We start from the raw sequence: 57671 nt of genomic DNA on the forward strand, positions 1-57671 counted from the left end.
GGTTATTCAAGATACAAGGTTATACTACCCGAAAGAGGATAATTAGTATGACTACCAAACGCCAAAAATACACCCGAGAATTCAAGTTAGAAGCCATTAGCTTAGTCGTTGAGCACAAACGCAAAGTTGCTGAGGTTGCCCAGTCGCTAGGCATTGGTACTTCCACCTTAGACAACTGGGTACGCAAGTATAAAAAAGAGAAACAAGGTATTGCCCCAACCGAAGGCCTAGCACTAACCGATGATCAGCATCGCATTCAAGAGCTTGAGAGAGAAGTCAGACAGCTTAAGATGGAGAAAGACATATTAAAAAAGGCTTCCGCTCTGCTGGCATCGGACAGCCTGAACGTCTATCGCTAATTAAGACACTAGCAGAGCAAGACAGACAACTGAGCACACGCAAGCTATGTGACTTATTTGGTGTAGTCAGAAGCAGTTACTACTATAGTCAAGTCTAAATAAAAACAATACAGGACAATAAATTCATTTGATTCAACGCTATTTTTCTTGCTTGCTGTAACTGCGTCTCCAGAGGCTGCGAAAAATAACGTTGAATCTTATTGTATCGATTTTATAGTAATCTAACTATATGGTATACGATCTAAGCCTATAGATATAAACTCGTTAAGTTAAAAGCCTTAATACGCCAGATATTCAATGATTCTAAGCAGTCGGCTGGCGCTCGCACTGTGGTTGCCATTTTAGCCAATAAGCACGAAATAACGCTGACGCGTTATTTAGCGTCTAAGTTTATGAAAGGCATGGGACTAATTAGCTGTCAGCTCAAGACGCATAAATACAAGCAAGCTGATCAAGAACACAAAACCCATGACAATATCTTAGATCGCAACTTTAGCCCAGAAGCGCCTAATCAAGTCTGGACAGGTGATGTAACCTATGTCCGTATCAAAGGCGGTTGGTGTTACTTGGCTGTCGTTCTAGACCTGTTTGCACGGCGCGTGGTGGGCTTTAGTGTCTCAGACTCTCCCAATAGCACTTTGATCGCCAAAGCGCTACAGATGGCGTATCAGACGAGACTCAAGCCTAATGGAGTGCTGTTTCACTCTGATCAAGGCACGCATTACACCAGCAAGCAGTTCGCTGAGTCAGTCGCAAGTTGTCATGCATGGTTCAAAGTATGAGCCGAAAAGGCAATTGCTGGGACAATGCCCCCACTGAACGCTTCTTTAGAAGCTTCAAGACGGAGTGGATGCTAAAGGGCGGCTACGAAGATATTGCTGAAGCATCAAGTGCTATCACTGACTATATTTGGGGCTATTATCAAGCTGTGAGACCGCACAGCTTCAACAACTCGCTAACACCATTAGAGACAGAGAGACGCTACTTTAATCAAAACCTCTTATCAGGTGTCTAAAATTAGTTGACCACTACAGTCTATATCCAAGAAATAGGTTTAGAACGGCTTAAAAATATAATTCCCTAGTATCGACTATATTTATAAACATTTTTTATCCCCTCGTTTTGTGTACTTGTAGGTATACTTTGCGAGCGTCATTCGAGGTTTTCAATGGTTAAACAACATCGACAAGCACTGGTGGTTGAAGGCGGCGGCATGCGTGGCGCATTTAGCAGTGGTGTCTTAGACGCCTTTTTACAACAACAATTCAATCCTTTTGATCTGTGTGTGGGCGTCTCTTCAGGTTCAACTAACGTTGCTAATTATTTGGCCGCACAACAAGGCCGCACCCTACATATTTACTTGGATCATTCCCTTCGATCTGAATTTATTCATTATGGCCGTTTCCTTAGAGGCGGTGACTTACTGGATCTAAAGTGGATGTGGGATATGGTGGAGCAAGAATATCCACTGGATCAGGCACAGTTATTTGCCAATCATGCTGAGTTTTACATGGTGTTAACACATGCTATTTCAGGAGAGGCAACCTACATTAAAGCGGCTAAAGACAATATTTTGGATGGATTAAGGGCATCAAGCTCTATCCCAGTGCTGACCCGCCAAGCGGTCGAGATATTTGGTGAGCCTTATTTTGATGGTGGTGTGGCAGATGCTTTGCCCGTACAGTGGGCGGCTGGGCAAGAGAGTATTGATAAGCTCATGGTCATACGTACTCGCCCGCAAAACTATGCGAAAGCAAGCAGTAAAGGCGATCAGCTGTTGGCTAAATATTATACTAAGCAACGACATGGTTTTGCCCAAAGCTTGTTGACGCGAACCCAACGCTATAACGACTCGGTACAATTTTTACAGACGCCATCATCACAGAAAATTTTAGAGATTTGTCCACCCGACTTAAAAAACATGGCGAGTCGATTGTCCAAAAATAAAGCCAAAATCCGTTATAGCTATGATGTGGGACTGGAAATTGGACACAAGGCGATTGAGGATTGGCATCAGCTTTAACCTTTTTAAGTAAAGGAGAGGCATCAAAAAAAACACAGGGTTCGAATATAAGAAATTGGCTTAGATAATCTTAGATAACCTTTGAATCACAAAGGTTAGTAACTAAGCTAAAATAAGATAAGTAATGATATAATGACCCGATAACTGATACTCTATGAAAGGTTTATACGATGGCTCGTACCGCTAGCGCATTGCACATTTTAGTCAAACAAAAAGAGTTGGCAGAAGATATTATGGCCAAGCTCAAAAAAGGCGCAGCATTTGATGTGCTGGCCAAACGACACTCAACCTGTCCATCAGGTAAAAAAGGCGGTCATTTAGGTGAGTTCGAAAAAGGTCAAATGGTAGGACCTTTTGATAAAATCTGCTTCAACGGTGAGCTTTTTACCCCTCATTTGGTAAAAACCAAATTTGGCTGGCATGTGGTCAAAGTGCTTTACAGAACGTAAGCGTTAAACTGTAAAACGCAAGTCGCCGCTTTAATTGCAAGGCGACTGAACCATTCAATTTAGGCTTTTTTCTTAGCAAAAAAACTTTTTACCAGGTAAAACGGTGCTTTATGTATAACAATTCCTCGACTCGTCTCAATAAATACATCAGCGAAAGTGGGATTTGTTCCAGACGCGATGCTGACCGCTTTGTTGAACAAGGTAATGTATACATTAATGGCAAGCGTGCATCCGTGGGTGATCAAGTGGCTGCTGGAGACGTAGTAAAAGTCAACGGACAGCTGATTGAGCCACGCGAGCCTGATGATTTTATTTTTATTGCCTTAAATAAGCCAGTCGGTATTGTCAGCACCACGGAAAGCTCTGAGAAAAACAACATTGTCGATTTTGTGAGACATTCGGTACGTATTTTCCCAATTGGGCGTTTGGACAAAGACTCTCAAGGATTGATTTTTTTGACCAATAATGGCGATCTGGTCAATAAAGTATTGCGTGCTGGCAATAACCACGAAAAAGAGTATCTCGTGACGGTAAATAAGCCGATCACGGATAGCTTTATTGAGGGTATGGCGAGTGGCGTGCCAATGCTGGGCAAGATGACAAAAAAATGTCCCGTTACTAAGATAGCACCCAACGTCTTTAACATCACACTCATTCAAGGTTTGAACCGTCAAATCCGCCGTATGTGTGAGCATTTTGGCTATGAGGTCGTCAAGCTTGAGCGTACGCGGATTATGAATGTAAGCCTTAAGGGGCTTCCTGTCGGCGACTGGCGAGACCTGACACCAACAGAGCTATCGACCCTGCTAAAGGCAGTAGAAAAATCCTCGTCGCAAGACAATCATTCGGGCAAAAAATCGCGCCATGCACCACGAAAAAAACCGCGTACTGATGCTCACTCAAAGTCAAAACCCTCTGCAAAATCAGCGGGTGCTGCAAAGGGGCGCAATAAGTACGCTAAAGATGATGCCAGAAAACCAGCAGGTTCTAAAGGTAGAGATGGGCGTCCTGCCAGTCGTGGCAAAAACGCTGCAGGCAATGATAAACCTGCTACAAACGGCAGACGTCCCTCAAAAGGTCGAGGGTCTAAGCGATAATAATTGTCTAATTTCATCACATCGCTGTCATAGTGATCAAAACGATGAAGATACGACACTTTAAAAGAATTAGGGCGATATCCGTTGATAGATATCGCTCTTTTTTGCTTTGTTCAATCCAGGTTATGTGCACAAATCTATATACTACTGACCATCGTATCAGGTGATAAAATCGCTGCAAGTTCCTCATCACTGAGCAGCTTTTCTTGTTTGACTAGCTCCGCCACGCCTGACCCACTCAGCAACGCATTTCCTGCAATACGACTGGCATTTTCATAACCGATATGTGGTACCAGTGCTGTCACGATACCGATACTGTTTTCGACATGCTGCGCACAGCGAGCTTTATTGGCGGTTATGCCTTGAATACAGCGCTCATCGAGCATACGAATCGACTTCTCTAACAGGCGCGCATTGTTTAGTAGGTTATAAACAATCAGCGGCTCCATTGCATTGAGCTGCAGTTGCCCTGCTTCTGCTGCCATAGTAATCGTCATATCCGTCCCCATTACCTGAAACGCAGCTTGGGTCATGGCCTCAGGAATCACAGGGTTGACTTTACCCGGCATAATAGACGAGCCAGGTTGCATCGCTGGCAAATTAATCTCGCCCAAGCCCGTACGCGGTCCACTCGACAGCAGACGTAAATCGTTGCTTAATTTAGACAGTTTAATAGCTAGGCGTTTGAGCGCACTCGAAAACGTAATAAACGCGCCCATATCGGCACTAGCGGCGATCAAATCTTCAGAGAGCGTCACTGGCAGACCACTGATCGTCGCAAGCTCACTAATCGCTAAGCGGGCATAACCTTTGGGCGCATTGATGCCCGTACCAATCGCCGTACCGCCCAAGTTCAACTCACATAACTGTAAACAAGCATCTTCGATTCGCGCCGTCTCACTGCCTAGATCACTGGCGAAAGCGTTAAACTCTTGCCCCAACGTCATCGGTACTGCGTCTTGCAATTGAGTACGACCCATTTTTAGAATGCCGCTAAATTCTTTGCCTTTGATAGCTAAGCTATTTTGTAGCTTGATAATGGCCTCTTGCAGTGGTTTTGCCGCAAATACCATCGCTAAACGCGCCGCACTAGGATAGACGTCATTGGTCGACTGAGAACGATTGACGTCATTGTTGGGATGGAGATGACTATACTGACCATACTCAAACCCCATTTTTTTTAGTCCAATATTGGCAATCACTTCATTGGCATTCATGTTGGTTGATGTGCCCGCCCCGCCTTGGATGAGATCAACAATAAACTGCTCATGATGCTCGCCTTGTATCAGATCGGTACACGCGTCAGTAATGGCGCTGAGCTTCTCTTCACTGAGTAGACCGTGTTGATAATTGGCTTTTGCAGCAGCCGCTTTCACCATTGCCAGTGCTTTGATCAAATCAGGAAAATGGCTGATTGACACGCCGGTAATGTCAAAATTTTGCGCGGCGCGTTGGGTTTGGATTCCGTATAGGGCGGTTGTAGGAACGGCTTGCTCACCGAGTAAGTCTTTTTCAATACGAGTATGGGCTTTATTATCGGTCAGGTTATCTGTATTTTTCATATTTTTATAACTTCTTAGACATAAGAGAGATTTAAGAAGTAGGCCGACAAAAATGACTCTGTTGAGTGTTTTGTCTTGACGCTACTCAATATGAGCGCCATCGTAACCGAGAATTTAGCCCAAGAAAAACGCAAATATTTCGCTCTCAGCCCCAAAAATTTTGCTGCTTAATAAAAAATATGACAGATTAGGTTGTTCTATGAAAAAGAATGAGCGCTTTTAAGTTAGGTTTTTGGAAAATATTTATGTGATAGGAAGGATTTTATGGGAAATTTTTTATAAGAAAGCTTATTGATTGAAAAAATAGATTGATTGCTAATTATAAGCGGTACAAGCAAACACTTAGCCTCAGTGAGAAAAGCTAGGGTTGATAAGACTCTTGACTCACTTACAGTCCCAACACCTGCTTTAGAGCGTTGATTTGTGGCTGTTGACGATCGCTATAACGATATGCCAATACAACCTCGCGCACCAAACTATTATCTCCTAAATAATGAATTTGTACGGGCGGCGTACTTCTAATCCATAGCCCAGCATACGGAATCAACGCCACGCCTAAACCCGACTCCACCATCCGAACGATAGCATCCAGATCATTAATCTCCATGATCGTATTTACCTTGATGTCCTGTTGTTTAAAGAACTTGTTTATCTTTGCACCCGCTGAAGACTGTAAGGTGTAATGAATAAAAGGATGCTGCTCGAGCGTTTGTCTGAGGCTATGAAAGGGCCATTTTTTAGGGCTAATGAGCACGTAGGGTTCGGTCATAATGGACTGCGTCACAATATCTTTTGGCAAGGCAAATGCTGGCTGTATGGTAATAGCCGCATCTATCTCCCCAACTTCTAGTTTCTCAAACAACTCTACGGCACGCCCGGGGACAATTTCTGTCTGCATTAAGGGGGCAAGTAACGTAATCGCCTTTAGTGCCTCTGGCAAGATACCCACTTGCACGGAGTTGATCGAGCCAATCCTAAGCTGCCCGTAATAGCTGGCAATATCGGTATCTGAGGACAACTGCATCGTGGAATAAAGCGCCAAAATCTCTTTGGCGATCGGTAATACGCGCGTGCCTTGCGGATTGAGCGTAATGGCACGAGCAGAGCGGGTAAATAAAGATAACCCTAGATTGTCTTCCAAGGTTTTTATTTGGGCGCTGACCGCAGACTGGGTCAAGTTGATGTGCCGAGCAGCGGCAGCAAAACTGTCTAGCTCGCAAACGGCGACGAAGGTTTTAAGCTCTCTTATCATTGATATCACCACACTTATAAGTTATGCCTGACATTTGAATACGGTCTAATTTATCTCAAAGTGGCTAGTATCTCTTCATTAAAAATGGACCATTACACCAGTACCGTGACTCTCAAGGTCTACTAGTTGACCTTTGTTTACCCCTCTGTTATATTTTAAGACGATACATAATGTATCATTTTATTTGATTTAAATAAGCCGTTATCTCTACGTGATTGCCCTATCACTACATTTTTCTCATCACTTTTTTTCATCGTTGGATTGGTGATATTGAGTTCATGCTAAGAATAGCTATTATGAACAACCGTCTATCAGATTTTCGTGGAGCAGGAGTTACCATTCAAAAACCACTATGAAAAGCATGGACTGTTAAGGGCCTAATTCTATCACCCAAATAAAAATTACAAAAATAGCCCATCGTTTTCATTGATGGGTCAATACCTTTTTATAAGAAGAATAATGAGCCGCAACCATTATATTTCAACGCACTAGAAAATTACTGGTTGTTATAGTGATGTAATAATAGAAGGTCTAGGATGGTTAGCAGATGTCATTGCTAAAAAATTCGATTATAGTAGATATTCCTTATAATAACTGCTACTTACAGTAGCTACTAATAGCATTCATCCAAATAGACTGAGGGATTAAATCATGAAAACATTAGGATTATGTATTGCCGCAGGACTGGGCTTAAGCGCTTGTGCGAGCGGTGGAACGATGGGTAACACCAACCCAAACAACATAGTGACCGAGTACCCTGTTGAGACCGCCATGCTCAACATTTATACCAAACAACGTAGTGAAAATTTGGTTGCCACTATCGGCAATCAAACGGCCTCAGCAGATATTCAAGTCACGCCTAAAGGAAACATGGTTTTCAATAATAAAAAGGTACAAGGTACTGAGATCAACACGATCAATAAAGTGAACAATCAAATCACTAACCAGTCAGTCGCTATCAATTACTTCACCTTGAACCCTTTGGTATTTCACGGTTTTACAGACAGCACAGGCAAATATTCGGTCTCAAACCAAACAACCACTATCCCAAAAATGGCGACGGTGGGCGACTCAAACAAATTGATTACTGAAAATGTCTATAGCGATAGCAGCATGCGCAAAAAAATAGGAACCTATAACCAAAACTGGTCCCTGACGCGAGACAGCAATCAGACCGCATGGTTCTGTATCGAAACCTCAGACAACATGCTTGCTGGTGGCACCTCTGAAGGCAGCTCAAAAGAATGCTACAAAATCAATGCCAAAGGCGACATACTTGCGAGCAAAGTCACTATCGCACCGCCAGCTAGTAATGGCGGACAGACGATTACGTTTAATAGCAAGTAAGCAGTTCTATGTATCAACCATTTCTTTAATTGGTCGTTCATAGAGTCAGGTGATAAAAAGTATGAAAAAAGGAGCCAAATCATCGGCTCCTTTTTTATAGCTTATTGAGCATAACTTAACCACTGCCCTCGCTAATGGTGAAATGGCCAATGGTTAAATAATATTGACCTCATAACTAAATTTTTCTGCCAATCCATAAGATTCTCTATATTCGATAGGGTCCCCTTCTAGGTTTTTAGCAACGCGGCATACTTTCACTAAGTTTTCTTGCTTGGTATTGTCCAGATAAGGGTCTACATGATTGGAGATAAAAAACAGCATTTCTACGGCAGATGAGACAAACTGACCGCACTTTTTGTAATAAAAAGGATAAAGAAGATTCTCAAAATCTTCAGGCTCAAGACCAACAAAGTCTTCGTAACGGCTTTTGGGTAACCAAATTCTTTCACTCAAAATCACTCTGTCTTCGACAATGCGCACACGTTCTATATAAATCAAACTTTCTTTTTCGTGAATGTTTAATTCTTTATTGATTGCCTCAACAGGCTCTATCAACATGACCTTTTTGATCACGCCAGTCGGTATGACATAAGAAGCATCTTTATCGCGGTATTTGAAAAACCTTAATAACGAGCCCTCAAAGTTGGGCCTTTTTAAAAAAGTACCACGACCTTGCTGCTTTATCAAAACGCCGTCATCCACCAGTTTTTCGACCGCTTTGCGAACGGTGCCCACCGATACTTGGTACTTGTCTGCAAACTCCTGTTCTGTCGGTAAGGGGGTTTTTTCATCCCACTTATTTTCTGTCAGTAACGTTTGAATATGCCACCGCACTTGCTCATACCGTGGCATGTTAAATTTTTTAAAATTATCCATAATTTTTTTCACCACAATAGGAAGATTTTATTAATACGCCCAATCTTTCTAAGCCCAATCATGTTCATAAGAAATAAAATATCTCTGACACTCTATCTTAAGCCCTTACCAAACTCTATACACATCATTTCGATATTAAAGTCTATCTAGATTTTTTGGTCAATCTCACCTAATTAACGGCTCCTTTTTTGCTATTATTCTATTGAGTTATATACACTTAAAAAGCTGATAAGATTTGCTGGCTTAGAAAGTTGTTTGTCAACATTATCACAATGCTCTTTAATCTAAAACATATATATGTATGTAGATATTTAGATGTCATACAGTCAAGACCGAGGAGCGAATATGACCCTATATCTTATAGCGGCCATAGTAATTTCTATTGTGTTGGGTTACACCACTAAAATCAATATCGGCTTGTTTGCGATCGTGTTCGCGTATCTGATTGGCTGTTTTGGTATGAAGCTAAGCGCTTACGAGGTTATTAAATTGTGGCCTCTAAAGATTTTCTTTGTGATTTTTGCTGTGACGCTCTTCTATAACTTCTCTTTAGCCAATGGCGCTTTAGAAAAACTGTGTGAACATTTGATATACAAGTGTCGACATTTTCCAGCGTTTTTGCCATTGGCGATTTTTTTTGCTGCCACTACAGTAGCAGCGTTAGGGGCTGGCTATTACACGGTTCTTGCCACGATGGCACCGATGATTTTATTGTTATCTAAAAGAACCAACTTAAATATCATCATTGCAACGTTATCCGTGAATTACGGGGCGCTGGCAGGTGCCAATTTTATCACTTCACAGAGCGGTGTGATTTTCAGAGAGCTTATGAGCGGTGCTGGTGTGGCCAATGACAATACCTTTACATATGGCTTAGGCATATTTGCCGCGACCTTTTTGATGCCGATTGTTTTATTAGGAAGCTATAGCTTTATTAATGCCAAGACCAGCAAGATCGCCATCCAAACCGTTGTTCCAGCGCCTTTTGACACCAAACAAAAGAAATCCATCATGCTGATTTTTATGATGATGACGATTGTATTGGTTGTGCCCATCTCAAACCTACTCATACCGAACGTAGACGCCATTGAGTTTTTGAACGCTCGGATTGATATTGGTTTTATTGCCATTTTCTTCGCTTTGATGAGCTTATTTTTGAAGCTGGGTGATGAAAAAACCGTGATTGCGTTGATACCATGGAATACGCTTATTATGATTTGCGGCGTAGGTATGTTGATTAGCCTCGGTGTGGAAGTGGGCGTTATTTATGAGCTAACAGAGTGGCTCAGTACCAACGTTCCTATTTGGATGATACCATTTTTGGTGTTTATTATTAGTGCAATTATGTCGATATTTGCCAGTACGCTTGGCGTCGTTGCACCGACTCTATTTCCGATGGTCCCTGCGTTGGCAGTGGCTTCTGGTTTGAGTCCTTTTTTCTTGTTTATCTGTATCGTGATCGGCGCTCAGAGCTCGTCCATCTCTCCCTTCTCTTCAGGAGGTAGCCTGATACTGGGTGCCGCTCAAGTGCATATCGACAAAAATAAGCTATTGCATACGCTACTGTTTAAAGCAGTACCTCTAGATATCGTCGTTGGCTTGATCGCCATTTTGCTTATTCAGATGATATTTTGAGCACAATAAAAAAACATATGTAATGTAAATAATGATACTTTGTTCAGTTTTATACTTATAAGACAATCTTTACAAGCCGTATTGATAGACAAAATATATCGCACCTATTGGCAGTGGCCGTCGACATTTTTGCCTATCAACCAACTGAGCAAACACTGATTCCGCCTCCCTACTGCCTGTCTCATAATAAGAAATTGCCCTCAGATAAAAGCATCCCCTGTTTCGTTTTAAGAGCGACTTCTTGTTTCATAGCGGTTGCTATTAATCACTCTCACCATGCGTTATTCATAAGCATTTGTTTTTACTGTCATTATAAAACCTTATTTTAGATTAGGGCTGGTCCTGTATTTATCTAATACCGACATAGCAAGCTTGGGTTCTTACAAAGTCCATCCCGCTACTGATTTCAAAAAATTCATACATACATACATATGTTTCTTGTTATTTCTAAATTATTCTGTTACTTTTGCAAAGTGAACAAAAAGACTACTGTTGTAAAGGTTGGTAACATTATTGGTCTGCTTCCAACTTTTTGTATAGTTACCCTATCCTTTCAATCAAAATTTTATTGATTTTTACTGAAAAAATACACACAAGGAGTGTCGTGTGAAAAAACTATCCTATCTAGCGCTTGGTCTATCTGTACTTACCTTGACAGCTTGTAACAATGCTAACGAAACTGCGAGCGCAGGTGCAGATGAGTTTGCAGGTCCTTCACGTCCAGAATGTATTGCTCCAGCAAAACCAGGTGGCGGCTTTGATTTGACCTGTAAGCTTGCTCAGTCAGGCCTAAGAGACACGGGGATATTGACAGACCCAATGCGCGTCACTTATATGCCAGGCGGCGTAGGTGCTGTTGCATATAACAAAATTGTCGCCAATGACCGTGCTAACGAAGACGCTATTATCGCGTTCTCAACGGGATCGATCCTGAACTTATCACAAGGTAAATTTGGTAAATTCACCGAAAAAGACGTGAAATGGCTCGCCGCCGTTGGTACCGATTATGGTGCCATTGCGGTTAATGCAGATTCACCAATCAAGGATCTAGCAGGGTTGGTCGCTGAACTTAAATCAAATCCAAAAGCAATCAGTTTTGCTGCCGGTGGTAGTGTTGGCGGTCAGGACTGGATGCAAACGGCTATTTTGGCCAAAGCCGTTGGCGTCAGCCCTAGCGACATGACTTATGTTGCGATGGAAGGCGGCGGTGAGGCCATTACAGCAGTAATGGGCAACCATGTCACTGTTGTGAGTGCTGGTATTGCTGAGATTATGCCACAAGCTACTGCTGGCAAACTACGTGTATTGGCCGTATTTGCCGATGAAAGACTGGGCGGCTCTATGGCTGATATCCCTACTGCAGTAGAGCAAGGCTATGATGTGACTTGGCCTGTCGTTCGTGGTTACTACATGGGTCCAGACGTTAGCCCTGCCGCTTATGACTGGTGGAAAGCAAGCTTTGATAAGATGCTTGCTGATCCAAAATTTGCAGAATTGCGTGAACAGCAAGAGCTACTACCTTTCTCTATGACTGGCGAAGAGCTTGAGCAGTATGTCTATAAGCGTACTGGAGAGTTACGTGAGTTGTCTTCTGAGTACGGTCTTACGGGTGCTACCGCTAAATAGTCTCATCCAGACCATATCCCCTTAATGATTGAATACTAAAACTTCATGGTATTTATCGAAGGTTGACAGATGAGACATCTATCAACCTTTTTATTTTAGAATTCAAGGAGTACTTCTATGACAATGGAACGTGCGTTCTCTGGATTGATGGCACTGTTTAGCTTATTTTTGGTCTACTTAGCTATTGGTTACGTCGCTCCCATTGCCTATGATCCTATCGGTCCTCGGCCCTATCCTATTTTAATTTTTTCATTGATGGCGTTTTTGACCTTGGTGATCGCCTTTCGTCCACCGCGATTCACCAAACCTATTAATTTAGGGTATAACAAGATCGTTATTAGAAACCTTGTTTTATGTGTCAGCGCATTATTGATTTATAGTTTGATTTTTGAGCCCCTAGGTTTTGTTGTTGCAACCACCCTGATGTGTTTTGCGGTTGGTCTACTGTTTGCCGGCAATCCTGTTAAAAGCCTTATCTTTTCAGTTGTGATCAGTATCGCCCTGTATGTCCTATTTGACATGGCTTTGGACGTCATTCTGCCACTTGGAATATTATCAGGAATAATGGGATAGCTATTATGGAAACTTTTGATTTTTTAATGCACGGTTTCGGCGTAGCAATGTTGCCCAAAAACTTACTGATTGCACTCATCGGTGCTTTTATTGGTACGATTGTGGGTATGTTGCCAGGCCTTGGCCCAATTAACGGTGTGGCAATTCTACTACCATTTGCTTTTGCCCTTGGTCTGCCACCAGAAAGTGCGCTTATCCTTTTAGCAGCTGTATACTTGGGTTGTGAATATGGCGGACGTATTTCTGCCATTCTACTAAACGTCCCAGGATCTGCCGCGGCGGTGATGACCTCCTTGGATGGTAATCCGCTTGCGACACAAGGCAAAGCTGGCATCGCCTTATCCATCTCTGCGGTCGCCTCGTTTATTGGCTCGACGATTGCGACCATCGGCGTGGTGCTATTTGCACCTCTACTGGCTAAATGGGCGGTGTCTTTTGGCCCTGCTGAATACTTCGTATTGATGGTATTCGCGATTTGCTGCTTGAGTGGTTTGGTCGGTGATCAACCGATTAAGACCGCAGTATCAGCCTTAATTGGCTTGGGTCTAGCAACTGTCGGCGTCGATGCAGTGACGGGTATTTATCGCTATACTTTTGATTCCGTCAATCTATCTGATGGTATCCAATTCACAACGATCGTTATTGGTTTCTTTAGTGTCAGTGAAATCTTGATTTTGCTCGAAAGAACCAGTACGGGTGGTAAAATAATCGCGCAAGGTAAGCGTAGCTTATTCAACCTAAAAGAGTTTCTCTTCACCATCGGTGCTATGTTGCGTAGTGGTGCAATGGGGTTCTTCGTTGGTATCCTACCGGGTGCAGGTGCGACGATTGCCAGTGCAATGACCTATGCCAGTGAACGTAAAATTGCTGGTGATGATGGTAAATTTGGTGAAGGTGACCTTCGTGGCCTAGCATCACCAGAAGCGGCTAATAACGCATCAGCGTGTGGTTCATTTGTACCAATGTTGACCCTAGGTGTCCCTGGTTCTGGTACGACAGCGGTTATGATGGGCGCGTTGACGTTGTACAATATCACGCCAGGTCCACAGCTATTTACTGAGCAGCCAGATATCGTTTGGGGTCTTATTGCCTCATTGTTCATCTGTAACGTTATCTTGCTTGTCATGAACATCCCGTTGGTTGGTTTCTTCTCTAAACTATTGAATGTACCAAACTATATCTTGATCCCATCAATCGCTGCTATCAGTTTCGTTGGTGTCTACTCTATCAACAGTACAACGTTTGATATGGTATTCATGGTAGGACTTGGTATCTTTGGTTATTTCTTACGTAAACTGCACTTCCCTCTATCAGCCCTTATCCTAGGTTATGTACTAGGTGAGCTTATGGAGTCTAACCTACGTCGTGCGCTCTCTATCTCTCAAGGTGAGATGTCTATCCTGTGGAGCAGCCCAATCACCGTATCATTATGGGGTCTGGTCGTGGTCATGATCTTTATGCCAATCATTCGTAAAACGTATCGTAAACGCTTTAAGAAGACTGCTGCATAAGTTTTTGTCAGTTCGTCTCTAAATGTCTCTCCGGCGGTGGTTATACTCAGGTATGGCCACCGTTTTTTTTAGAGATACTTTTACCCTACTTTCAATAGTTATTAGGGACAAGCCTTTAACACCCCTCACTTTTTTGTCAGCTGTCCAACATCAGCAAAACATCACTACTTGATGTCACTCATGAAATAGGATTTTATAGTGCCCCTTGTTTTAGATTTGTTGCAAACCATTCCAACGTGGCACTTAGTAGGACTATTCAGTGCTGGTATGATCGCTTTTATTATCTCTACGATATCTGGTGGTGGCGGTGCGATGCTGCTGATACCAGTCACTTCTTCGATGATAGGGACTGCGGTTGCGCCGCCTGTGATTAACGTGGCTACCTTTATGAGTAATGCCTCTCGGCTCTATTTATTTTGGCATGATATTGACTGGTCATTGACCAAATACTATGTGCCAAGCGCTATCGTAGGAGCGTGGTTGGCGGCATTGGTCTTTAGTCGTTTGGATGCAGGCTGGATTCAGTTATTGGTAGGTGCATTTTTAGTCTCTACTATTTTCCAATACAAGTTCGGTAAAGTAAGTAAAACGTTTGACATGCCAAAAGTAGGTTTTGTACCTGTGGGCTTTTTCATTGCCTTTATGAGCACGTTGGTGGGTGGCCTAGGTCCCATTCTTAACCCTTTTTATATGAACGCAGGTCTAGAAAAAGAGAATCTTATTGCGACCAAAACGGCGAATTCTTTTTTTGTCGGTATTATACAAGTCGTCAGCTACGCCTTTTTTGGCATACTCACAGTCAAGATCTGTGTGTATGGTCTGGTATTAGGACTGGGTGCCGTTATTGGCAACGTCATTGGCAAACACTTTTTGGCTGGCATCAGTATTGGTCAGTTTAGAATAATGCTGCTGATACTAATGGTGATTAGCGGTCTAATAATGATCATAAGAAACATAAACGTATTGTTTTAATAAGCCTATCACTCGATACCGTAATTATGTCACGCAAATTCTTATAAATACGGGTATTTATTCTTTATTAAAGATAATGCTCAATCATATGCTGACCTGATATAGCATCTTAATCAGAATCCCTTACATCATCATGCGCCAGCCTCTAAACTTGGCAAAGAAACCCTTCAATCTTTCAGAAAAATTAAAAGTCTCAGCTTCTGGTACTTCTTCAACATGATGACGAGTTGCTAATATCGGCTGCTGTACCAGTCTTTCATGATGTTCAAACGCGCGGTCCAGACTGATACTCATGATAGAGAAGTTGGTAGGACGTGGCAGACAGCGATACACCTGCCCTTTATTAATGAGATCAATCACCATGTGAGCGTCTTTAAATTCAGTCAACATCAGCACCATCAGATCGGGCTGGATATTTTTTAGAGCGTAGACAATAGGAGTAATATTTTCTTCGTTGAGCGTCGCATCCGTGATGGTGACACCAAACTTCTTTTTTTGTAGTAACTTCGCAGCCTGCTCGAGGTTGCTTGCCCAGCTCACTGTATAAGTACTTTTAAACTGATTTTTTATTTCTTGATAAATACTCTCATCATCATCTAATACCAGTATATTCCTTTTGCTACTAGCATTCATAAAACTCTGAGATTCATCCCCTTGCTTCATATTTTGGGTAATATCTTGCGTTTGCTGAGCAATCTCTGTGGCTTTATTTACGATCTTTTTGAGCTCATCATTTTGCCAAGGCTTGGTGATATAACGGTAAATCTCTCCATCATTGACCGAGTCAATCACCGCATTGAGATCGGCGTAGCCTGTTAGCAAGATACGAATGGTATTGGGTGACGCCTCTTTGACATCACGCAAGACTTCCGTCCCTTGCTTATCTGGCATGCGTTGGTCGCTGATGACCACTTGTACATCGTGCTCGCTGACATATTTCATGAGTTCAGTGGCATCTGTTGTGACAAACACGTCGTGTGACTGGCGAAAATGCATTTTTAGACTGCGTAATATGCGCGGCTCATCATCGATAAAGGCAATTTTTGGTTTTTGCATGATGCTCTCTTTGGGTAAATGGTGAGAAGTATTTCAACCTTCAAACAAGGCTTTGGAGGGTTTATTCTCATAAGTTTTCGACTGTATTGGCAGGACAATAGTGAAAGTTGTGCCCTCGCCGACAATGGAGGTCGCTGCAATACTGCCACCATGCTGCTCCATAATCTGTGTGCTGATCGCCAGCCCCAAACCCGTCCCATCACCTGCTTTTTTGGTTGTGAAAAACGGCTCAAAAATACGGTCTAACGTGTGCTCGTTGATGCCGACCCCATTGTCAGTGACTCGAACCACGACTTGTTGCTGTGTCTCATCGACCGCTGAGGTGATATGCAATTCGCCTTTATGATCAGGCGCTATGGCTTGAGCGGCATTGTTGAATAAATTTAATAGCACTTGGTTGATTTGCGAGGGATTGCATTGAATCAGCGGCAGTGTCGCTAGGTTGGTCGTAATATCTAAGGTTTTGAGGTTATTGCGCGCCATGACCAGCGAGGTATTGATACAGTCATTGATATCGACGTCTTTTACTTTTGATTCATCAATTCTAGAAAAGTCGCGCAAACTTACCACCAACTCAGCTATCTGATCGACCCCGTACAAGCTGTCTTTGATCAAATCGGCCAAGTCCTCACTGACTTCATCTTCTTTGATCTCTTCACAGCATTGTAGAGTTTGAGACGTCAATTGTGCTACTTGCGCTTGGTCAGCATTGGAGTCTTTTAGCGCCTGCAATAACTGGTCAGTCTGGCTGATCAGCTCATCGAAACGCGTCAAGTTATCACCGACCAGTTCGATATTACTGCGTACATAGCCCAGTGGTGTGTTGACCTCGTGCGCCACGCCTGCCACCATTTGACCCAAGGTTGCCATTTTTTCGGAGCGCACTAACTGTACTTGTGAGGCTTTTAGCTCATCCATCGCTTGCTGTAGATCTTGGGTACGGGCAGCAACTTGTTTTTCTAGATGGACGTTGATTTCGGCAAGCGCGCCTTCGTTTTCGACCACACGATCAATCAGTTGGTTGGTCTGCTCACTGATGATTTGAATTTCGCTCACGCTTGAGCTGGGCAGCTTATGTGCGAGCAATTTTTGATATTGTTTTTGTTCAATCAAAGCGCCCATCTCAGCCACCAAAAGCGACATACGTTGTAATGGACGAGTAAAATACTGACGGAACACCCATGCCGTTAATAATAAAATAGGGATAAAGCCCAGTAGCATGGCTTGTATCAGCTGGTTCGATAGAGCATTTGCAACACTGAGCAGATCACTATTGGGTTTTACAATCACCATTTTCCAGTAAGTAAATGGCATGCGAAAGACAAAGGCGGTGGCGGGCTGCTGTAAGACAAAATCATTGGGCACAGCGATGGTATCGACCAGATGGCTGTCGACTAAATTGAAAGTTTGATCGATATTTAACAAAAGCAACGCTGAGAGCAACTCAGACTCTTGCTCACTTATTTTGCCCAGATTGGTTGTGCTCAAAATACTACGAGCCGCTAACGTAAAACGACCTTTATCTTTGGCAGTGGCGTCCTCAATCAGCGTATCGTTAATGCGACCCAAACTGTCCGCGATAGGCGCAAAACTCGGATTGATAGTCGCCAACTGACTGGCGTTCATCATCTCACCTTGTGGATTGTTGGCGGTGGTTTGAGTGACGAGCGACTGCTCAGGAAAGGTCAAAAATCGATTGTCCAAGTCAACCAAAAAGACATAGCCACCTATTTTCTCTTGCCACCTCTTCATGGCGGCATCAAGATTGTCCAATAATAAGTTAAAACTCACCACGCCATCAAACGCTTGATTAGTACTGTTGTACAATGCTTTAGCACAAGTCATCATCGGCTGATTGCTCGTGGGATCGATGTATGCCCGACTCCAGACACAATGATCATGATTGGCGTACAACGCTGGAATATACCACCAGTCTCGATAATAAGCATTGGGCGTTTGACTTACTTGGTCATAGCGCGTCACTGACTGCATGCTGCCTGACTCATCGCGCGCCCATACAAACGACTGACGCTCTTGACCTTGGGCATACATATTTGGGTCAAACCACACCCCGCCACCCACGATTCTTTGATCCATCTGTTGCATGAGATTGCCAAAGGTTTCTTGGTAAAGTGCATCCTCTTTAGGTAGACCGCCCGCCATCGTACTGCTTGCTTTTGCCAGCCCATCGACATGGTTGATACTCACCATGATACTGTTGATGACTTCGTTACCTGTTTCGACCACGGTCTCTGATGTCATCTCCATAATGCGCGGCTTACCTTGGGTTTCAATGACCAAGTACACCATGAGAATAATCAGCAAAAAAGCCAACGCCAAAATAATCAGCATACGGGTAGAGATACTACCAAGCCTGCCAGCAACGCTCATACACACACCTTTTATCTACGCATCAACTGCTATCAATGAATCGCTTAATGGATATCAATCTCTGTGACACACAACAAATATTTATAATGGGCATAAGAATACGGCCGGGTTGTGAACATATGATGACAAAGAAGATACTGGTTGATAAAAGTTGGACTATTGAAAAAGGCTTGTAAAAACGGAGAATGAGAGAGGTTGAACGATAGGAGTTTTGATGTATTTATAAAACAAAAAAATGCAGCGCACCGTTTGATGCCCTGCGTTTTTTGAATTCATTTTTTTAGAGAATGCGGGTTCTAAACGGTAGATAAACCATCATTATCACCAAAGTGTCTTTTATTTATGCAAAAGTATCTTTTGCTTATGCATATATATCACGTCTGCTATGGTAATACTCACCTAACGCTGCCCATATGTAATCACTCCTCAAACGATGGGTCAGTACGGCGTAGCTTTCTTAATAAGGCAGGCCATGCGATATCACCATTCGCTCCTCTGGTCACCTGCTTCGATGCCGCTTGAATACCGGCCAATATTTGTGCTGGTATCGGTGTCAATGCGCTGCCACCGCTTTGCGCCTTGATTTGAATCTCGCAGGCGTTTTGTAAAATATACATATTCAAAAATGCATCAGCGACGGTGTCAGCACAAGTGAGCAGACCGTGATTGCGCAAAATCATGAAGTTAGCCTTGCCTAAATCAGCAACCAAACGAACCTTTTCTTCTGGGTTAAGCGCAACGCCCTCGTAATCGTGATATGCCAAGTTAGATAACGGAAATAATGATTGTTGAGAGATGGGTAGTAGGCCTTGCTCTTGCGCCGAGACCGCTACGCCATTGCTGGTATGCAGATGAATCACGCAGTGCGCATCATCACGGGCTTCGTGTACGGCACTATGAATGATAAATCCTGCTGGATTGACATTGAACGCTGATGGCGAGACTTTTTCGCCCGCTTTGTTGACTTTGACTAGGCTGGAGGCGGTAATCTCTTCAAATAGCATGCCATAAGGATTGATTAAAAACTCATCTTCCGTCCCTGGTACGCGGGCTGAGATATGGGTAAATACCAGATCATCCCAGCCATAGGACGCAACCAAGCGATAACAAGCAGCAAGATTTACTCGCATCTGCCATTCTTGTTCGCTCATATTATGGTGTACACTCGATGTTGAATCAGTTTGTGTGGTCGTTTTTATCGCTGTTTGCATTGTATAGTCCTTTACAGTTGTAAATAGTCCGAATAATTACTCTACACCATTCTTCAAACCCAAATCTGTCAAAAACATGACACTTATGAATATCAATCATCATTTAAATAACGACCCTTGGTTTGCTGACTTGCCAACCGACGTGCAAGCGCTACTAGCGTATAACGCTGTGCTAAAGGTATACCAAAAAAGCCAAATGATTCATGCTATTGGTGACAATGATGATGCGGCGCTGCACTTTGTCGTATCGGGTACGATTAGAGTCTGCAATGTGAGCACTAGCGGCAATGCCATGACCCTCGCTCACCTATCTAGTGGCGAGTGGTTTGGTGAGATCTCTATCATAGATGACAACCCGCGTACTCATGATGCATGGACGATTAACAAGGTTACGTTGATTTCTATCCCCAGAAAGGTGGTGATTCAAACGGCGCAACAGTATCCAATTTTATACAAGCACCTCGCGCTCATCACTTGTGCGCGTATTCGTAGAGCCTTTGACTGGATTGATGATGCCACCTCACTCAATACATCAGCGCGACTGGCGAGCATGCTCATTGGACTCATCGGTACTTATGGTAAGCAAGTGAATGGCGATATCAAAATAGACTTACGCTTATCGCAAGAAGAGCTTGGCTTTATGCTCGGCACCACCCGACAAACCATCAATAAAATCATTCAGTCTTGGCAAAAACAGGAATTCATAGATATGCACTATGGTTTTATTACTATAAAGAATCAGTCTGAGTTAAGGGCAATGATGAATCCTGAATAATTTGAATAGCCGTAAAATTTTCTATAAACCACTCAATACCTCGCAAACTAGTATTAGCATCAGCATCAAAACTGCCACCTTAACATCTTCTTAACAGCGCACTTGTTATGGTAAGGAATGACGTTTCCTACCATTCTGTTGAGAAGTATTTATATGTCCATATCTCAAGCCGCCAAAATCGATGCGCCTAAAGCCAATAAAAAAAACAGCTATCTGAGTAAGCTCTACGATCATGAGGTAAATCTCAGTTATCTTATTATCATTGTTGCCTTATATTTGGTGGCGACTGCCAATATTGGCTTTTTTGAGCAGGTGCTAGATGTCTATCCATTTAGCAAAAACGTCGGCTTTATACTGTCTATTACTGGCTTGTTGTTTGGACTGATGTGGCTGGTATTACAGCTGCTTTGCTATCGTCCGATTGCCAAACCAATATTGATTGCGCTACTGATCACTGCTGCCATCTGTGGTTATTTTACCGATGCTTACGGGACGATATTTGACAGCAACATGCTGATCAATAGTCTGGAGACCGATCAAGCAGAGGCGATGGGATTGTTTGCCCCTAGCATGGTCATTCAGGTGCTGTTACTGGGCGTGTTACCGGCATTTATTATTAGCAAAATTCGTCTAAAGCGCTTTACTTGGCAACGCAGCATTCTACAAAAGACAGCCACCTTGATATTGTCTATCGCAGTCATCGCGGCGTGTCTCTTACCCTTTGGTGACCAGTACGCCAGCTTCTTTCGTCAGCATAAAGAGGTGCGCTCATATGCCAACCCAATCACGCCTATTTACTCTACCATCAAACTTGGCGAAAACTATGTCAATGAGCTGGGCCATCCTGATAGTTTCACCCTACATGCGACAGATGCAAAGCGCGTCGCTCCTACCAGTAGCACTACAAACAGCAGCACTGCAAAACCCAAGCTCATGGTGTTCGTCGTTGGCGAAACGGCTCGCGCTGATCACTTTGGTTTAAACGGCTATACACGCAATACCACGCCACTACTCTCAAAGCAATCAAACCTTTATAGTTTTAAAGATGCCGTCTCTTGTGGCACTTCGACTGCCTACTCAGTGCCCTGCATGTTCAGTTATGCAAATCGGGAAAATTATGATATCGATACCGCCAAGTACAATGAAAACGTACTCGATACGCTCAGCAAGCAAGGGGTCAATGTCGTGTGGCGAGACAACAACTCTAGCTCTAAAGGTGTGGCTGATCGTGTCACTTTTGAGGACTACAAAACGGCTGATACCAATCCGAACTGCGATGTTGAATGCCGAGATATTGGTATGCTTGATGGTTTTGATAAACTGGTTAAGTCAGGCAGCTCACCGAAAGAGACGCCTAAAGACACGCTTATTTTGTTACACCAAATGGGCAACCATGGCCCCGCCTATTACCAGCGCTATCCTAAAGAATTTGAAACGTACAAACCTGTCTGTATGACCAATGAGCTGTCGAAATGTGATACTCAGTCTGTGATCAATGGCTATGACAATGCGATTCTGTACACCGACTACTTTTTGGATAACGTGATCGATACCCTAAAAACTTACGAACAAGATTATGATGTAGTCATGGTTTATATGAGCGATCATGGCGAGAGTCTTGGTGAAAATAATATTTACTTGCATGGTCTGCCCTATAAGTTTGCCCCGGATACTCAAAAGCACGTGCCCGCAGTCATTTGGTCACCGGATAGTAATAACATCGATGCGGACAGTCTCTCTAGTATGAGCAGTCAGCCGGTGTCACATGATTTTATTACGCCGACGTTGCTGAGCTTTTTTGGCATCACGACTGATGCGGTCAAAGGCGCGCCAACCTTTTTTAAAGTAAATAACTAAATCCATTTTTATATTGCTCCATCTTTTAGGTAGCTACTATTTTGTAGGTCAACACCATGTATAAGATACTCGTTATTGAAGACAACCCCGATATCGTGGCCAATATTTATGCGTTTTTTGAGCCAAAAGGCTTTGAGCTGGACAACGCACATAATGGCTACAGTGGGCTCACACTCGCCTCAAGCAATCATTATGACGTGATATTGCTCGATGTGATGCTACCAGGTATGGACGGCACCAAGCTGTGTAAGAAACTCAGAGAAGAATTGCATGACAAAACGCCTGTCCTCATGCTCACTGCTCGCGATACGATTTTGGATAAAGTGGCAGGCTTTGATAGCGGTGCTGATGATTATTTGGTCAAGCCATTTTCGTTGATTGAGCTAGAGTGCCGTATCAAAGCACTCATACGTCGCACCGAGGACGAACATTTTGTACACAGTATCGCTGTGGGCGCGCTATCGCTAAATAATAGTGAGCATACTATTATGCGCGAAGGAAAGTCGATTAAGCTCACCCCAACTGGATTTAAGATATTACATATCCTAATGAGTGCCGCACCGCGAGTCGTCAGCAAGACAAAACTTGAAGAAAAGGTTTGGGGTCTAGATATACCGAGCAGTGATGCGCTACGTACTCATATGCATAGCGTGCGGGCGCAGGTCGACAAGCCTTTTGACAAAACCATGATAGTGACAGTGCCTGGTGTGGGTTATCAAATTATCGATCCCAATAAATCAGAAGACGCGGTAGTATGACTGAGAGAGCAGTACCTCATACAGTCTACTATCACGCACTATATCAATTACCTCCTTTGATTAAGCATCTCCATATTATGTTCAATATAGACTCGATAGCCAATAAGTTTCGATTATCCTACTTTATATTCGCGCTGTTGCTATGCGGGGCTTTTGTCAGTATTTTTCTATACGCGGAGAGCAGAATAGAACAAGAGTTGGTTAAGGGTCGGCTGTTGCAGCAGCTTGATATCAGCCAAGAAAAGTACGGCGATCGCTCTATCTATACTGCCGACCCAGGCATCAAGATCTATCGCTACGATAGTGCCCCTACCAACCTGCAAACAACAGCAACAGCAACGGTGCAAGAGAAGTCTGTCACTATAGACGGTGAGTCTGGCAAAACCCACGGCAACCTTCATTTTTTCGCCTATCAACAAGGCAATCAGACTTACATTTTGACGTACTTGGAAGGGGTTGAGATGGTGATGAGCCACTACCCTGTACTAGAAATCTTCGAAAATTTAGAAGATATCTTTGCAGATACACTAAGAGTGGCGGTCATTTTGAGTTTGCTTATTGCCGCCATATTCTCTCATTTGTCCTCCAAACAAATCATCAAGCCTTTACTCGATTTAAAAAAAGCCGTCGAAACGGATCATAGCAACCTAACGGAACTCACGCACTTGCCCTCTGAGGTGGGCGTATTGGCGCGAGCTATCGATGAAAAAAACCATAAACTTGAGCAGTATCTAAAGCGCGAGCAACTGTTTACTGGTGATGTCAGCCATGAGCTGCGCACGCCCTTAACCATCATCATGGGTGCCTTTGAAGTGCTGGCCTCGCAATTACCAGCAGACAGTCATCTGAACGAGTTTACCAATCGGATTGGCACTACCGCCCGTGAGACCTCTGAGATTATCACCGCCCTGCTCTTACTTTCGCGCGCCCCTGAAAAGCTAGATGCACCGCAAACTTCTATCAATAGCATTGCCTTAGCCGAGGTGCAGCGATTGACCTATTTGCTGCGCTATAAAACGGTCACGTGTCAAATAGTCGCTGAGCAAGAATATAGCGCCTATGTGCGTCCTGAGCTATTAAAAATGGCACTCGGCAATTTGATAAAAAATGCGTTTCAGTATACCGATGATGGCGAAGTCACCATCACTATCGATGACGAAAAAATCATGGTAACTGATACTGGTCTTGGTATTCCTGAGGCGATGATGCCGCTGCTGTATGAGCGCTTTGAGCGCCTAACTCATGACTATCAAGACGAGGGTACAGGCACAGCCTTGTCACCAGAAAATGATATCAATCACAAGGTTGAAGGCTCAGGATTGGGACTGAGTATCGTACAACGCATCATGTCTCATATGGGCTGGCAGCTGACCCATCAAGCCAATCCGTCTGGCGGCAGCACTTTTATTATTTATTATAAATAACCGTACTTCGCTTACTATCACCACAATTTCTATTTAACCGTTGCCCACTGAACTGGCGGGCAATGCCATTTGTGCCATTTGTCCGAATCATTCTTTATTCTCATTCCTGCTTACGCTCTTAACGTTTTCTTAATCTCGCTCGTCTTATACTTAGGCTATATCGACTTTGCTTGACTGTTTTTTTGGTCACGCAAAACCGAAAGCGCATCTTGATATTAATAGATCATTAAGAATTCTATATGAATAAAATTACTCCTATTAATCTTGAAGACGAGTCAGCCAAGCATTGCTCTATCAAGCAGGCAGCACATCACAGTGCGCTCACGCCTGATAGTTTTGCAGAAAGCGCAAAAGGTAAAACGGGCTTTTACCGAATTATAAAAGCTGCTGGCTATTCAATGGACGGATTTAAGGCAGCATACAAATTTGAGGCGGCTTTTCGACAAGTCGTGTGGCTCAATGTTGTCCTGCTTGCCGCTGTCATTATGATGCCTTTTACGCTTGGTATAAAAATGATGCTAGTGCTCGCGTCTTTTTTATCTTTAATTGTTGAGCTGATTAACACGGGTATCGAAGCTTGCGTCGACCACACATCAACCGCCAAGCATCCAATCGCAAAAATCGCAAAAGATGTTGGCTCGGCGGCGCAGTTCGTGTCGTTATGTCTATTAACAATTTTATGGCTCATGGCGTTGTCTGTCTTTTTATGAAGACATCTATCACAGGCACTGATCAATAATCACGCTAGAAGCTATCCTATTTATTATACGTTCTTACTTACTATACATTGCCAGAGGTATCCATGACTTTAGAAAACCACTCAATGGCTTGGGACTGGCTAAAATTACTGTGTTTGACCATCCTCGCTACGTTGATGTTTGAACATAGTCAGTTAGACATACGCATCAGTGAGCTTTTTTATAGCCATGGACACTGGCTACTAGAAAAAGGCGCGCAGCCTTATGCGTTTATCTTTTATGATTTGCCCAAAGCCCTACTGATCCTACTGGCGGTCTACCTCATAGCAGTGTTAATTATAAAATATAGACAGCCTTTGCCCGACCTTGCCTCACAGCATCGCCGTAAATTCGATAAATTTCTGCTTCCTTTACCAATTCGGGAGATCGGCTATCTACTGCTGGTATTAGCGATTGTACCGGCTACCATTGCCACATTAAAAGGCGTCACCCATGTGAGCTGCCCGAATGACTTGGTAATTTTTGGCGGTGAGTTGCCTTATCTCAATCTGTGGCAAAACATGGTTGCCGCAACGCCTGCCAGATGCTTCCCAGCGGCTCACGCCAGCGCAGGATTCTCCTTATATGGATTGGCTTTTTTGCCAACACTCAAAAAGCACCGTTATCAAATACTAAAAATAGTCACGCTCTTAGGCTGGAGCATGGGGCTGTATAAGATGCTATTTGGCGATCATTTTTTTAGTCATACTTTGGTCTCGATGCTGCTATCACTGACGATAGCGTGTGCGCTTGCGACGCTATTCTTTAAAGATTCGATAAAGGCAAAAGCCAAAAGCGCCAGTAAAAAACATGCCGACACAGCCACTAGCTTGCTTGGTACTGAAACCTCAAGCACTTAGAATGATAGTTATCACGTTGCGTTATTTTGCTAGGCACGACTGGCGAATTGCAGGCATATTGGGATGAGGGATTAGGGATGATTTATCAGCACTATAAGGACGTTATGAAACCACTTTGTGCCGTTATGCCAGCATTGACATTGATATTTGGACTTAGCGTACTCTCTACCGCTGCGATGGCAGAGACGGTCAGTTTGCCAATGGACACTTTGCCTAACAGAATAACCCTACCAAATGTCAGCCCAGTCAATAGTGCGCTTGCCAACCGCGGCGCTTATGTGGCGCGCAGCGCCGACTGTATGGCCTGCCACCGTGAAGACTTAGTGGCGGCGTGCCGATTGATACGCCGATTGGCAATATCTACTCGACCAATATCACACCATCGACGCGCTATGGTATTGGCAACTATACTGAGGCCGATTTTAAAAAAGCCTTTTTTAAAAAAGCCTTACGCAAAGGTCGGGCGCCAAATCATCAGATTTATCCTGCGATGCCTTACCCGTCCTATCATGGCCTGACAGATGACGATGTCAGAGCCTTGTTTGCTTATTTTCAGACCGTCCCTATCGTAGACAAACCCCCTGAAAAAAACCACACACCTGCCTTTCCCGTTGAATATCCGTAGCTTAATGCTGGCATGGAATGTCATCAATGTGCCTTCTACCGAAAACCGCGCAGGACTCAAAAAACTCTATGACGACTCTTGTGCAGGTTGCCATATGCAAAAAGGTGACGGTGCATACGGCGCTGGCTACTATCCACCGCTGGCTAACAACGGTAAAATGCAATTGAAGTACTATATCATTAGTGTGTTAATAAATGGTCTGCGCGGGATGCCATCGTTTCATAGCATGATGAATGATGCGCAAATAGCAGCCGTCACACAGTACGTGCATAGCGATTTAAATAACTTCACTGACACGGTTACGACTGCTAATGTCGCGCAATTACGCCATGATTTACCACCAAGTTCAGACCCGAGCGAGTAGAAGACGCTCGCTATCTTATAACGTACCCAAGCGCTTACATAGCGTTTTAGATACGCTTGGGCGGTACAGAATAGGTGCCGACGACATGAGCCACGACATCGTCTGAGCCTTCTGAATACAGAGATACCTCGCCCACTATCAAGGCTCGCCCTACTTTGAGTAAGGTGCATTCAGCGATAATACGTGCATCTGCTGATGGTTTACGCAAAAAATTGATAGTCAGACTCGTCGTCACTGTCAATGGCACGATACCGATTTTCCCAAGTATCGCAACATAGATGGCGACGTCAGCGACGGCCATCATGACAGGTCCTGACACTGTGCCACCAGGACGTAGCTCATCGATGCCAATCTCGTGTGATAAAGTCGCACCATTTTCACTGACTGCTTCGACGATACATTTGGTTTGTGGAAACTCTAACGCCATAAAGGCGCTGATTTCTTCTTTAGTTGCAGACATAACGCTTCCTTGAATTGAATTAAATTAAACTTTCCTTGTTATTTATTACTTCACTGAATACATTCCTTTAATGTATTACTGGCGTACCTTCTGTACTAAAGGCAAATCCTTTATTACTAAAATTCCCAATCATGACCGCTTCGATAACTGGTCTGACGGTTTCATCGACACCTTCGACCTCGATAATGAAGTTAGCACCCGACCCGCCTTTATCTTCTTCTTTTTCGACGATGTAGTTGAGCGTGGCCATCGCTGATAGCTCGATGGGTTTGCTTAGATACGACTTTACCAGTGCCCCATCCGTATCATAATAATCAATTTTATTAATATACAGTGATTTTTTCAGCGTGGTATTGCGCACACTCAGCGTCGCTGACAGTAGTACTTTGCGATTGTCTCTATCGGTATAGATATCAGAGTAAATCGGTACATAAAAGGTTTCTTTATAGCTGAACTGACTGCGATCTACATCGGAGGTCACCTCTAACGCTTCAATCGGATCTTGTTGATTCTCGGACAAGGTGACGTTTGGATCTTGCGCAGACGGATCACAGCCTGACAGCAACACGATAACAGCGAACAATAGAACGGATATACTACGCTTATTCATAAACTTCCCCTGTCCCTTTTCATGTCACTGCGATTGCAAGCTGTTATTTGATTTTCACACCCACGCTACGTAAGAAATGGTTGATGTGTTTGTTTGCGCCATAAATGACCAATACATCACGGTCTTGCAATATTTGTTCAGGCGTGGCCAGACCTTGCACGCTAGGTTTGGTCTGGGTACGACCAAAGCTGTCTTCATAATACTCATAGCGCAAGGTACTAAGCAATCGGATATTGAATTTTTGCTCCAACCGCAACTCCTCAACCGTCTTGCCGATCAACACATTTGGAATCTTGATTTCTACCATACTAAAGTTATCGCTTAACTCAAACGAATCAACAAAATGGCTTAGTGACAGTCGTTTGGCCCAGCGATTGGCTGCTTCTTTTTCAGGGTAAATAATGTCATCGACACCAATGGCCTGCAAAACTTTTTTATGCAGCGGATTGATGCTACGGCTGATCAAACGTTTTGCTTTTAGGGTTTTAAACAGCGCCGTTGCCATCACGTTGGCGCCTTGATCCTCTCCAATAGCGACAATGACGGTGTCGGTATCGACAATCGGTAATCCGCTCACGGTATACTCATCCGTGGCATCCATACAGAGCGTATGAGAAATGACCTCCTTATAGGCTTCTACTCGTTGCATGCTGCTGTCAATGGCAATCACTTCGTGACCTTGGCGGGTCAATGCTGCTCCCAGTGACGCCCCAAAATTCCCCAACCCTACGATGATGTATTTCATAACTTTTATGACCTTTTTTAGTGTCTTTTACTCTATGTTTCCCTGTTTTTGCACATAAAACCGTCTATTTATCACAAGTTAGTTAATCGTGATTTCCTCAGTCGGATAGCGATAATTGCGTTGGCGCATGTTTTTGAGTAGCGCAATAAATATCGTCAGCATACTGACCCGTCCAACAAACATGATGACCGAAACCACGACTTTACTAAAATCCGATAAGTCTGCTGTCAGGTTTAAACTTAGCCCAACCGTGCTATAAGCTGAGAAACATTCAAATACCACTTTGATCAAATCAAGCTCTGGCTGATCATAACTAATCAGCGTCACACCCGTACCGATGACCAATAATGACAACCACATAATAGAGAACGCGCGGCGGACTGAAATCTCCGCAATCTGACGCTTGAAGACTTCTATCTTTGTTTGCCCACGGGCTAGACTCAGTGTATTTAATAGCGCAATCGCAAAGGTACTGGTCTTGATACCACCACCCGTTGAGTTGGGCGACGCCCCAATCCACATCAAAAATATCGTTAGCATGACCGTTGGAAAAGTCAGTTCACCCATATCAATGACATTGAACCCTGCGGTTCGCGGCGTGGCAGCCGTAAAAAACCCTGTGATAAGCTTACCGAAAAAGCTGGTATGGTCAGCGAGTACATTATTGTATTCAAATACCATCACCCCAACCAGACCAGTCAACAATAACGCCCCAGTCGTAATCAAGGTAATACGGCTGTTGATATTCAGCAACCAAGGCTGATAAATATAGTGCCGGTCATTGCGATAGATCAGCTGCTCAATGCGATGACGCAGATAGCGCAGTACATTGACCACAATGGTGAAGCCCATACCGCCAAAGATAAAGGTCATCGCAATGATAAGCTGCAATGGATAATTAAAACGTAGCGAATCGTCATACATGCCAGCACTAATGGTCGAAAACCCAGCATTACAAAAAGCGGATATCGCATGAAAGACCGAAAAAAACAATTGCTCAGACCAGTTCATATCAGGCATATCATAAATGCTGATATAAATGAGTGCCGCCGCCACCGCCTCAACGGCGAATGTCACGTATAAAATAGACTTAAGTGTCGACACCACATTACCCATGCCGCGCATATAAGACATCTCGCTAATACTCGCTTGCGTCTCGTAACTGACGCCACCCTTAAAGAAGTAACTAAAGTACGTCACGAACGTCAAAATACCTAGGCCGCCGATTTGTATCAGTCCCATAATAATGACTTGGCCAAACGTTGTAAAATAGGTTGCCGTATCCACCACAATAAGCCCAGTCACACAAACGGCACTAGTCGCGGTAAAGAGTGCATCAATAAAGGACAGCGGCTGCGTTGTCGCATTGGGCATCATTAGGAGCAAAGCACCAACCAGCACAACGGCTAAGAAACTTAAAATAAAAAACTGTGCAGGATGCAAAAAGGTGCGATTGAGATTGAAATTATGATCAGAGAGTTCACGGATAAAGGTGACAAACACGGCGATCTTTATCGCGACAAAACCATCAACGGCGGCGTCCAATCCAGAACGCACCAAATCAGTGAAATGCGCGGTAAGTAAAATGACAATCGCGATACTGGTAAAAGCATCAAAAATAGCAACTTTATTGAGCGTTCGCGGTTTGTTTGTGTAGAGATAACGGCCAACCGTCACCACAAAGCTGAGCAAAATAACGACCAAGTAAAAAATATGAAACACTTGTTGGAGCCAAATGGGCAGCGTAAAGCCACTATCCAACAAGGCAATAGCTACCCCGATGACACTAATCAGAATCGTAACATTATTCAATAATCGATAATATGCGGCTGCATTCATAGCTTGAACCCATGACAACAATAACCACGATACTTATACTCCTTTTTTGCCCTATTCACAAAAACTGATTTGAGAGAATCGTAACCAATTATTGAATCAATATAGATCCTAAGAGTCATTCAGATGAGATATCAAATACTTGCAATATCATACAATACTGACTGACGTACTGACTCCTTTTTCCCACTTGCTAAGCTGTCTCTCATTCTTCTTTTGTTATTATGGTCGCCATTTTTACACCGCCCCATGTCACCAGTATCACACCAACAGCTATCAAAGATGCTCCCAAAAACAACCCCTCAGGTGGACGCTCTCCCTGCAAAAATATCGCAATCGGTACACCAACGACAGCCCCAACCGCCCCTAGTAAACTGAGCAATACAGGCCCACCTGTTTTTTGCAAAAGAAATAATAAGAAAAACTGACCAGCAAACACCCACGCTTGTACGGCTATCAATCCTAGCGGCAACCAAGCATCCAAAGGTATCGCGACAGAAAAATCAGAGAGCGCACTAAACAAACCTAGCAGCAATGCCGCCGCCACCAACATACCGGGTGCAAGCGCACTAGAGGAGGCATTATCAGGCCAGCGTAACGTCCGATATATATTGCCAATGGCGAGTAGCACTGGGCCACACAGTGCGACTAAGATCCAGAAGACACTAGACTCTGGTGCAGAAAGCTTATGAATAGCCAACACCCCTGCGCCAAGAAGCGCCGCCACTACGCCAAGCGCACGAATGAGATAAAAACGCTCCATACGTAGCATCAGTGCGCCAAGATACGTTAGCAGTGGGGGTAAGCAAATAATGAGGGCAACAAACCCTGCCCCAACATGAGGAATGGCCGAAAATAACAGTAAGTTAGCAGCCGCCACGCTAACAAAGGCGGCGACGACATAATACTCGATACTACGGGCACTAATAGGCGGTATCTCTTGTTTGATAAGAGCAACGATTAGTAAAATAATGGCCGCGCCAGTGATCGACCAAAACAAAAACGCGAGTGGTGTTAGACCGATATTGACAGCATATTTTGCCAAGTTGGTCGAGATACCAGTAAGCGCACCCCCTGCTAATAGGCAAGCAACAGGCACTAGCCACGTGTTTTTGTGAGTATTTTTATTGAGTAAGTCATTCATCCATTATCCTATTGGACAAGGTCGATCATTCAGTCACCAGTTTCGCAAACAGCTCATCTATCTCAACCTTAAATTCTTTGTCTTCGATTTTGTTGGCTGCAACTTTGGCATTTTGTAGATGTTGGATAGCCGCTTCAGTCTGACCCGTCTCAAGCTGTAGCACCGCCATAGAAAAAGCGATTGAGGCCATGTGATCTTTTGAGTTGATCGCTGTGGCTTTGACCAATGCCTTATCATAGATCACCAAAGCCTCATCCAAATCTTCTGTGAAATCAGCAAGTGTCTCCCACTGCTCGGGATGGTCTTTATCGGTGTTTTCATTGTCGGTACAAATGGCGTTTAATTCTGCATAAAGCGCATCAAATTTTGCTTGATCGCCGCGACGATCGGCCTCTAGCAGCTCTTCGGCTAAGGTGTAAATGGCTTTATATATTTTAGTATTGATCATTTTTTTCTCTATTTTTCGTGAGATAACAAAAAATTTTGTCTCAATTTATGATTTGGCAGTTAAATTTTTAGTACAGGCAAGCTTAGCACGGTTAGCGATAACGTTGAGCGTTTTCAGACGGTGGCAAAGAGATGTTTTGACTTTATATTGCTGTCCAATCATTGCTCTTGCCAGTGCAACCATAAACGCATATCTAATTCGAGCTGATGATACTCAGGTTCCATATGACAACACAGTTGATAAAACGCCTTGTTATGATCATGTTCTTTAAAATGCGCCAGCTCATGTACCACAATCATCCGTAAAAACTCTGGCGGTGCGTCTTTGAATAGACTGGCAACCGTGATACTGTTATGGGATTTAAGCTTGCTGCCTTGCACGCGAGACTGGGTAGTATGGATACCTAGCGCATGCTTTAGTACTTTTAACTTACTGCTATAGCTGACGCTTGATAGCGGGCCAATCTTGCGCATGTATTGGTTTTTTATCTCATTGACATAGTGATAAAGCGCCTTATCACTTTGCACTTGGTGCTGGGTGGGATATTTTTTATCCAAATACTCACCCATCCGACCGTCGCTTATCATTTGCGCCGCTTGCGTTTGAATCTGCTCTGAGTAATGCGCTATGTATTTTAATCTGCTCACAACGATATCCTTTGTCTATGTGTTAAAAGCTGTCCGCTTGTTTGATGGATTTTACCTTATATTGGCTATATGTTATCTCTAGCTTGTTCTACTTCCCATTTACCTTATTTGCCACAAAAAAACCCCATAAGCGGTAGTCAACTTATGGGGTCATTGCTTATAACACTTTCTTATAAAGACGGTCACTTATCGGCTATCGTACATATAGATTGATAGCGCGATGGTCTAGGCCATTAACGCTCTAGATGCAGATACTGCAAATGACGCTCGTACTGATTTAAGATATCGACCAATACCTGCTCTTTGGTATAACCGACCAAGTCATACTCTTGCGAGCCTTCACTTAAGAACACCTCAGCACGATAATAATGCTCTGCCTGCTTGTTTGATGTATTCAATGTAAAGTTAGGACGTTCAGCTTTGATCAAGTTAACTTCATAAACAAAGTCATCTTCATCACCATGACCGACGCGCAGTTTTAGACCGTCGACCTGACCACTGTCTTGGCCCATGCCTGCATCGATATCTTCACCGATACTGGCAAGATTATGCGCATCTAAAGAGGTTTTGAGACCGCCTGCTTTGAACTCTTTTTCGACCTCAGTCATCGCTGGCATCACCACCGTTTTTAAGAACTTTTCAACCTGTGCGTGTCCTGGGAAGCTAACAATACGCTGCAAACGTGCTCTCCAGCCTTTGCCGCTGTCGAGCACATTGGCAGTACCAATCGTGCTGGCTTTGCGCTTATTGCCCTCTTCTTTTAGTGACTTCCACATGGACATCATGTAGAGCACTAAAATCAAAGAGAATGGCAAACCTGCAATGACCGAAACCGATTGTAATGAGGCAAAACCGCCCGCAAACAATAATCCTAGTGTGATAAGACCTGTTGCCGCCGCCCAAAACAAACGCAACCAAACCGGTGCATCCGTGTCATTAGTCATGCCTTTTGAGCTTAGGTTGGCAAGTACCAACGCGCCCGAGTCCGCAGAGGTGACAAAGAACACCAGACCAATGATCACACCTGCAAATGACAGCACTTCGCTATAGGGGAAATATTCAAATAGCGCAAACATACCCATGGCGGCATCATTGACGGCAGTTTCACCAAGCGCCGTTGCGCCATTGGCGACCAGATCTATCGCAGTGTTACCAAAGATAGAGAACCATGCAAAAATAAAGCCCAATGGAATGAACATCACGCCAAAGACAAATTCACGTAGCGTACGGCCACGGCTGATACGCGCGATAAACAGACCAACAAACGGTGCCCAAGCAACCCACCATGCCCAGAAAAATATCGTCCAACCTGATTTCCAGTCGGCACCGGCAGTACCGTCATAGGCATAAACATCAAAGGTTTTATAGATAATGGTTTGGAAATATTGACCAATATTTTGCGTAAAGGTGTTTAATAAATAGACCGTATTACCCATCACGAGGATGGCAAGCAATAGCAATATTGACGACAACATATTGAATTCAGACAGACGACGTACGCCTTTTTCAACACCCGTCATCGCAGAGACAGCGGCAGCGACGACCACACCGACAATGATCAGCGCCTGAACCATTTTGCTAGATTCAATACCAAAGACATGGGTCAAGCCAGCATTGGCTTGTAGCACCCCAATACCCAAACTGGTCGCAATACCCATCAACGTACAGACAACACCGAAAGTATCAATCCCATCACCTAGCCAGCCTTTGATCAGGCGTTCACCAAATATTGGCGTGAGCGGTGAGCGTAGCGCAAGTGGCATGTTTTTGCGGTAAGCAAAGTAAGCCAGTGCCATACCAATCAGCGCATAAATACCCCAGCCATGCAGACCCCAATGCAAAAAAGTCTGAGCAAGCGCTTGACGCATGGCCTCGGCGCTCGCAGGCTCTAGGCCAGTATGCGGCGTTAAATAATGCATCAATGGCTCTGACGCACCAAAAAAAAGCAGATCAATACCGATACCCGCTGAAAACAGCATGGCTGCCCACGCTAAAAACGGAAACTGCGCTTTTTCGTGGTCTTGACCCAGCTTAATATCGCCATATTTAGAAAAACCGACAAACAAAGCAAAAATACTATAAGCGGCAACCACTAGCATGTAATACCAACCAAACTTATCTGATACCCACGCCATACTTGCACCAAGTAAGGTCTCACTATAATCTGGAAAAGCAATGGTCCAGATGATCAATAAAATAGAAATAATAGCCGAACCTAAAAACACAGTTTTGTTTAGGCTCAACGGTTTCGTCACCTCTTTTGATGGCGAACTGTACATAAAAGACCTCAAATAAGTAAATTAAACAGTGTCCGATATTGCTTTGTCCGGCATAGTATTATGACTTTTGACCACATAACGTATACTTAACCGCATGACGCACAAAGCAGTACCAATGAATAAAAGCGAATAAAATGATAAACAGCGCTGATCGTAACGACTTGCATCACTCCAATACATCAGCGCTGATAAAAAAGGCCTTTACGTGAAAGGCCATTACTTTGAAGTTATCTTATATCGTTATTTATTCAGCAGCGCATCTCGCCCTGCCTACCTGACCAGCTGCTTAGCTTACACCGTTGAGAGATAATCGCGCATTGGCTCAGCGCGTAGCGGCGCTCCATTGGCCACATAATAATCTGCCGTAGAGCGCGGCAATTGTACGCCTTTCATTTTATCAACGATTTTTTCGGCCAGCATGATGGTGGTGGCGTTGAGATTACCACTAATGATATTTGGCATAATAGATGCATCGACGACTCGCAAGCCATCAATACCATGTACCAGCCCTTGACCATTGACGACCGAATCATTATCTTCGCCCATCGCACAGGTACATGAGGGATGGTAAGCCGTCTCGCCATGCTCGCGCACATAGTCATCTAGCTGCTGATCGGTCACCAAGTCTTCGGTGGGTGAGATGGCAGCACCGCGATAAGGGTCCAGCGCAGGTTGATGCATAATCTCGCGCGTGATACGCATCGCCGCGCGGAACTCCTGCCAATCTTGCTCATGTGACATATAGTTAAATAAAATACTTGGATGCGCACTGGGGTCTTTTGAGGTCAGCTTGACGCGACCACGACTTGGAGAACGCAATGAACCGACATGGGCTTGAAAACTGTGCGAATCACTGGCACTACGGCCATCGTAACGCACGGCAAGCGGTAAGAAATGATACTGGATATTTGGGTGAGTGAATGCCTCATCCGTACGGATAAAACCGCCACCTTCAAACTGATTAGAAGCCCCAAGGCCTGTACCATTGAACAACCACTCCGCACCAATGGCAGGTTTATTCCACCATTTATTGGCAGACGCAATCGAGACTGGCAGCTTACATTCGTACTGCATATACAGCTCTAAATGATCCTGCAAGTTATTGCCCACACCCGGTAAATCTAGTATTTCTGTCACGCCAGCGTCTTTTAGCCACTGACCAGGGCCGATACCTGAGCGCTGCAACAGCTGCGGTGAGGCAATCGCACCAGACGACACTACCACTTCACGAGATGCGTAAAACTTTTTGGTCTGGCCCTCGTGCTCGACCTTGACCCCGACGGCACGCTTGCCATCAAATAAGATCACATCGGTGAGCGCCCCTGTCAAAATCGTGATATTGTCACGCGGCTTGGCGCGATCTAGATAGCCTCGAGCCGTAGATGCGCGGCGACCATTAGGCGTCACAAAACGATCCATCGGACCAAAACCTTCTTGCTGATAGCCGTTCAAATCTTCGGTACGCGGATAGCCTGCTTGTACCCCAGCTTCAATCATAGCTTGGAACAGTGGATTCACCCCTGGTTTTGAGGTGGTCATCTCGACAGGACCGCCCGCACCGTGGTAGTCATTTTCGCCCACATCGCGGTTTTCTGACTTTTTAAAATACGGTAGGCAATCTAAATACGTCCAATCTTCTAGACCTTTTATCTTTGCCCAATCATCATAATCGAGCGCATTGCCGCGGATGTAGCACATACCGTTGATAAGCGATGAGCCGCCAAGCCCTTTACCGCGACCACAGTCCATGACACGGTTGTTCATATATGGTTCAGGATCTGTCTTGTAGCCCCAGTTATAAGTCGTACCTTGCAGCGGCATCGCAAGCGCCGCTGGCATTTGGGTACGAAAATCCAATCGATAATCTGGACGACCTGCCTCTAGTAATAACACGTTGATATCGGCATCTTCGGTCAAACGCGTGGCCAGCACATTACCTGCTGACCCTGCACCAACAATAATATAATCGTACTCAGGGGTGGTTGATGTCATAACATGCTCCATAATATGGAAAAATATAAATCACTTGGTAGCAGCAAGGTCAAATGCACAGCGTCATCAGGCCCAAACTGCGCTCACTTTCTCAATACCACTCGTTAAAAGACCGATTCAAACGCACCCAATTCTACTTGGATAGATTTGGTCTGAGTATAATGCTCAAGCGCCTCGATACCATTTTCACGGCCAACGCCTGAGTGCTTGTAGCCACCCACTGGCATCTGTGCCGCTGACTCACCCCACGTGTTCAACCAGCAAATACCCGCTTCGATCTGAGCAATGACGCGATGCGCACGCTTTAAATCAGTCGTCACCACTCCAGCTGCTAAGCCATAATCGGTGTCGTTGGCGCGGCGAATGACTTCATCTTCGCTCTCATAGGTCAGTATTGACATCACTGGACCAAAGATTTCCTCACGGACGATGGTCATATCATCGCTGCAATCTGTAAATACCGTCGGCTCAACAAAGGCACCGTTTGCAAGCTCGTCTGTCGTGACACGTGCGCCGCCCGTTAGTAAACGTGCGCCGCCCTTTTTGCCTTGTTCGATATAGCCAAGTACGCGCTCCATATGCGGGAAGCTGACCAATGGACCCATGTTGATGTTCTCATCCATCGGATCGCCCAATTTAATACGCTCAACACGCGTTAAGATGGCTTGTTCGAATTTGGCTTGTAGCGACTTAGGGACAAATACGCGCGTGCCGTTGGTACATACCTGACCGGTACTATAAAAATTCGCCATCATAGCGATATCAGCCGCGGTATCAATATCAGCATCATCAAATATGATCAATGGTGACTTACCGCCAAGCTCTAAGGTCACATCTTTTAGCGATGAGCTTGCCGCGCTCGACATGACCTTTTTACCCGTCGGCACACCACCAGTGAATGATACCTTGGCGATATCTGGATGATTGGTCAGTGCTTGGCCTACTTCGTAGTTGCCTTGCACGACATTGAACACACCATCTGGCAGTCCCGCTTCTGTCAGGATTTCTGCCAGTCTTAAGGCAGTCAACGGCGTGACTTCTGATGGTTTAAAGATCATCGCATTACCAGCAGCCAATGCAGGCGCGGCTTTCCACATCGCAATCTGAATCGGATAGTTCCATGCGCCAATACCTGCGACCACACCCAGCGGCTCGCGGCGAGTATAGACAAAGCTCGTGTCACGCAGTGGAATCTGACGACCTTCAATCATGGGTGCAAGTCCTGCATAGTACTCAACCACATCAGCACCCGTGACGATATCGACATACTTTGTCTCAGAGTAGGCTTTGCCCGTGTCTTTGGTCTCAAGTAATGCGAGCACATCGTTGCGCGCGCGTAATATCTCAACAGCTTTTGAGAGAATACGACCACGCTCAACGGTGGTCATCGCCGCCCAGATTTTTTGACCTTTATGAGCCGCTTTGACCGCATCATCAATCTGCTCATTGGTGGTTTGCTGAATGGTTGCCAGCACTTCACCTGTCGCTGGATTGATATCTTCAAAAGTGGCGAGCGTGTCATCGACCGCTAAGTAGCGACCATTAATATAGGCAGTTTGCACTTGTTCTAAATCGATAATGTCTGTCAAATTGTTGATATCTGTCATAAATACTCCTTGGGACGATTGATAAAAGCGGCAATAAAACACCCTTTTACCAAATCATATCGTCATTGTTAAAATTCTAAAGTTGGATGGTTAGCAATCCAGATATTTATTGACCCGAACGATTGTCAAAGTCAGGTTGCGTCATTTTTATCAATCGATCATGTAGCGATTTTTTATCTGATATGTTGATACCTGAAAAGTCGGAGAGCCAAATTCCATCAGCGACCAGACGAGCCATACATAGGGTTTCAGTATCGTCAGTGGCGGCATGTTTTTCTAACTGCGTGTTGGCCCATTTGGCCCACAGCTCACGTAGCTCACTATCACCTAGCATCAATACATATAAGGTGGCTTGGTTGTCGTATTCTTCTTGCGCTTTTTCGCCCAGACTGATGGTGGCATCGATATAAGCACGGGTAAAAGCGCCATGACTCACAGGATCTTTTGCCATAGCGGCCTCGACTTCTGCCTCAAATTTCGCCATTGCATCATCGAACACTTCAAGCACAAGGGCATTTTTTGTTGCAAAATGATGCATCACACCGCCCTTTGTCACGCCTGCCGCATCAGCGACTGCCTGAAACGTCACTTTAGATAGCCCTTGCTCAAGCGTGATCCGTGCTGCTTGATCGAGCAGAGCACGGCGAACCACTTCTGGCTGTTTTTTACGCTTATAAGGATTTTCTATTTCTACACTCATATCAATGCACCACAGAATTAGACAATAAATTCATTACAACGACACCGCCAACGATCATGGCAATGCCAACCACTGCTGCCGTATCAAGGGTTTGCTTAAATAGCACCAAGCCTGCAAGCGATGTGAGCACAATGCCCAACCCGCCCCATAACGCATAAGCAATGCCTAGCGGTATCACCTTGAGTGTCTGTGCCAATAAATAAAATGAGAGCGCATACAGCGCCCCCATCATCAGCGTCGGCCCTAAACGGGTAAACTGCTCTGATTTCACCAAAAATGTCGTCCCTACCACCTCACATATAATGGCAATGGTTAGGTAACCGTAGGCAATCGTAGTAGGACTCATCTTTTGCGCACCGCCTTTATTTAAACAACTGCTAATAAAACATAGCAAAGAAACCACATGGTCGGTATTTTATAGAGTTCTGTTACCAATGTGAAGGGCTGTCTTGCAACTTTATTGTGTCAAAGCATGTAGTAATGGCTTTTATTTCAAGATAGAACTGTTTTTATTACCTGCTTTGTCTTACGATCTAAATACTCGCGTGCGCTTTTTGCGCATTCTTCTACGTAACGTCTTTTATTTTTATAAGTGTACGTATCATTGTGAGCAAATCGGCCTATTTACGCCCCTATTAAACGAGCAGAGGCGCTGAAACGTCCTATCTGATAAGGGATAAACGCCTATTTCTACTAATTGCGATAATATTTATAATTTATCTCAGAATAAGGTTGACAGCCTTTAACGACTTGGCTAAAATGTGCCCCACATAACGCGAACAAGCCAAGTAATGACTGTTTTATAAAGCTTGAAACACTTGCAGTTATGACAGCTTATTCTCCAATAGCTCAGTTGGTAGAGCAACGGACTGTTAATCCGTGTGTCCCTGGTTCGAGCCCAGGTTGGAGAGCCATATACTAAAAACCTTCATCACTATTTGATGAAGGTTTTTTTTATTGTTGCCGTTTTCATATTGACTGATCATAATATTCGCATGGCAGCTGTGTTCTTTTTAGCATTTTTGTTGTATGGTAAGATTAGTTTTGATTGGGTTCGTTTTTGTTTGAGTGTTTTACCCCTACTCACTAAAAATAATGGTTTATTATGATACCTGTACGTGTAAAAAATAAGTTCTCTGATCATCCGCAAAAAATCATGCGCCCGATCAGTATTCGGTTGTCTGAAGAAATGATTGCCCTATTAGAAACAACCAGCTCAGAATTGGGTTTTAAGCGCATTCAAGGGCTTATCCGTCTTTATATTCGTCAAGGACTCGATCGTGACCATCAAGATTATACGCTCGCTCATGACGAAGTATTTATTGAGACGTTACGTAAGCGCGGTGTGAGCCAGCGCATCATCGATGAGGCAATCGTTGTGACCCATAACAACAATATCTCTCACTCTTTATCTGAATTGCAAGACAGCGATCAATAATATCCTTCATCAGTCGTATTAATCATAACGATCTGGCTGAGATTGACTGAGACTCTAAAACGTTGTCACTATTTTTATCAAAAAGACCAAGTCTGCTCACGCAAGCTTGGTCTTTTTTGTGGCTATTATAAAGGTGAGATTGCAATTTATAGATTAACCTTGCTCTCTGAACTTTTTTTTGCCTCATACCGACACGCATTTACTCTTTGACCTTATCGTACGTTTGCGACTGTGGTTAGCGATAACTAAACAAAACCTGTTCCCAAACACGGTATATTAAGAAAATAGTCTCAATGATTGGGGTGCATCCTCAATTTCAATATGAGGATGAAAATGTATAAGGAGAGGTACGATGATGGGGTTACAGCAGCATTTTTATAAAACGTTGTGTCTGACTATGGCAGTCGCCATGCTAGCGATAGCACCGGGTTGCTCGTCGCCGCAAACGGATCCAGACCAAAAAACCATACCGACTGACTCTGATCAATGGCAAAAAAAACTGGGACAGACTTTTGAGCAATTACCTGCCGACGATCAGCAGCTACTCAGTCGATATATGCTACGCATGAAGCTTAGCGATGCGTATGAATCGGGCGCCATGCCGCGCACCACTATCAAGCAGGCCCTCATACAACAGCGTGAGTACGAGCGGCTGCATCCTAATAATCCAACAGGCAAGAAAAGTCCTATTGTGAAAGGTCAAACAGCAAATGCGACGGCACAGACGTATCCTGTCGCTCTCCTACCGATTAAGACTAGTGATAGCGATAGCTTAAACCAAGTCAAAATGCAGTTTATGCTATCCAACCATGGAGACGTTGCAATACAAAGTTTTCAAGGCACACTAACCATGAAAGACGCCAACCTGAAACAAGGCAAAGACTTCAATGTTCCTCTCATACAATTTGATCCAGCCATCGAGCCAGAACAATCTGGCAAGATCATCATCGAGAGTAGTATTGAAGACATCAATGTCATGCGCGCCATTAAAAACACGAAGAATATGACGATCGAGATTAAAGAAGGCACACTTATATTGGCAGATGATCAAAGCATTGAGTTTGGCAATTCATTAGCTAAATAGTGGGACTGCGCATCATTTGATCTTTTATGAGGTTTATAGAGCCTGTCGTCCAGTATTTATAAAATACACCATAAAAAAAGCCCCAATCATTACTGATTGGGGCTTTTTAGCATTTGGCGGAGACGGAGAGATTCGAACTCTCGAAGGGCTATGAACCCTTGCCGGTTTTCAAGACCGGTGCATTCAACCGCTCTGCCACGTCTCCATTGGTGCATCATTATATAGATATACTTTTATAATGCAAGCCCCTAATCTAAAAAAATTCAATTAATTTGCAAATACCTTTGAATCACTGGTTTATCGCTTGCTTGAGGCCAGATGCAGGCACATATCGAGCAGTCTGTTGGCATAACCCCATTCATTATCGTACCACGCAAAAACCTTGTACTGCTCGCCTACTTGCATGAGCTGCTGACCATCTATGATAAGCGACTCAGTTTGATGAATAAAATCACTAGAGACCAACGGCTCATCCATATAAGCCATGATGTCACATAAATGCGTCTGACTGGCAGATTGAAGGGCGTCACGGATAGCATCAACGCTGACCTCTGGCGTATCAAATACAAAGGTCACATCAATCGCTGCCACATCGATGGTGGGCACCCGTATTGAATGTCCATTTATTTTGCCCGCCATCGCTGGCAATACCCGCTCCGTCGCAGCAATACTACTCGAGGTCGTTGGGATAATATTGTAGCCAGAAGCACGCGCCCGTCTGGGATCTCGATGCGCTTGATCGAGCACCGTCTGATCGGCGGTAACCGCATGAATCTCTGTCATCATAGCGGACTTGACGCCGAACGCTTTATCCAATGTGTCAATCAGTGGCACCAGTGCCTGCGTGGTACAAGAAACGCTGGAGATAATCGGTAGATCAAGCATGAGCGCATCTGTATTGACCCCCATAACGATACAAGCATCCACATCATCGAATGGCGCTGCACCGATGATCACCTGTTGTGCGCCTGCATGGATGTGCAGCATCGCTTGCTCATACGAGCGAAAGTGACCCGTGCACTCTAGTACCACATCGACCCCTAGCGACTGCCAAGGTAGGTTTTGTGGATTGGGTTCTGAGAGCATATTGATGCAATAGGTCAGAGTGTTTTTGGTGAGACAGAGCTGAGTTTTATGCTCATTATCGGCCCCGCTCTCGATAATATCAGCACTGACCCCCAAGCGGCTTAAGCGACCATGCGTGCTATCAAATTTTAATAAATGCAACAAAATATCTGCTGGTGCCAAGTCATTAATCGCGACTACATGGATTGCACGTCCTAATACTTCAAAGCGCTCTAGCAAGGCGCGCAGTACATTGCGCCCGATACGACCAAAACCATTAATAGCCACTCTCAATGGCTGTGAGTGCTCACCAGTGGTACGATAGGTCGCCGCTATCGGGTCAGAGGTCAGTTGATAAGTGGCGCTAGAAAAATCAGGCATAAAAGATATCGCTATAAAGGGATATAAAGAATGAGCGTTGTCGCTTTAGACACGCTCTAATAGTTGGTTCAATATTTTTTGTTCAAAAAACCGACAGTGTCATAAAATCTATCTTGTCATAAAATCTATCTTGTCATAACAAACTATCTTGTCATAACAAACTATGGCGTGATAAAAATCAATGCCAAACGAATGGTGTTGTAGTCAATGCTTTGCTTGAGATGATCGAATATCGGACGCAGTTTGATACTGCCATCATCATTGAAGTCGTTTGGGTTATTGGCAACTTTGATGGCGACATAAGCGTTGCCAACCGCTGTCATGATCTCATCATCTGGACGCAGATGATCGCAGGCAAGGCTTGGATCTTGTGATTTTAGCTCGCCGATGTGGCGCATGATGGTGGACTGTGATAGTTGACGCGCTTGTGAGATTTCCGCAATAGTCAAGCTCTCTTCTAATAGCACTCTGGTTGCAAGCAAAGTGCTCTCTGATTTGTCAGAGACTTGATTGCCTAATTTCTGTTTTTTATCGATTTGCGCTTGTTGCTGTTCGCGGCGCTTTTTTTGCAGCGCGGCATAGGCGTCAATCACGGATTGACTGAGCGTACCACCTGACTTTAAAACAAACTTCTCATGCGCCTGCTGCATACTTTCTTCATCCAGCATCGCATAGTTGGCATCAGCCTCTTCAGACAGGACCAAAAACCGCTTGTCTGCGCCGCGTGCCAGTGGATCAAGTTGCAAGCTCATGTCATTCATACCCAGTAGCTGCAATCCTGCCAGCGATTTGAGACGTGATAAGGCCACATAACCTTGTCCCAACTCAAAGGTACGCGATAAATCAATCTCAGCCGCATCGAGGGTCATGCCTTGCGACTTATGAATGGTGATCGCCCATGCCAGACACAGTGGCACTTGTAAGTAACTTGCCAGCACCTCACCCGTCTCATCTTCGATGATCCACTCCTCAGGCTCAGCGATGACTTCTCGTCCTGAATTAAGCCGCACGACAGGCATTTTCTGGGTCGTTGGTTTCTTCGACTTTGGCTTTTCTTTGTCTTTTTTAGCAGCGGACTTCTTAGCTTTTGCCGTTTTTTCGCCAGCAGCTTCCTCATCAATGTCATCGCTGCTATCGTCTTCGATTAACGCGTCACTACTTTCCTTATCCTCTATTTTGACCGCAGCAAAACCAATCAGCTCACCCATCGTCCCGTTGGACACCCCAAGCTCGGCATTGTTTTTGATAAACATGACCTTGGCGCCCACCTTGAGAACCAACTCGTCTTGAGTACGTACGGTCTTTTTTAAGGTTTCAACCAGCTTACTATCGCCCGTGGTTGTGGCTTCAAAACGCATCATCTCACCGTCTAACAGTGCCAGCTCCTTGTCATTAATCTTATTGACATTGAGATTGTGCGTGTACAGGCGAGTACGCTTGATATCGACGCTTTGATCGTAAGTATTCTCTAAAGCGGCAATCGCCTCAAAGGTCACTTCCTGACGACGGATTTGGTTGAGAATATCATCTAAGTCTAAACCGCCATTTGCCGCTTCGCTAACCTGTCGATGCTGCTCTGACAGATAGCAAATATGAAATTTGGCATCGAGCCACGCCTCAGACATAAAGGCGAACTTTTCACGATTGCTCTCGCCTTTACTACCTATTGGCGGTAACTGAAAAAAGTCTCCTGCGACTACTACCTGAATACCGCCAAAGGCTTTGTCGTTTTTGCGAATATGCTTGAGCACTTGGCTGACCAAGTTAAGCTGCTTGGCATGTAGCATCGATATCTCATCGATGACCAGTACTGCCGTGTCTTTTAATCTGTCTGCCAAAAACTGCTTACGAGATAAATTGGTCAAATCTCGGTCGCTCAGCTCATCTTTGATACCAATACCCGACCAACTATGAATCGTCGTGCCGTTCATGTGGGTGGCAGCGATACCGGTACTGGCTGTGACTGCAACCGGTACACGGCGAGCGCGCAGATAATCAATGTATTGATTGAGCGTATAAGTCTTACCTGAACCTGCTGAGCCAGTCAAAAAGACGTTTTGACCTGTTTTTAGAATATCAAGAGCAGAAGATTGACGCATAGACCCAAACCAACCAATATTATGAAAAGAAATAGTATAAAAAAGAAAGCCGCTCTGGTTAATTAATTGACCACAGCAAGCCAAAGTAGATGCTCACAATTATAACAGCTGCATCCGCTTTGCGAACCACTTTAACCGCCCTATATCGTATAACCGAAAGTTTTGTGATACAAATTATATCATTATAAAAAGTCATTATCGTTCTGCACAAAAGCTCAGTACGATAGAATAATAAATTGGTTAGGAAGACCAAGGATTTATTTTTCAATGGCTATCTCTAAAATGGCTATCTCTAAATAGTCATATTTTAAATAACCAACATACACAACAAGGAGTGGTTAATGTTATACGCTTATCCCAACACTGAAAACAGTCCGGTCCAATTCCGCGAAAAATACGATAACTTTATTAATGGTGAGTGGACCCCTCCTATCGATGGAGAGTATTTTGATAACACAAGCCCCATCGATGGTAAAACTATTTGCCAAGTCGCCCGCTCAAAAGAAGCCGATATCGAAAAAGCCCTAGACGCGGCGCATGCTGCCAAAAACGCATGGGGCAAAACCAGTGTTACTGAACGTGCCAACTTGTTACTCAAAATTGCTGACAGCATGGAAGCCAACCTAGAAGCGATTGCGATTGCCGAATGTTACGAAAACGGCAAGCCTGTTCGTGAGACACTCGCAGCCGACATCCCTCTAGCCATTGATCACTTCCGTTATTTTGCCAGCGCCATTCGCGCACAAGAAGGCGGTATCAGTCAGATTGACGAAGACACTGTGGCTTATCATTTTCATGAGCCACTTGGTGTCGTCGGTCAAATCATTCCTTGGAACTTTCCTATCCTAATGGCCGTATGGAAGCTAGCACCTGCCCTTGCTGCTGGTAACTGTGTCGTTCTAAAGCCAGCCGAACAAACGCCAGTTTCTATTCTGTTCATGTTAGAGACCATCGGCATCGCTGATATCTTGCCAAAAGGCGTGCTAAACGTCGTCAATGGCTTTGGTGTCGAAGCAGGTAAACCACTTGCGTCAAACCCTCGTATCAATAAAGTTGCCTTTACAGGTGAGACCACGACTGGCCGCCTCATTATGCAGTACGCGAGCGAAAACATCATTCCAGTGACGTTAGAGCTTGGTGGCAAAAGCCCTAACATCTTCTTTGCCGATGTTATGGATGAGGACGATGACTTCTTGGACAAAGCTGTCGAAGGTCTAGTAATGTTCGCGCTGAACCAAGGTGAAATCTGCACCTGTCCATCGCGGGCACTCGTTCATGAGAGCATCTATGATGAGTTCATCAAACGCTGTATCGCCCGTGTCGAGGCCATCAAAATGGGCAACCCACTCGATACCGACACCATGATTGGCGCGCAAGCCAGCTCAGATCAATTAGAGAAAATTTTATCTTATCTCGACATCGGTAAAAAAGAAGGCGCAAAAGTGCTCGTCGGCGGAGAGCAAGCTAAGCACGATGGCGACTTGACAGACGGTTACTACGTCAAGCCAACGATCTTTGAAGGCACCAACGATATGCGCGTGTTCCAAGAAGAGATCTTTGGACCTGTCCTTGCCGTGACTACTTTTAAAGACGATGACGAAGCCATGCAGATTGCCAATGACACCTTGTATGGTTTAGGCGCGGGCGTATGGACCCGTAGTGTACACAAGGCATATCGCTTCGGACGTGGTATCCAAGCAGGCCGCGTATGGACCAACTGCTATCATATTTATCCATCACATTCGGCGTTCGGTGGTTACAAACAATCTGGTATCGGACGTGAAAACCATTTAATGATGCTCGACCACTATCAGCAAACCAAAAACATGCTGGTGTCGTACAGCCCTAAAAAAATGGGCTTCTTCTAAACCATCATTTCTAATCATGGAGCGGGTTATCACAAGTGTTACATAGCCCGCTCGCTACAACGATCTAAATAAAAAAACTGAGACGAATTTTTATATCCTCTAATGCGCTTAGGCGCGCAGCAGGAAAAATTTGTAGCAGTCTTGCTTTCAAAATACGGTGTTTGCATATTTTGAATGCAATATCGCAACAACTTTTTATATCAACATTTATCAATCACCCATAAAAGAGAGCTTATTATGACTAACAAAATGAAAGCCGCTGTATTACATGAGTTCGGTCAAGACTTAAAAATCGAAGAAGTCGACATTCCAACTGCAGGTGCTGGGCAAATAGTTGTCAAAATGCACGCCTCAGGCGTCTGTCATACTGATTTACATGCGGTTGAGGGGGACTGGCCTGTTAAGCCAAGCCCGCCATTTATCCCAGGTCATGAAGGTGTCGGCGTGATCACGGCGGTCGGTGACGGCGTAACTCATCTCAAAGCAGGTGACCGCGTTGGTGTGCCATGGCTATACTCTGCTTGTGGTCACTGTACGCATTGCTTGGGTGGCTGGGAAACCTTATGTAAAAAGCAAGAAAACTCTGGTTACTCAGTGAACGGTAGCTTTGCAGAATACGTCCTTGCAGATGCCGACTATGTTGGCATTATTCCTGAGAGTGTCGACTCCATTGAGATTGCCCCTGTTTTATGTGCGGGCGTCACGGTATATAAAGGTCTTAAAATGACCGACACCAAGCCAGGCGACTGGGTTGTTATTTCAGGTATCGGCGGCCTTGGTCACATGGCTGTACAATATGCCATTGCCATGGGGCTCAATGTTGCTGCTGTTGATATTGATGACGAAAAACTTGAATTCGCGAAAAAGCTGGGGGCAACAGTGACGGTAAATGCCAAGAATACAGACCCAGGCGAGTTGCTACAAGAAAAAATCGGTGGCGCTCATGGCGTGTTAGTCACTGCAGTATCATCAAAAGCTTTTGATCAAGCCTTAAGCATGTTACGTCGCGGTGGTACTTTAGTATGTAACGGGCTCCCCACTGGCGACTTCCCGGTGTCAATCTTTGATACTGTACTCAATGGTATCACCATACGTGGCTCTATCGTTGGCACACGTCTTGACTTACAAGAGTCGCTAGATATGGCAGCGGCTGGCAAAGTCAAAGCGACCGTCAAAGCTGAGCCGTTAGAGAACATCAATGATATTTTTGAGCGGATGCGTAATGGCAAAATCGAAGGTCGTATCGTCATCGACTATAATCAATAACGGATAGTAAAATGACAGTGTTATAAGCTTATTACATAGTTATTCCAACTGTCAATTATCAGCCGAAGGTCGTATCTTTTTAGTCATATGCCAGTTGTGATGTGTCTGAAGATGATGCGACCTTTTTGATTTGACTGTGGCATACTGATACTAGAGAGCAATTATATAAACCATGGATGGGCCATAAGAAGGAGTACGATATGAAACTGGCAGCAACAGAGTCGTGTAAGGCGTTGATTGAGCTACTAAAGTCCAAGCATGGAAAGCTGATGTTTCATCAGTCAGGTGGCTGCTGTGATGGTAGCTCGCCGATGTGCTATCCATTAGGAGAGTTTAAGGTAGGCGGTCAGGATGTGCTGGTTGGTGAGCTTGTTGGCTGTCCATTTTATATGGGACGCGCACAATACAATCTATGGCAGCATACCGATTTGACCATTGATGTCGTCAATGGTCGCGGTGCGAGTTTTTCGTTAGAAATCCCTGAAGGCAAACGCTTTATCGTACGCTCAGAAATCTGTACGATATAAGGACGTTTGACGCAAAACTAGGTAGCATTAATCTTAAATAATGTACCCCATATGACAGTCTTAGCTTGTCCTATGATATTGGGGAAAAACTGGCTGATTTAATAAAAACAAATCATAGCAGCACCTAATAACCACAGCATCTAATAGCTACCGCACCAAATAGTCAGCAGCTGCTCAATAATCCACTGATTTTTACAAATCATTGTCATTTATACGCTTGTCTATCATCACAACAATAAAAATATTTGTATCCGAAAAGTAACTAATTTATTAATATACATGTATATTAATAACTTTTTATTATGAATTTTACTGTCGAAATTCGTAAAAGTTACCTTTTTTGGTTGTATTAGCTCTCTAAAATAATAGAAATCGTCTTTTTTATTAAATTATTTCAAAGATTTCTTGCATTATCGCTATTTATGAGAGTATATTCAAACGACTTATTTATAACGATATGTTCTACATTATATAAATTAAATCTTTCTAAACTTTATATATGTATCTTTTTGTAAATAATATATCTTCAAAATAAATAGACCAAAAGCAGTTGAAAGTTTGCTAATTCCTCAGACAGGCATAGCAATTTATAAGCAACTACCTATCATTACATGGGACGTAATAATGCAAAAATCATTCTTTAAACTGACGCTGTTGACCACGCTTATCTTGGGTATGAGTGCTTGTAGTGGCGACAATAAAACCACTGACGAGTCTGCTGCCAGCTCAGATGCAAAAGCCGCTAAAACCCTACTTTATTGTTCAGAAGGCAGCCCAGCTGGTTTCGATCCCGCACAGTACACCGCCGGCACCGATTTTGATGCGAGTGCTTATCCTATCTATAACGGTTTGGTACAGTTTAAAAGAGATGGGACTGAAATTCAGCCAGGACTCGCTGAAAGCTGGGATATTAGCGAAGATGGTAAGACCTATACCTTTAATCTTCGAAAAGGCGTCAAGTTCGGTAAAACCGATTATTTCACACCAAGTCGCGATTTCAACGCAGACGATCTGATTTTTACATTAAAACGTCTCACCAACCCAGACTTTGAATTTAACAAAGCTTACCCTGCAGAATTCCCCTATTCAGTTGGCATGGGATTACCTGATATCATCTCAAATATCGAAAAGGTCGACGACTATACTGTCAAAGTCACGCTTAACGAAGTCAATGCCCCATTTTTACAAAACCTAGCGATGCCATTTGCTTATATCAACTCTGCTGAATATGCAGATCAGTTGATGGCCTCTGGTAATGAGCCAGATATCAATAACAAACCTGTTGGTACTGGGCCTTTCGTCTTTACGTCCTATCAAAAAGACGCGCAAATCCGTTATACCAAAAACCCAGACTATTGGGACAAAGACAACATCTACATCGACAACCTTGTGTTTGTTATTACTAAAGACTCAGCCGTTCGCGCGCAAAAAGTTCAAGCTGGCGAATGTCATGTGTCCGCTTATCCAAAGCCTGCCGAAATTGAATCGGTCAAAAAATCTGGTAAAGCCACCGTTCTTGATCAACCAGGTTTTAACGTCGGTTATGTCGGTTACAACGTTGAAAAGCCGAAGCTAAGTGATCTTAAAGTACGTCAAGCATTGGATATGGCGATCAATAAAGACGCGATCATCAATGCTGTCTATCAAAGCGAAGGTCTCAAGGCAACCAACCCAATGCCGCCTACGCAGTGGGGTTATGACGACTCTTTAAAAGATGCACCTTATGATGTTGAAAAAGCAAAAGCGCTGATTAAAGAAGCTGGCGCGGACAATATGAACATCGACTTATGGTACATGCCTGTTCAACGTCCATATAACCCTAATGCCAAACTCATGGCTGAAATGCTCCAAGCAGATTGGGCGAAGATTGGCGTCAATGCCAAACTGGTTACTTATGAGTGGGGCGAATACCTAAAACGCGCGGCGAAAGGCGAGCCTGATGTGATCTTGGCAGGTTGGACGGGTGATAATGGTGATCCAGATAACTGGTTGGGCTCATTACTGTCTTGTGACGCGGTCGGTGGTAATAACTACTCACGTTGGTGTAATAAAGACTTTGATAATTTGGTCATGAAAGGACGTCAGGTCACCAATCAAGATGAACGCATTGATGACTATGTACAAGCTCAGCAGATCTTCAAAGAGCAGCTTCCTTGGACGACTATGGCGCATTCGGTAGTCACCGTATTCACTGCACCAAACGTTGTGGATTTCAAAATCAGTCCACTTGGTGCTGTACGTTTCGATGGCGTGAAAGTTGAATAGCCTTAGCTAATTACGTCCGGTACGACATGCACTATTATTTGATTTGTATTCGGCTGGCTCAGAATCTCTGTTCCAGCCGTATTTATATGAGTTGATTGCTTTTTGACTCACATACTTTTCATTTGAGCACCTTTCACTTGAGTACTTTTGATTTAAGTGCTTGGTCATTTAAGGGCATGGTCACGGACGACCTCATTCATTGCTACTACTCCACTCATTGAATCACAACTATTGAGCAGCCCATGCTACTTTATATTCTGCGCCGTATCGCCATTCTTATTCCTGTCTATCTTGGCCTCACGCTATCGACTTTTACTCTGATCCGTCTCGTACCAGGCGATGCAGTCGAGATCATGATGGGTGAGCGTATGGTGGATCCAGAGCTACATGCTCGCGCCCTAGAAAGACTGGGATTAGACAAACCCCTTATCGTTCAATACTGGGATTACTTGACGGGTATATTGACGGGTGACTTTGGTCAATCCTTTCGTACTCGCTCTCCGGTGTTACAAGACTTTTTTGCGCACTTCGTTCCAACGTTAGAGTTGGCGCTATGTGCGATTGTCATTGCTAGTGTGATTGGTGTGAGCTTGGGTATCTTTGCCGCGCTACGCCGTGGTACTTGGATTGACTATACTCTGATGTCAGGGGCGCTGGCAGGATACTCGATGCCGATCTACTTACTAGGCCCTATTCTGACAGGTATATTCGCTCACTATCTTGGCCTTTTACCCGTTGCTGGTGTGATCTCTGTCGCACAGTTCTTGGATGTCCATCCCTTGTACGGCTCATGGTTGCTTGGCTCTCTCACCTCAGGGGAACCGGGCGCTTTTTGGAATGTGGTCAAACACTTTATCTTGCCATCAATCGCACTATCGACCATTCCACTCGCGATGATCGCGCGGATGACACGCTCTGCGATGCTGGAAGTTTTGGATGAAGACTATGTGCGTACGGCTCGCGCCAAGGGCTTATCGCCACGCCGCGTGATCATGGTACACGTGATGCGTAACGCGCTAATCACTGTCGTCACTGTGGTTGGCTTACAAATGGCAACCTTGCTTGCAGGCGCGATTATTACCGAGACTATCTTTAGCTGGCCGGGTGTTGGTAATTGGCTTCTCGATGGCTTTTTTACTCGTGATTACCCCATTGTGCAAAACGGTATTTTGTTGGTCGCCACTGCCTTGATTTTGGTCAGTTTATTTATTGATATTTTGTATGGTCTGATCAATCCACGTATTCGACATACCTCTTAATGTCACAATGTTGCAATGTCACATTGATAAATACTTATATTATAAATAGTGATGATTGGCGCTGAAGTGATGTTTTAGCAATGCTTAGTACTTTTTTAGGAACAAAATTCTAAAAAATGTCACTGCGCTAGCCACTATAGGAACTGCTCATGAAGCCTTCTGTTCTCCCCTCTGATGTCAATCTGATGGCTGCCACACCGCCATCGTCTTGGCAACTATTTTTATCGACCTTTTGCCGAAACAAGGGCGCGGTGTTGGGTTTTATTATTCTCATGCTAATGGTTATTGTTGCCATACTCGCGCCCGCAATTGCCCCCCATGACCCTTATGAATTATTTACCGGCCAAGAGCAATTGCCGCCAGCCTTTTTAAGTGGTGGTGATGCGATGTTTTGGCTAGGCACGGATGATGCTGGACGAGATACCTTGTCTCGGGTGATGTATGGCGCGCGTTACTCTTTATTTATCGGTCTGAGCGCGACGACCCTTGCGATGCTAGTCGGTATTTCACTAGGACTTAGTGCCGCATTTTGGCCCAAAGTTTGGGGCAAAGCGGTCATGTTGGTCAATGATATTTTGATGTCATACCCCAGCTTACTACTAGCCATCATCATTGCCGCTATCTTAGGGCCCTCTATGACCAATACGATTATTACCATCGCTTTGGTCTGTACGCCGCCTTTTATTCGTCTGACTCGCGCCACCGCGATGGTGGAGTTGCAACGTGAGTACTTTATCGCCTCGCAGGTGATGGGTGCTGGCGTACTGCGTTTATTATTTATCACGATTCTACCCAACTGCATGGCACCGCTCATCGTACAAGCAACGATGATTTTTTCCTCTGCTATTTTAGAAGCGGGTGCGATTGGTTTCTTAGGCTTTGGGGTACAGCCACCTGATGCTGAATGGGGCGCGATGCTCGGTACGGCTCGTCAGTACATTCAAAGTAATGTTTGGCTCGCTATTTGGCCAGGTGTCGCTATTTTCTTGGCTGCATTGTCGATTAACTTGACGGGTGATGGCCTGCGTGACGCGCTCGATCCCAAATTAAAGCAGGTGACCTAAGATGACTGAACCTTTAATTAAAACACCTACCACTCATACTTCTATGAATGGTGCATCAACAACAGACGCGCCACTGTTATTGGACATCGAAAATCTGTCGGTCACTTTTGGTCAAGGAAAGCGTGCCTTTCGTGCTGTCGATGATGTGTCTTTAAAAATCACACAAGGTGAAGTCATCGCTGTCGTTGGTGAATCCGGCTCAGGTAAGTCAGTCACGATGATGGCGCTGATGGGGCTACTGCCGCCGTCTGCCACCGTCCGCGCCAAGCGGGTGATGTTTGATAATAAAGACATGATTAGTATGCCTGCCAAAGAAAAACGCGGCATCATTGGCAAAGACATCTCTATGATCTTTCAAAACGCGATGTCTTGTCTCAATCCAAGCTTTACCGTTGAGATGCAGTTGGGCGAAGTACTGCGCAAGCATCTTGGTTTGCGCGGTGCAGCAGTACAGGCACGCATATTAGAGCTGCTAGAGTTGGTCGAAATGCCTGACGCCAAAAACCGACTCAAAGTCTACCCACATCAACTCTCAGGCGGTATGAGCCAGCGCGTTATGATTGCGATGGCGCTTGCGTGTGAACCAAAACTGCTCATCGCAGACGAGCCAACGACCGCACTTGATGTCACCGTACAAGCGCAGATCATGGACTTGCTGGGTCGTCTACAACGTGAAAAACAAATGGCGATGGTTTTGATTACTCATGATTTGGGCCTTGTTGCACAAAACTCGCGTGATGTCGCGGTCATGTATGCTGGACAAGTGGTTGAAACCAGTACCGTGCCAGAGGTTTTTCAATATCCTGCACATCCTTACACAGAGGCGCTCTTACAAGCCATTCCTGAGCTGGCTATCGGACAAGATCGATTGAACAGCTTACCCGGTGTCGTACCAAGCCAATATGATCGCCCAAGCGGGTGCTTATTATCTCCTCGCTGCCCATATAAAGAGCCTGCTTGTGACGTGCCGCCGCCTATTTTGGACACACCAAATGGCAAAGTGCGCTGCATTTATGCCGATCCTACTGCTCGCACCCCTATCTCTCACGCTGCTATTTTGGAGTCACAAGTATGAGTAATAAAGTGGTTTTAAAAGCAGACAATCTACATAAGCACTATCCGGTATCACAAGGATTGGGCAAACCAAAAGCGCACGTCAAAGCGCTGAACGGTATCTCTTTTGAGCTTGAGGCTGGCAAGACATTGGCAGTCGTTGGTGAATCAGGCTGCGGCAAATCCACCCTTGCCCGCCAGCTGACACTCATCGAGCAGCCGACGCAGGGCGAGCTTTTTATCAACGACGAAGCCACCACTGGCTATAGCAGAAAGGCGCTCAAAGACTTACGTACCGAAATTCAAATGGTCTTCCAAAACCCTTATGGTAGCTTGAATCCGCGTCATACTATAGCCTATCAATTGACAGAGCCGTTGGATATTCATACCAATCTGTCTAAAGAAGAAAAGCGTGACAAAATCAACGAGATGATGAGAAACGTGGGTCTACGTCCTGAACATGCTGGGCGTTTCCCACATATGTTTTCGGGTGGTCAGCGCCAGCGGATTGCCCTTGCCCGCGCGATGATGCTCAATCCTAAAATCGTCGTCGCTGATGAGCCTACCTCTGCACTTGATGTGTCGATTCAAGCGCAAGTCTTAAATCTGTTTATGGATTTGCAGGATGAGTATCGTACCGCTTACGTCTTTATCTCACACAACTTGTCAGTCGTACGTCATGTCGCTGATGATGTGATGGTCATGTATTTAGGTCAAGCGGTCGAGCACGGGCCCAAAGAAGCCATTTATAATGCGCCAAAACATCCTTATACCATCGCATTACTGGCAGCTGCACCCACAGTAAATGGCCAAAAGAAAGATTTAACCCTACAAGGTGAGCTACCAAGCCCGCTTAATCCGCCAAGCGGGTGCGCTCTACATAAACGCTGTCCATATGCGACCTCGCAGTGCAGCGAAATCGAGCCACAACTGCGCGAATGGGATGGTCGATTGGTAGCTTGTCTGCGTTTGGAAGAAATATATGGGTAATGTGACTAGTAGTTAATCAATATTTACTACGCCGCGGCATTTAGGAAATTGCGCGCACCCATAAAAGGAATGTCCTTGGCGTGCGCCATTTTTTGCCACACGTTTGACCATCTCGCCGTTGCATCTTGGGCAGGTTGGCGCTTGATCGATATTAGCGTCATGGTCTGTCGCTTTAAGTATCGCAGGTTCATTCACTTTTGGCTCAGATTCTATAATCTCAAATGGCGTAAGAAAAACCTTATCAGCCATATCATGCGGTTTGATTATTTGCTGAGTATTTAGACTATCAATTGGTAATGCGGTAGATTCAACCTCAGTTTGACCAGACCATCCATGTGCTTCCCTACTTTTTAGAGGAGTTCTTCTTACAGTTTCTTTAACTATTGGTTCAAGTGTAGGATTCTCAGTATTCTTACTTGGGTTGCTATGCTTATCTTTTAGATAAGCTTTATGCTGCCGATTGGTGCGCCAAGACTTACTAAATCTATTGCTATTAATTTGCTCAACGATAGATGAAACCTCGTCTTCAGTGAGTAGCTTATCTTGTTTTTTCTTTACATACGAGACCATACCACTGGTCAATACATGCTCGGGCAACTCATCGCGGGTTTTTAACTCGCACTCACCGATAAAAGCAATCATCGAATGGAAGTAGCTCAGCTCCAAGCCTAATAAATCTGCGAGCGTCTTAATATGTAAGTAGTTTTGACGTAGCGGATTTTGGAATTTGAATTTACTTCCATTTGGAAAAGCTTGTATCCACTGCTTTTGCTTCTCGCTACCGTATATCCAACCTTTGTAGTTTTTGGTTTCAATGACAAAGATGCCGTATACAGAGACGATGACGTGATCGATTTGCGTACTACCACCATTGGCTAATGGCAAAGTGACATTGTTTAGCCGATGATAAACGTCTTTTTCAAGCTTTAGCCACATGGCGACGTTGATGACGGTTTCACCTAGGAAGCCTTTGAAGGTGGATTTTAGGGACATAGGAAGCGTCTTTTAAATTCATAGCAAGTTAAATATCGATTATAATAAGTTATCAACCACATTAAAAAATTTATAAGGAAGTATTAAGTGATTACAGTGGAGTATCTGATATTTAACGATAAGAAAGAAAGCCTGTGCTCTAGCATAAAATCCTTTGAGCACTTTATGCAAACCGACTCTGACATAGTATTAAATAATGGCAGTATAACTTATGAAAATAGTTTTAGTGTTAAATACCAACTAGATTTTAATATAATTTCAAATACTGAAGATGTTTGCTTTCATCTTACCATCAATACAGAATCCATCGAAGACATAGAAAAATTAACTAAATTACTTAGAGCAATAAGAAAAAGGTTTTCTATTATCACTAATTCTCCACAAATCTTGTTTGATGGACTAAGTATGCACTATGCCTCTAAAGCCTATCCCTTGATTTATGAAATAGAAAATTTAATGCGGAAATTACTAACTAAGTTCATGCTGATAAATGTTGGAGTAAACTGGTATA

50 protein-coding genes, 2 tRNA genes and 2 pseudogenes (1 of these 54 running past the window's edge) are annotated in these 57671 nt (G+C 44.3%); 32 read left to right on the top strand and 22 right to left on the bottom strand.

The genetic code is table 11. The features are described from left to right. Nucleotides 1-47 precede the first annotated feature (47 nt). From AS194_RS01595 to rluF, 6 genes and pseudogenes are all read left to right on the top strand, one after another. Nucleotides 48-359 carry a transposase gene (locus AS194_RS01595; RefSeq protein ID WP_058023782.1) on the top strand — a complete coding sequence of 104 codons (312 nt, stop codon included), beginning with the start codon at nucleotides 48-50 and terminating at the stop codon, nucleotides 357-359. Between the two features lie 278 nt (nucleotides 360-637). Beyond that, nucleotides 638-1141: pseudogene (locus tag AS194_RS13435) on the top strand (IS3 family transposase); the annotation flags it as partial. Continuing rightward, entirely contained in the window at nucleotides 1138-1374 is a 237-nt protein-coding gene (locus AS194_RS13440; RefSeq protein WP_058023783.1) for an integrase core domain-containing protein, read from the top strand. The pseudogene AS194_RS13435 and the gene AS194_RS13440, both read left to right, overlap by 4 nt. Nucleotides 1375-1527: 153 nt before the next feature. After that, complete coding sequence (locus AS194_RS01610) at nucleotides 1528-2382, top strand: patatin family protein (RefSeq protein WP_058023741.1); 855 nt, start codon at nucleotides 1528-1530, stop codon at nucleotides 2380-2382. 170 nt (nucleotides 2383-2552) lie between these two features. Then, complete coding sequence (locus tag AS194_RS01615) at nucleotides 2553-2831, top strand: peptidylprolyl isomerase (RefSeq protein ID WP_058023742.1); 279 nt, start codon at nucleotides 2553-2555, stop codon at nucleotides 2829-2831. A gap of 110 nt (nucleotides 2832-2941) precedes the next feature. After that, nucleotides 2942-3928: a 23S rRNA pseudouridine(2604) synthase RluF gene (gene rluF, locus AS194_RS01620; protein ID WP_058023743.1), complete on the top strand. Its 987-nt coding sequence runs from the start codon at nucleotides 2942-2944 to the stop codon at nucleotides 3926-3928. Between the two features lie 137 nt (nucleotides 3929-4065). On the opposite strand, the gene AS194_RS01625 is transcribed toward rluF, so the two are convergent. Together AS194_RS01625 and AS194_RS01630 are read right to left on the bottom strand one after the other, a co-directional pair. After that, entirely contained in the window at nucleotides 4066-5490 is a 1425-nt protein-coding gene (locus tag AS194_RS01625) for an aspartate ammonia-lyase (protein WP_058023744.1), read from the bottom strand. Nucleotides 5491-5878: 388 nt separating this feature from the next. Then, entirely contained in the window at nucleotides 5879-6742 is an 864-nt protein-coding gene (locus AS194_RS01630; RefSeq protein ID WP_058023745.1) for a LysR substrate-binding domain-containing protein, read from the bottom strand. A gap of 651 nt (nucleotides 6743-7393) precedes the next feature. Here AS194_RS01630 and AS194_RS01635 point away from each other — a divergent pair. After that, nucleotides 7394-8089: a hypothetical protein gene (locus tag AS194_RS01635; protein WP_058023746.1), complete on the top strand. Its 696-nt coding sequence runs from the start codon at nucleotides 7394-7396 to the stop codon at nucleotides 8087-8089. 153 nt (nucleotides 8090-8242) lie between these two features. On the opposite strand, the gene AS194_RS01640 is transcribed toward AS194_RS01635, so the two are convergent. Continuing rightward, nucleotides 8243-8965 (bottom strand): GntR family transcriptional regulator, encoded by a 723-nt coding sequence (locus AS194_RS01640; protein WP_413771702.1) that lies wholly within the window; start codon nucleotides 8963-8965, stop codon nucleotides 8243-8245. A 345-nt stretch (nucleotides 8966-9310) separates the two neighbouring features. Here AS194_RS01640 and AS194_RS01645 point away from each other — a divergent pair, with 345 nt between their 5' ends. The 5 genes from AS194_RS01645 to AS194_RS01665 all read left to right on the top strand — a co-directional run bounded on the left by AS194_RS01645 (nucleotide 9311) and on the right by AS194_RS01665 (nucleotide 15282). Then, complete coding sequence (locus AS194_RS01645) at nucleotides 9311-10600, top strand: SLC13 family permease (RefSeq protein WP_058023747.1); 1290 nt, start codon at nucleotides 9311-9313, stop codon at nucleotides 10598-10600. A gap of 606 nt (nucleotides 10601-11206) precedes the next feature. Continuing rightward, the gene (locus AS194_RS01650; RefSeq protein ID WP_058023748.1) at nucleotides 11207-12226 is read left to right on the top strand and encodes a Bug family tripartite tricarboxylate transporter substrate binding protein; all 1020 of its coding nucleotides are present in this window, start codon (nucleotides 11207-11209) and stop codon (nucleotides 12224-12226) included. A 117-nt stretch (nucleotides 12227-12343) separates the two neighbouring features. Beyond that, complete coding sequence (locus tag AS194_RS01655) at nucleotides 12344-12799, top strand: tripartite tricarboxylate transporter TctB family protein (protein WP_058023749.1); 456 nt, start codon at nucleotides 12344-12346, stop codon at nucleotides 12797-12799. Nucleotides 12800-12804: 5 nt separating this feature from the next. After that, complete coding sequence (locus tag AS194_RS01660) at nucleotides 12805-14310, top strand: tripartite tricarboxylate transporter permease (RefSeq protein ID WP_058023750.1); 1506 nt, start codon at nucleotides 12805-12807, stop codon at nucleotides 14308-14310. 198 nt (nucleotides 14311-14508) lie between these two features. After that, nucleotides 14509-15282, top strand: coding sequence for a sulfite exporter TauE/SafE family protein (locus AS194_RS01665; RefSeq protein WP_058023751.1), 774 nt, complete (start codon nucleotides 14509-14511; stop codon nucleotides 15280-15282). A gap of 123 nt (nucleotides 15283-15405) precedes the next feature. Here the strand turns inward: AS194_RS01665 and AS194_RS01670 are convergent, their stop codons facing one another. The 3 genes from AS194_RS01670 to AS194_RS01680 all read right to left on the bottom strand — a co-directional run bounded on the left by AS194_RS01670 (nucleotide 15406) and on the right by AS194_RS01680 (nucleotide 19940). After that, nucleotides 15406-16338 carry a response regulator gene (locus AS194_RS01670; RefSeq protein WP_058023752.1) on the bottom strand — a complete coding sequence of 311 codons (933 nt, stop codon included), beginning with the start codon at nucleotides 16336-16338 and terminating at the stop codon, nucleotides 15406-15408. 33 nt (nucleotides 16339-16371) lie between these two features. Continuing rightward, the gene (locus tag AS194_RS01675) at nucleotides 16372-18729 is read right to left on the bottom strand and encodes a sensor histidine kinase (RefSeq protein WP_058023753.1); all 2358 of its coding nucleotides are present in this window, start codon (nucleotides 18727-18729) and stop codon (nucleotides 16372-16374) included. A gap of 419 nt (nucleotides 18730-19148) precedes the next feature. Further along, nucleotides 19149-19940 (bottom strand): class II aldolase/adducin family protein, encoded by a 792-nt coding sequence (locus AS194_RS01680; RefSeq protein WP_058023754.1) that lies wholly within the window; start codon nucleotides 19938-19940, stop codon nucleotides 19149-19151. 85 nt (nucleotides 19941-20025) lie between these two features. Between AS194_RS01680 and AS194_RS01685 the strand changes: the two genes are divergently transcribed. From AS194_RS01685 to AS194_RS13600, 8 genes and pseudogenes are all read left to right on the top strand, one after another. Next, nucleotides 20026-20715, top strand: coding sequence for a Crp/Fnr family transcriptional regulator (locus tag AS194_RS01685; protein ID WP_058023755.1), 690 nt, complete (start codon nucleotides 20026-20028; stop codon nucleotides 20713-20715). A 153-nt stretch (nucleotides 20716-20868) separates the two neighbouring features. Further along, nucleotides 20869-22572 carry a phosphoethanolamine transferase gene (locus tag AS194_RS01690; RefSeq protein ID WP_058023756.1) on the top strand — a complete coding sequence of 568 codons (1704 nt, stop codon included), beginning with the start codon at nucleotides 20869-20871 and terminating at the stop codon, nucleotides 22570-22572. A 56-nt stretch (nucleotides 22573-22628) separates the two neighbouring features. Further along, on the top strand, nucleotides 22629-23330 hold the full coding sequence (locus AS194_RS01695; protein WP_058023757.1) for a response regulator transcription factor: 702 nt from the start codon (nucleotides 22629-22631) through the stop codon (nucleotides 23328-23330). A 77-nt stretch (nucleotides 23331-23407) separates the two neighbouring features. Further along, nucleotides 23408-24754, top strand: coding sequence for a sensor histidine kinase (locus tag AS194_RS01700; RefSeq protein WP_058023785.1), 1347 nt, complete (start codon nucleotides 23408-23410; stop codon nucleotides 24752-24754). A gap of 239 nt (nucleotides 24755-24993) precedes the next feature. Continuing rightward, entirely contained in the window at nucleotides 24994-25464 is a 471-nt protein-coding gene (locus tag AS194_RS01705; protein ID WP_083499570.1) for a diacylglycerol kinase, read from the top strand. A 92-nt stretch (nucleotides 25465-25556) separates the two neighbouring features. After that, the gene (locus tag AS194_RS01710; RefSeq protein WP_058023758.1) at nucleotides 25557-26351 is read left to right on the top strand and encodes a PAP2 family lipid A phosphatase; all 795 of its coding nucleotides are present in this window, start codon (nucleotides 25557-25559) and stop codon (nucleotides 26349-26351) included. 104 nt (nucleotides 26352-26455) lie between these two features. Further along, on the top strand, nucleotides 26456-26869 hold the full coding sequence (locus AS194_RS13445) for a hypothetical protein (protein ID WP_227511555.1): 414 nt from the start codon (nucleotides 26456-26458) through the stop codon (nucleotides 26867-26869). Between the two features lie 165 nt (nucleotides 26870-27034). Beyond that, a pseudogene (locus AS194_RS13600) lies at nucleotides 27035-27340 on the top strand (c-type cytochrome); the annotation flags it as partial. A gap of 46 nt (nucleotides 27341-27386) precedes the next feature. Here the strand turns inward: AS194_RS13600 and AS194_RS01725 are convergent. The 12 genes from AS194_RS01725 to AS194_RS01780 all read right to left on the bottom strand — a co-directional run bounded on the left by AS194_RS01725 (nucleotide 27387) and on the right by AS194_RS01780 (nucleotide 40154). Then, nucleotides 27387-27800 (bottom strand): PaaI family thioesterase, encoded by a 414-nt coding sequence (locus tag AS194_RS01725; protein WP_058023760.1) that lies wholly within the window; start codon nucleotides 27798-27800, stop codon nucleotides 27387-27389. A 67-nt stretch (nucleotides 27801-27867) separates the two neighbouring features. Further along, complete coding sequence (locus tag AS194_RS01730; protein ID WP_058023761.1) at nucleotides 27868-28410, bottom strand: DUF3124 domain-containing protein; 543 nt, start codon at nucleotides 28408-28410, stop codon at nucleotides 27868-27870. Between the two features lie 43 nt (nucleotides 28411-28453). Continuing rightward, a complete protein-coding gene (locus tag AS194_RS01735; RefSeq protein ID WP_058023762.1) occupies nucleotides 28454-29155 on the bottom strand; it encodes a potassium channel family protein in 702 nt (233 codons plus the stop codon). A gap of 78 nt (nucleotides 29156-29233) precedes the next feature. Continuing rightward, on the bottom strand, nucleotides 29234-30994 hold the full coding sequence (locus AS194_RS01740) for a TrkH family potassium uptake protein (protein ID WP_058023763.1): 1761 nt from the start codon (nucleotides 30992-30994) through the stop codon (nucleotides 29234-29236). A gap of 202 nt (nucleotides 30995-31196) precedes the next feature. Next, nucleotides 31197-32135, bottom strand: coding sequence for a DMT family transporter (locus AS194_RS01745; RefSeq protein WP_058023764.1), 939 nt, complete (start codon nucleotides 32133-32135; stop codon nucleotides 31197-31199). 25 nt (nucleotides 32136-32160) lie between these two features. Continuing rightward, a complete protein-coding gene (locus AS194_RS01750; protein ID WP_058023765.1) occupies nucleotides 32161-32583 on the bottom strand; it encodes a hypothetical protein in 423 nt (140 codons plus the stop codon). Between the two features lie 158 nt (nucleotides 32584-32741). Beyond that, on the bottom strand, nucleotides 32742-33230 hold the full coding sequence (locus tag AS194_RS01755; RefSeq protein ID WP_058023766.1) for a M48 family metallopeptidase: 489 nt from the start codon (nucleotides 33228-33230) through the stop codon (nucleotides 32742-32744). 233 nt (nucleotides 33231-33463) lie between these two features. Further along, nucleotides 33464-35509 (bottom strand): choline BCCT transporter BetT, encoded by a 2046-nt coding sequence (gene betT / locus AS194_RS01760; RefSeq protein WP_058023767.1) that lies wholly within the window; start codon nucleotides 35507-35509, stop codon nucleotides 33464-33466. A 291-nt stretch (nucleotides 35510-35800) separates the two neighbouring features. Beyond that, nucleotides 35801-37501, bottom strand: a complete 1701-nt coding sequence (betA, locus tag AS194_RS01765) for a choline dehydrogenase (RefSeq protein WP_058023768.1) — start codon at nucleotides 37499-37501, stop codon at nucleotides 35801-35803. Between the two features lie 104 nt (nucleotides 37502-37605). Then, nucleotides 37606-39108 (bottom strand): betaine-aldehyde dehydrogenase, encoded by a 1503-nt coding sequence (gene betB, locus AS194_RS01770; protein WP_058023769.1) that lies wholly within the window; start codon nucleotides 39106-39108, stop codon nucleotides 37606-37608. Nucleotides 39109-39214: 106 nt separating this feature from the next. Next, entirely contained in the window at nucleotides 39215-39808 is a 594-nt protein-coding gene (locus AS194_RS01775) for a TetR/AcrR family transcriptional regulator (protein ID WP_058023770.1), read from the bottom strand. Between the two features lies 1 nt (nucleotide 39809). After that, nucleotides 39810-40154, bottom strand: a complete 345-nt coding sequence (locus tag AS194_RS01780; protein WP_058023771.1) for a DMT family transporter — start codon at nucleotides 40152-40154, stop codon at nucleotides 39810-39812. A 492-nt stretch (nucleotides 40155-40646) separates the two neighbouring features. Between AS194_RS01780 and AS194_RS01785 the strand changes: the two genes are divergently transcribed. From AS194_RS01785 to AS194_RS01795, 3 genes are all read left to right on the top strand, one after another. Further along, nucleotides 40647-40722: transfer RNA gene (locus tag AS194_RS01785), tRNA-Asn, on the top strand. A gap of 191 nt (nucleotides 40723-40913) precedes the next feature. Beyond that, entirely contained in the window at nucleotides 40914-41246 is a 333-nt protein-coding gene (locus tag AS194_RS01790) for a hypothetical protein (protein WP_058023772.1), read from the top strand. Nucleotides 41247-41598: 352 nt separating this feature from the next. Next, nucleotides 41599-42330, top strand: a complete 732-nt coding sequence (locus AS194_RS01795; RefSeq protein ID WP_227511556.1) for a hypothetical protein — start codon at nucleotides 41599-41601, stop codon at nucleotides 42328-42330. A gap of 114 nt (nucleotides 42331-42444) precedes the next feature. Here the strand turns inward: AS194_RS01795 and AS194_RS01800 are convergent. The 3 genes from AS194_RS01800 to AS194_RS01810 form a co-directional block, all read right to left on the bottom strand. Next, nucleotides 42445-42535: transfer RNA gene (locus tag AS194_RS01800), tRNA-Ser, on the bottom strand. Nucleotides 42536-42627: 92 nt separating this feature from the next. Then, on the bottom strand, nucleotides 42628-43776 hold the full coding sequence (locus tag AS194_RS01805; protein WP_058023773.1) for a type I glyceraldehyde-3-phosphate dehydrogenase: 1149 nt from the start codon (nucleotides 43774-43776) through the stop codon (nucleotides 42628-42630). 161 nt (nucleotides 43777-43937) lie between these two features. After that, nucleotides 43938-45875 (bottom strand): AAA family ATPase, encoded by a 1938-nt coding sequence (locus AS194_RS01810; RefSeq protein ID WP_058023774.1) that lies wholly within the window; start codon nucleotides 45873-45875, stop codon nucleotides 43938-43940. Between the two features lie 341 nt (nucleotides 45876-46216). Between AS194_RS01810 and AS194_RS01815 the strand changes: the two genes are divergently transcribed. The 8 genes from AS194_RS01815 (at nucleotide 46217) to AS194_RS01850 (ending at nucleotide 56167) form a co-directional block, all read left to right on the top strand. Continuing rightward, nucleotides 46217-47743: an aldehyde dehydrogenase family protein gene (locus AS194_RS01815; protein WP_058023775.1), complete on the top strand. Its 1527-nt coding sequence runs from the start codon at nucleotides 46217-46219 to the stop codon at nucleotides 47741-47743. A gap of 237 nt (nucleotides 47744-47980) precedes the next feature. Beyond that, nucleotides 47981-49009: an alcohol dehydrogenase AdhP gene (adhP, locus tag AS194_RS01820; protein ID WP_200960300.1), complete on the top strand. Its 1029-nt coding sequence runs from the start codon at nucleotides 47981-47983 to the stop codon at nucleotides 49007-49009. Nucleotides 49010-49209: 200 nt separating this feature from the next. Further along, nucleotides 49210-49536 (top strand): DUF779 domain-containing protein, encoded by a 327-nt coding sequence (locus AS194_RS01825; RefSeq protein WP_058023776.1) that lies wholly within the window; start codon nucleotides 49210-49212, stop codon nucleotides 49534-49536. Between the two features lie 624 nt (nucleotides 49537-50160). Next, nucleotides 50161-51801: an ABC transporter substrate-binding protein gene (locus tag AS194_RS01830; protein ID WP_058023777.1), complete on the top strand. Its 1641-nt coding sequence runs from the start codon at nucleotides 50161-50163 to the stop codon at nucleotides 51799-51801. Between the two features lie 242 nt (nucleotides 51802-52043). Then, on the top strand, nucleotides 52044-53060 hold the full coding sequence (locus AS194_RS01835; protein WP_058023778.1) for an ABC transporter permease: 1017 nt from the start codon (nucleotides 52044-52046) through the stop codon (nucleotides 53058-53060). A 149-nt stretch (nucleotides 53061-53209) separates the two neighbouring features. Then, nucleotides 53210-54124, top strand: coding sequence for an ABC transporter permease (locus AS194_RS01840; protein WP_058023779.1), 915 nt, complete (start codon nucleotides 53210-53212; stop codon nucleotides 54122-54124). Between the two features lies 1 nt (nucleotide 54125). Further along, nucleotides 54126-55199 (top strand): ABC transporter ATP-binding protein, encoded by a 1074-nt coding sequence (locus AS194_RS01845; RefSeq protein ID WP_200960301.1) that lies wholly within the window; start codon nucleotides 54126-54128, stop codon nucleotides 55197-55199. Continuing rightward, nucleotides 55196-56167, top strand: a complete 972-nt coding sequence (locus tag AS194_RS01850; protein WP_058023780.1) for a peptide ABC transporter ATP-binding protein — start codon at nucleotides 55196-55198, stop codon at nucleotides 56165-56167. The genes AS194_RS01845 and AS194_RS01850 overlap by 4 nt, the downstream gene beginning before the upstream one ends. A gap of 12 nt (nucleotides 56168-56179) precedes the next feature. On the opposite strand, the gene AS194_RS01855 is transcribed toward AS194_RS01850, so the two are convergent. Next, complete coding sequence (locus AS194_RS01855) at nucleotides 56180-57160, bottom strand: NERD domain-containing protein (protein WP_058023781.1); 981 nt, start codon at nucleotides 57158-57160, stop codon at nucleotides 56180-56182. Nucleotides 57161-57325: 165 nt separating this feature from the next. Here AS194_RS01855 and AS194_RS01860 point away from each other — a divergent pair. After that, nucleotides 57326-57671: part of a HEPN domain-containing protein coding region (locus AS194_RS01860; protein WP_152978582.1), annotated on the top strand (this coding region is incomplete at its 3' end). 581 nt of the annotated region lie beyond the right edge of the window; the window shows 346 of its 927 annotated nt.

This window comes from Psychrobacter piscatorii, assembly GCF_001444505.1.
GTDB lineage: Bacteria > Pseudomonadota > Gammaproteobacteria > Pseudomonadales > Moraxellaceae > Psychrobacter > Psychrobacter piscatorii_B.

Coding starts and splice junctions, on each gene's coding strand:
- AS194_RS01595 (WP_058023782.1), top strand. CDS start 48: ATGACTACCAAACGCCAAAAATACACCCGAGAATTCAAGTTAGAAGCC.
- AS194_RS13440 (WP_058023783.1), top strand. CDS start 1,138: ATGAGCCGAAAAGGCAATTGCTGGGACAATGCCCCCACTGAACGCTTC.
- AS194_RS01610 (WP_058023741.1), top strand. CDS start 1,528: ATGGTTAAACAACATCGACAAGCACTGGTGGTTGAAGGCGGCGGCATG.
- AS194_RS01615 (WP_058023742.1), top strand. CDS start 2,553: ATGGCTCGTACCGCTAGCGCATTGCACATTTTAGTCAAACAAAAAGAG.
- rluF (WP_058023743.1), top strand. CDS start 2,942: ATGTATAACAATTCCTCGACTCGTCTCAATAAATACATCAGCGAAAGT.
- AS194_RS01625 (WP_058023744.1), bottom strand. CDS start 5,490: ATGAAAAATACAGATAACCTGACCGATAATAAAGCCCATACTCGTATT.
- AS194_RS01630 (WP_058023745.1), bottom strand. CDS start 6,742: ATGATAAGAGAGCTTAAAACCTTCGTCGCCGTTTGCGAGCTAGACAGT.
- AS194_RS01635 (WP_058023746.1), top strand. CDS start 7,394: ATGAAAACATTAGGATTATGTATTGCCGCAGGACTGGGCTTAAGCGCT.
- AS194_RS01640 (WP_413771702.1), bottom strand. CDS start 8,965: ATGGATAATTTTAAAAAATTTAACATGCCACGGTATGAGCAAGTGCGG.
- AS194_RS01645 (WP_058023747.1), top strand. CDS start 9,311: ATGACCCTATATCTTATAGCGGCCATAGTAATTTCTATTGTGTTGGGT.
- AS194_RS01655 (WP_058023749.1), top strand. CDS start 12,344: ATGACAATGGAACGTGCGTTCTCTGGATTGATGGCACTGTTTAGCTTA.
- AS194_RS01660 (WP_058023750.1), top strand. CDS start 12,805: ATGGAAACTTTTGATTTTTTAATGCACGGTTTCGGCGTAGCAATGTTG.
- AS194_RS01670 (WP_058023752.1), bottom strand. CDS start 16,338: ATGCAAAAACCAAAAATTGCCTTTATCGATGATGAGCCGCGCATATTA.
- AS194_RS01675 (WP_058023753.1), bottom strand. CDS start 18,729: ATGAGCGTTGCTGGCAGGCTTGGTAGTATCTCTACCCGTATGCTGATT.
- AS194_RS01680 (WP_058023754.1), bottom strand. CDS start 19,940: ATGCAAACAGCGATAAAAACGACCACACAAACTGATTCAACATCGAGT.
- AS194_RS01685 (WP_058023755.1), top strand. CDS start 20,026: ATGAATATCAATCATCATTTAAATAACGACCCTTGGTTTGCTGACTTG.
- AS194_RS01690 (WP_058023756.1), top strand. CDS start 20,869: ATGTCCATATCTCAAGCCGCCAAAATCGATGCGCCTAAAGCCAATAAA.
- AS194_RS01695 (WP_058023757.1), top strand. CDS start 22,629: ATGTATAAGATACTCGTTATTGAAGACAACCCCGATATCGTGGCCAAT.
- AS194_RS01700 (WP_058023785.1), top strand. CDS start 23,408: ATGTTCAATATAGACTCGATAGCCAATAAGTTTCGATTATCCTACTTT.
- AS194_RS01705 (WP_083499570.1), top strand. CDS start 24,994: ATGAATAAAATTACTCCTATTAATCTTGAAGACGAGTCAGCCAAGCAT.
- AS194_RS01710 (WP_058023758.1), top strand. CDS start 25,557: ATGACTTTAGAAAACCACTCAATGGCTTGGGACTGGCTAAAATTACTG.
- AS194_RS13445 (WP_227511555.1), top strand. CDS start 26,456: ATGAAACCACTTTGTGCCGTTATGCCAGCATTGACATTGATATTTGGA.
- AS194_RS01725 (WP_058023760.1), bottom strand. CDS start 27,800: ATGTCTGCAACTAAAGAAGAAATCAGCGCCTTTATGGCGTTAGAGTTT.
- AS194_RS01730 (WP_058023761.1), bottom strand. CDS start 28,410: ATGAATAAGCGTAGTATATCCGTTCTATTGTTCGCTGTTATCGTGTTG.
- AS194_RS01735 (WP_058023762.1), bottom strand. CDS start 29,155: ATGAAATACATCATCGTAGGGTTGGGGAATTTTGGGGCGTCACTGGGA.
- AS194_RS01740 (WP_058023763.1), bottom strand. CDS start 30,994: ATGAATGCAGCCGCATATTATCGATTATTGAATAATGTTACGATTCTG.
- AS194_RS01745 (WP_058023764.1), bottom strand. CDS start 32,135: ATGAATGACTTACTCAATAAAAATACTCACAAAAACACGTGGCTAGTG.
- AS194_RS01750 (WP_058023765.1), bottom strand. CDS start 32,583: ATGATCAATACTAAAATATATAAAGCCATTTACACCTTAGCCGAAGAG.
- betT (WP_058023767.1), bottom strand. CDS start 35,509: ATGTACAGTTCGCCATCAAAAGAGGTGACGAAACCGTTGAGCCTAAAC.
- betA (WP_058023768.1), bottom strand. CDS start 37,501: ATGACATCAACCACCCCTGAGTACGATTATATTATTGTTGGTGCAGGG.
- betB (WP_058023769.1), bottom strand. CDS start 39,108: ATGACAGATATCAACAATTTGACAGACATTATCGATTTAGAACAAGTG.
- AS194_RS01775 (WP_058023770.1), bottom strand. CDS start 39,808: ATGAGTGTAGAAATAGAAAATCCTTATAAGCGTAAAAAACAGCCAGAA.
- AS194_RS01780 (WP_058023771.1), bottom strand. CDS start 40,154: ATGAGTCCTACTACGATTGCCTACGGTTACCTAACCATTGCCATTATA.
- AS194_RS01790 (WP_058023772.1), top strand. CDS start 40,914: ATGATACCTGTACGTGTAAAAAATAAGTTCTCTGATCATCCGCAAAAA.
- AS194_RS01795 (WP_227511556.1), top strand. CDS start 41,599: ATGATGGGGTTACAGCAGCATTTTTATAAAACGTTGTGTCTGACTATG.
- AS194_RS01805 (WP_058023773.1), bottom strand. CDS start 43,776: ATGCCTGATTTTTCTAGCGCCACTTATCAACTGACCTCTGACCCGATA.
- AS194_RS01810 (WP_058023774.1), bottom strand. CDS start 45,875: ATGCGTCAATCTTCTGCTCTTGATATTCTAAAAACAGGTCAAAACGTC.
- AS194_RS01815 (WP_058023775.1), top strand. CDS start 46,217: ATGTTATACGCTTATCCCAACACTGAAAACAGTCCGGTCCAATTCCGC.
- adhP (WP_200960300.1), top strand. CDS start 47,981: ATGACTAACAAAATGAAAGCCGCTGTATTACATGAGTTCGGTCAAGAC.
- AS194_RS01825 (WP_058023776.1), top strand. CDS start 49,210: ATGAAACTGGCAGCAACAGAGTCGTGTAAGGCGTTGATTGAGCTACTA.
- AS194_RS01830 (WP_058023777.1), top strand. CDS start 50,161: ATGCAAAAATCATTCTTTAAACTGACGCTGTTGACCACGCTTATCTTG.
- AS194_RS01835 (WP_058023778.1), top strand. CDS start 52,044: ATGCTACTTTATATTCTGCGCCGTATCGCCATTCTTATTCCTGTCTAT.
- AS194_RS01840 (WP_058023779.1), top strand. CDS start 53,210: ATGAAGCCTTCTGTTCTCCCCTCTGATGTCAATCTGATGGCTGCCACA.
- AS194_RS01845 (WP_200960301.1), top strand. CDS start 54,126: ATGACTGAACCTTTAATTAAAACACCTACCACTCATACTTCTATGAAT.
- AS194_RS01850 (WP_058023780.1), top strand. CDS start 55,196: ATGAGTAATAAAGTGGTTTTAAAAGCAGACAATCTACATAAGCACTAT.
- AS194_RS01855 (WP_058023781.1), bottom strand. CDS start 57,160: ATGTCCCTAAAATCCACCTTCAAAGGCTTCCTAGGTGAAACCGTCATC.